59 protein-coding genes and 1 tRNA gene (1 of these 60 running past the window's edge) are annotated in these 57,671 nt (G+C 29.9%); 51 read left to right on the forward strand and 9 right to left on the reverse strand.

Annotation, left to right across the window (positions count from 1 at the left end):
• Positions 1–234: 234 nt before the first annotated feature.
• The 16 genes from VIM70_RS08885 to VIM70_RS08960 all read left to right on the forward strand — a co-directional run bounded on the left by VIM70_RS08885 (position 235) and on the right by VIM70_RS08960 (position 13,274).
• Entirely contained in the window at positions 235–621 is a 387-nt protein-coding gene (locus VIM70_RS08885; RefSeq protein WP_331945397.1) for a hypothetical protein, read from the forward strand.
• Between the two features lie 28 nt (positions 622–649).
• Positions 650–1,510, forward strand: a complete 861-nt coding sequence (locus VIM70_RS08890) for a M50 family metallopeptidase (protein ID WP_331945398.1) — start codon at positions 650–652, stop codon at positions 1,508–1,510.
• Between the two features lie 270 nt (positions 1,511–1,780).
• Positions 1,781–3,628 carry a TIGR03960 family B12-binding radical SAM protein gene (locus VIM70_RS08895; RefSeq protein ID WP_331945399.1) on the forward strand — a complete coding sequence of 616 codons (1,848 nt, stop codon included), beginning with the start codon at positions 1,781–1,783 and terminating at the stop codon, positions 3,626–3,628.
• Positions 3,579–4,319, forward strand: coding sequence for a TIGR03936 family radical SAM-associated protein (locus VIM70_RS08900; protein WP_331945400.1), 741 nt, complete (start codon positions 3,579–3,581; stop codon positions 4,317–4,319). Before VIM70_RS08895 ends, VIM70_RS08900 begins: the two co-directional genes overlap by 50 nt.
• Before the next feature lie 20 nt (positions 4,320–4,339).
• Positions 4,340–5,782, forward strand: a complete 1,443-nt coding sequence (locus tag VIM70_RS08905; RefSeq protein WP_331945401.1) for an Rne/Rng family ribonuclease — start codon at positions 4,340–4,342, stop codon at positions 5,780–5,782.
• Positions 5,783–5,924: 142 nt separating this feature from the next.
• Complete coding sequence (rplU, locus tag VIM70_RS08910; RefSeq protein WP_331945402.1) at positions 5,925–6,236, forward strand: 50S ribosomal protein L21; 312 nt, start codon at positions 5,925–5,927, stop codon at positions 6,234–6,236.
• A gap of 2 nt (positions 6,237–6,238) precedes the next feature.
• A complete protein-coding gene (locus VIM70_RS08915) occupies positions 6,239–6,571 on the forward strand; it encodes a ribosomal-processing cysteine protease Prp (RefSeq protein WP_331945403.1) in 333 nt (110 codons plus the stop codon).
• A gap of 4 nt (positions 6,572–6,575) precedes the next feature.
• Positions 6,576–6,878: a 50S ribosomal protein L27 gene (gene rpmA / locus VIM70_RS08920; RefSeq protein ID WP_331945404.1), complete on the forward strand. Its 303-nt coding sequence runs from the start codon at positions 6,576–6,578 to the stop codon at positions 6,876–6,878.
• A 52-nt stretch (positions 6,879–6,930) separates the two neighbouring features.
• Positions 6,931–7,542, forward strand: coding sequence for a Spo0B domain-containing protein (locus VIM70_RS08925; protein WP_331945405.1), 612 nt, complete (start codon positions 6,931–6,933; stop codon positions 7,540–7,542).
• A gap of 48 nt (positions 7,543–7,590) precedes the next feature.
• Positions 7,591–8,874 carry a GTPase ObgE gene (obgE, locus tag VIM70_RS08930; protein WP_331945406.1) on the forward strand — a complete coding sequence of 428 codons (1,284 nt, stop codon included), beginning with the start codon at positions 7,591–7,593 and terminating at the stop codon, positions 8,872–8,874.
• A gap of 85 nt (positions 8,875–8,959) precedes the next feature.
• Positions 8,960–9,250 (forward strand): YhbY family RNA-binding protein, encoded by a 291-nt coding sequence (locus VIM70_RS08935; RefSeq protein ID WP_331945407.1) that lies wholly within the window; start codon positions 8,960–8,962, stop codon positions 9,248–9,250.
• Between the two features lie 115 nt (positions 9,251–9,365).
• The gene (gene nadD / locus VIM70_RS08940; RefSeq protein ID WP_331945409.1) at positions 9,366–9,965 is read left to right on the forward strand and encodes a nicotinate-nucleotide adenylyltransferase; all 600 of its coding nucleotides are present in this window, start codon (positions 9,366–9,368) and stop codon (positions 9,963–9,965) included.
• 73 nt (positions 9,966–10,038) lie between these two features.
• Complete coding sequence (gene yqeK / locus VIM70_RS08945; protein WP_331945410.1) at positions 10,039–10,626, forward strand: bis(5'-nucleosyl)-tetraphosphatase (symmetrical) YqeK; 588 nt, start codon at positions 10,039–10,041, stop codon at positions 10,624–10,626.
• The gene (locus VIM70_RS08950) at positions 10,616–11,893 is read left to right on the forward strand and encodes an LCP family protein (RefSeq protein WP_414648696.1); all 1,278 of its coding nucleotides are present in this window, start codon (positions 10,616–10,618) and stop codon (positions 11,891–11,893) included. Before yqeK ends, VIM70_RS08950 begins: the two co-directional genes overlap by 11 nt.
• Positions 11,894–11,944: 51 nt before the next feature.
• A complete protein-coding gene (locus VIM70_RS08955) occupies positions 11,945–12,325 on the forward strand; it encodes a RidA family protein (protein ID WP_331945411.1) in 381 nt (126 codons plus the stop codon).
• A complete protein-coding gene (locus tag VIM70_RS08960) occupies positions 12,318–13,274 on the forward strand; it encodes an RluA family pseudouridine synthase (protein ID WP_331945412.1) in 957 nt (318 codons plus the stop codon). The genes VIM70_RS08955 and VIM70_RS08960 overlap by 8 nt, the downstream gene beginning before the upstream one ends.
• A 44-nt stretch (positions 13,275–13,318) precedes the next feature.
• On the opposite strand, the gene VIM70_RS08965 is transcribed toward VIM70_RS08960, so the two are convergent.
• On the reverse strand, positions 13,319–14,599 hold the full coding sequence (locus VIM70_RS08965) for a D-alanyl-D-alanine carboxypeptidase family protein (RefSeq protein ID WP_331945413.1): 1,281 nt from the start codon (positions 14,597–14,599) through the stop codon (positions 13,319–13,321).
• Between the two features lie 150 nt (positions 14,600–14,749).
• On the opposite strand from VIM70_RS08965, the gene VIM70_RS08970 reads away from it, so the two are divergent.
• From VIM70_RS08970 to VIM70_RS08990, 5 genes are all read left to right on the forward strand, one after another.
• Positions 14,750–15,445 (forward strand): helix-hairpin-helix domain-containing protein, encoded by a 696-nt coding sequence (locus VIM70_RS08970; RefSeq protein ID WP_331945414.1) that lies wholly within the window; start codon positions 14,750–14,752, stop codon positions 15,443–15,445.
• 53 nt (positions 15,446–15,498) lie between these two features.
• On the forward strand, positions 15,499–16,527 hold the full coding sequence (selD, locus tag VIM70_RS08975) for a selenide, water dikinase SelD (RefSeq protein ID WP_331945415.1): 1,029 nt from the start codon (positions 15,499–15,501) through the stop codon (positions 16,525–16,527).
• Between the two features lie 143 nt (positions 16,528–16,670).
• Positions 16,671–18,050, forward strand: coding sequence for an L-seryl-tRNA(Sec) selenium transferase (gene selA, locus VIM70_RS08980; RefSeq protein WP_331945416.1), 1,380 nt, complete (start codon positions 16,671–16,673; stop codon positions 18,048–18,050).
• A gap of 43 nt (positions 18,051–18,093) precedes the next feature.
• The gene (selB, locus tag VIM70_RS08985; RefSeq protein WP_331945417.1) at positions 18,094–20,010 is read left to right on the forward strand and encodes a selenocysteine-specific translation elongation factor; all 1,917 of its coding nucleotides are present in this window, start codon (positions 18,094–18,096) and stop codon (positions 20,008–20,010) included.
• Positions 20,011–20,102: 92 nt separating this feature from the next.
• Positions 20,103–20,199: transfer RNA gene (locus VIM70_RS08990), tRNA-Sec, on the forward strand.
• 96 nt (positions 20,200–20,295) lie between these two features.
• Here VIM70_RS08990 and VIM70_RS08995 read toward each other — a convergent pair.
• Both VIM70_RS08995 and VIM70_RS09000 read right to left on the reverse strand, forming a co-directional pair.
• Positions 20,296–21,078, reverse strand: a complete 783-nt coding sequence (locus VIM70_RS08995) for an HNH endonuclease (protein WP_331945418.1) — start codon at positions 21,076–21,078, stop codon at positions 20,296–20,298.
• A 426-nt stretch (positions 21,079–21,504) separates the two neighbouring features.
• A complete protein-coding gene (locus VIM70_RS09000) occupies positions 21,505–22,044 on the reverse strand; it encodes a hypothetical protein (protein WP_331945419.1) in 540 nt (179 codons plus the stop codon).
• A 346-nt stretch (positions 22,045–22,390) separates the two neighbouring features.
• Between VIM70_RS09000 and VIM70_RS09005 the strand changes: the two genes are divergently transcribed.
• From VIM70_RS09005 to VIM70_RS09020, 4 genes are all read left to right on the forward strand, one after another.
• Positions 22,391–22,639 (forward strand): hypothetical protein, encoded by a 249-nt coding sequence (locus tag VIM70_RS09005; protein ID WP_331945420.1) that lies wholly within the window; start codon positions 22,391–22,393, stop codon positions 22,637–22,639.
• A gap of 31 nt (positions 22,640–22,670) precedes the next feature.
• Entirely contained in the window at positions 22,671–23,351 is a 681-nt protein-coding gene (locus tag VIM70_RS09010) for a response regulator transcription factor (protein ID WP_331945421.1), read from the forward strand.
• 39 nt (positions 23,352–23,390) lie between these two features.
• Positions 23,391–24,758 (forward strand): ATP-binding protein, encoded by a 1,368-nt coding sequence (locus VIM70_RS09015; protein WP_331945479.1) that lies wholly within the window; start codon positions 23,391–23,393, stop codon positions 24,756–24,758.
• Positions 24,759–24,885: 127 nt separating this feature from the next.
• Positions 24,886–25,587: a GGDEF domain-containing protein gene (locus VIM70_RS09020; protein WP_331945422.1), complete on the forward strand. Its 702-nt coding sequence runs from the start codon at positions 24,886–24,888 to the stop codon at positions 25,585–25,587.
• Between the two features lie 143 nt (positions 25,588–25,730).
• Here the strand turns inward: VIM70_RS09020 and VIM70_RS09025 are convergent, their stop codons facing one another.
• Positions 25,731–26,963 (reverse strand): HD-GYP domain-containing protein, encoded by a 1,233-nt coding sequence (locus VIM70_RS09025; protein WP_331945423.1) that lies wholly within the window; start codon positions 26,961–26,963, stop codon positions 25,731–25,733.
• A 468-nt stretch (positions 26,964–27,431) separates the two neighbouring features.
• A complete protein-coding gene (locus VIM70_RS09030; RefSeq protein WP_331945424.1) occupies positions 27,432–28,490 on the reverse strand; it encodes a cell wall-binding repeat-containing protein in 1,059 nt (352 codons plus the stop codon).
• Positions 28,491–28,648: 158 nt separating this feature from the next.
• Here VIM70_RS09030 and VIM70_RS09035 point away from each other — a divergent pair, with 158 nt between their 5' ends.
• Complete coding sequence (locus VIM70_RS09035; RefSeq protein ID WP_331945425.1) at positions 28,649–28,825, forward strand: hypothetical protein; 177 nt, start codon at positions 28,649–28,651, stop codon at positions 28,823–28,825.
• A 19-nt stretch (positions 28,826–28,844) separates the two neighbouring features.
• On the opposite strand, the gene VIM70_RS09040 is transcribed toward VIM70_RS09035, so the two are convergent.
• Complete coding sequence (locus VIM70_RS09040) at positions 28,845–29,243, reverse strand: NusG domain II-containing protein (RefSeq protein WP_331945426.1); 399 nt, start codon at positions 29,241–29,243, stop codon at positions 28,845–28,847.
• A gap of 333 nt (positions 29,244–29,576) precedes the next feature.
• On the opposite strand from VIM70_RS09040, the gene VIM70_RS09045 reads away from it, so the two are divergent.
• Complete coding sequence (locus tag VIM70_RS09045; protein WP_331945427.1) at positions 29,577–30,158, forward strand: undecaprenyl-diphosphatase; 582 nt, start codon at positions 29,577–29,579, stop codon at positions 30,156–30,158.
• A gap of 281 nt (positions 30,159–30,439) precedes the next feature.
• Here the strand turns inward: VIM70_RS09045 and VIM70_RS09050 are convergent, their stop codons facing one another.
• Complete coding sequence (locus VIM70_RS09050) at positions 30,440–30,631, reverse strand: hypothetical protein (protein WP_331945428.1); 192 nt, start codon at positions 30,629–30,631, stop codon at positions 30,440–30,442.
• A gap of 648 nt (positions 30,632–31,279) precedes the next feature.
• A complete protein-coding gene (locus VIM70_RS09055) occupies positions 31,280–31,531 on the reverse strand; it encodes a hypothetical protein (protein ID WP_331945429.1) in 252 nt (83 codons plus the stop codon).
• Positions 31,532–31,752: 221 nt separating this feature from the next.
• Between VIM70_RS09055 and VIM70_RS09060 the strand changes: the two genes are divergently transcribed.
• The 16 genes from VIM70_RS09060 to holA all read left to right on the forward strand — a co-directional run bounded on the left by VIM70_RS09060 (position 31,753) and on the right by holA (position 47,918).
• Entirely contained in the window at positions 31,753–32,067 is a 315-nt protein-coding gene (locus VIM70_RS09060; RefSeq protein WP_331945430.1) for a hypothetical protein, read from the forward strand.
• A 12-nt stretch (positions 32,068–32,079) separates the two neighbouring features.
• Entirely contained in the window at positions 32,080–33,090 is a 1,011-nt protein-coding gene (locus VIM70_RS09065) for a V-type ATPase subunit (RefSeq protein ID WP_331945431.1), read from the forward strand.
• A 66-nt stretch (positions 33,091–33,156) separates the two neighbouring features.
• Positions 33,157–35,124, forward strand: a complete 1,968-nt coding sequence (locus tag VIM70_RS09070; protein ID WP_331945432.1) for a V-type ATP synthase subunit I — start codon at positions 33,157–33,159, stop codon at positions 35,122–35,124.
• 99 nt (positions 35,125–35,223) lie between these two features.
• Positions 35,224–35,649: an ATP synthase subunit C gene (locus VIM70_RS09075; protein ID WP_331945433.1), complete on the forward strand. Its 426-nt coding sequence runs from the start codon at positions 35,224–35,226 to the stop codon at positions 35,647–35,649.
• An 11-nt stretch (positions 35,650–35,660) separates the two neighbouring features.
• Positions 35,661–35,969, forward strand: coding sequence for a V-type ATP synthase subunit F (locus VIM70_RS09080; RefSeq protein WP_331945434.1), 309 nt, complete (start codon positions 35,661–35,663; stop codon positions 35,967–35,969).
• Between the two features lie 40 nt (positions 35,970–36,009).
• Positions 36,010–36,621 (forward strand): V-type ATP synthase subunit E, encoded by a 612-nt coding sequence (locus tag VIM70_RS09085; protein ID WP_331945435.1) that lies wholly within the window; start codon positions 36,010–36,012, stop codon positions 36,619–36,621.
• A 48-nt stretch (positions 36,622–36,669) separates the two neighbouring features.
• A complete protein-coding gene (locus VIM70_RS09090) occupies positions 36,670–38,436 on the forward strand; it encodes a V-type ATP synthase subunit A (RefSeq protein WP_331945436.1) in 1,767 nt (588 codons plus the stop codon).
• Between the two features lie 41 nt (positions 38,437–38,477).
• Positions 38,478–39,860, forward strand: coding sequence for a V-type ATP synthase subunit B (locus tag VIM70_RS09095; RefSeq protein WP_331945437.1), 1,383 nt, complete (start codon positions 38,478–38,480; stop codon positions 39,858–39,860).
• Position 39,861: 1 nt separating this feature from the next.
• A complete protein-coding gene (locus tag VIM70_RS09100; RefSeq protein WP_331945438.1) occupies positions 39,862–40,482 on the forward strand; it encodes a V-type ATP synthase subunit D in 621 nt (206 codons plus the stop codon).
• 237 nt (positions 40,483–40,719) lie between these two features.
• Positions 40,720–40,902: a hypothetical protein gene (locus tag VIM70_RS09105; protein ID WP_331945439.1), complete on the forward strand. Its 183-nt coding sequence runs from the start codon at positions 40,720–40,722 to the stop codon at positions 40,900–40,902.
• A 181-nt stretch (positions 40,903–41,083) separates the two neighbouring features.
• On the forward strand, positions 41,084–41,248 hold the full coding sequence (locus tag VIM70_RS09110; protein ID WP_165413721.1) for a zinc-ribbon domain-containing protein: 165 nt from the start codon (positions 41,084–41,086) through the stop codon (positions 41,246–41,248).
• Positions 41,249–41,401: 153 nt separating this feature from the next.
• Complete coding sequence (locus tag VIM70_RS09115) at positions 41,402–41,968, forward strand: phosphatidylinositol kinase (protein ID WP_331945440.1); 567 nt, start codon at positions 41,402–41,404, stop codon at positions 41,966–41,968.
• 178 nt (positions 41,969–42,146) lie between these two features.
• Positions 42,147–42,275 (forward strand): hypothetical protein, encoded by a 129-nt coding sequence (locus VIM70_RS09120; RefSeq protein ID WP_331945441.1) that lies wholly within the window; start codon positions 42,147–42,149, stop codon positions 42,273–42,275.
• 171 nt (positions 42,276–42,446) lie between these two features.
• Complete coding sequence (locus VIM70_RS09125) at positions 42,447–44,936, forward strand: cation-transporting P-type ATPase (RefSeq protein ID WP_331945442.1); 2,490 nt, start codon at positions 42,447–42,449, stop codon at positions 44,934–44,936.
• A gap of 181 nt (positions 44,937–45,117) precedes the next feature.
• A complete protein-coding gene (locus VIM70_RS09130; RefSeq protein ID WP_331945443.1) occupies positions 45,118–46,887 on the forward strand; it encodes a ComEC/Rec2 family competence protein in 1,770 nt (589 codons plus the stop codon).
• On the forward strand, positions 46,884–47,918 hold the full coding sequence (holA, locus tag VIM70_RS09135; protein ID WP_331945444.1) for a DNA polymerase III subunit delta: 1,035 nt from the start codon (positions 46,884–46,886) through the stop codon (positions 47,916–47,918). The genes VIM70_RS09130 and holA overlap by 4 nt, the downstream gene beginning before the upstream one ends.
• 99 nt (positions 47,919–48,017) lie before the next feature.
• Here the strand turns inward: holA and rpsT are convergent, their stop codons facing one another.
• Entirely contained in the window at positions 48,018–48,290 is a 273-nt protein-coding gene (rpsT, locus tag VIM70_RS09140; RefSeq protein WP_331945445.1) for a 30S ribosomal protein S20, read from the reverse strand.
• A 261-nt stretch (positions 48,291–48,551) separates the two neighbouring features.
• Here rpsT and gpr point away from each other — a divergent pair, with 261 nt between their 5' ends.
• The 8 genes from gpr to dnaK form a co-directional block, all read left to right on the forward strand.
• Positions 48,552–49,526 (forward strand): GPR endopeptidase, encoded by a 975-nt coding sequence (gpr, locus tag VIM70_RS09145; protein ID WP_331945446.1) that lies wholly within the window; start codon positions 48,552–48,554, stop codon positions 49,524–49,526.
• A gap of 107 nt (positions 49,527–49,633) precedes the next feature.
• Entirely contained in the window at positions 49,634–50,794 is a 1,161-nt protein-coding gene (locus tag VIM70_RS09150; protein WP_331945447.1) for a stage II sporulation protein P, read from the forward strand.
• Positions 50,795–50,884: 90 nt separating this feature from the next.
• On the forward strand, positions 50,885–51,187 hold the full coding sequence (locus VIM70_RS09155) for a hypothetical protein (RefSeq protein ID WP_331945448.1): 303 nt from the start codon (positions 50,885–50,887) through the stop codon (positions 51,185–51,187).
• Between the two features lie 176 nt (positions 51,188–51,363).
• The gene (gene lepA / locus VIM70_RS09160) at positions 51,364–53,169 is read left to right on the forward strand and encodes a translation elongation factor 4 (protein WP_331945449.1); all 1,806 of its coding nucleotides are present in this window, start codon (positions 51,364–51,366) and stop codon (positions 53,167–53,169) included.
• A 54-nt stretch (positions 53,170–53,223) separates the two neighbouring features.
• Positions 53,224–54,345, forward strand: coding sequence for a radical SAM family heme chaperone HemW (hemW, locus tag VIM70_RS09165; RefSeq protein WP_331945450.1), 1,122 nt, complete (start codon positions 53,224–53,226; stop codon positions 54,343–54,345).
• A gap of 247 nt (positions 54,346–54,592) precedes the next feature.
• Positions 54,593–55,639, forward strand: a complete 1,047-nt coding sequence (hrcA, locus tag VIM70_RS09170) for a heat-inducible transcriptional repressor HrcA (protein WP_331945451.1) — start codon at positions 54,593–54,595, stop codon at positions 55,637–55,639.
• Positions 55,640–55,737: 98 nt separating this feature from the next.
• The gene (grpE, locus tag VIM70_RS09175) at positions 55,738–56,385 is read left to right on the forward strand and encodes a nucleotide exchange factor GrpE (protein WP_414648700.1); all 648 of its coding nucleotides are present in this window, start codon (positions 55,738–55,740) and stop codon (positions 56,383–56,385) included.
• Positions 56,386–56,474: 89 nt separating this feature from the next.
• Positions 56,475–57,671, forward strand: partial view of a molecular chaperone DnaK gene (gene dnaK / locus VIM70_RS09180; RefSeq protein WP_331945453.1) — the 5' portion only. The gene runs 666 nt beyond the window's last position; only the first 1,197 of its 1,863 coding nucleotides appear in the window; it begins with the start codon at positions 56,475–56,477; the stop codon falls past the right edge of the window.

Raw genomic sequence — 57,671 nt, forward strand, 5'->3', positions numbered from 1 at the left:
TATTGGGGATAATTTTTTAAAATAAATACCATTATTCTACTGTTTTATATAGTTTTTTGTTATTGTTAGACAGACTCACGTACGGTTCTGTGAGAGGAAAGAAGTCGGGAAATTTATTCCCGACTTTTACCTACTCGATTATGCTTAATAGATACTTTTTTCTTATAATATGTAATATAAATAGGGAAAATCAAATATATATAAATAGTGAAAAGAATGCATAAGGGGGATAAAATGGGAAATTATAATACGCAATACCAAAGCTATTATAATAATTTAGCTAAAAAACAAAAAGGTTCAAATAAGTTTTCTAGTGAAGGTAATATACAAAGTAGAATAACAAAATTTTATATAAAGAGAGTAACAAAGGAATTAATTGGTGTATTGGTATTGCTTATTTTTGTTCTGTTTTTCAAAGTAGTAGTTACACCTAAAACGCAATATGTTTATAACTATTCTAAGCAAGCAATAAATAAGCAATATAATTATAGTAATCTACTTGGTAAAGTGAAAGATGTTAAATTTAAAGATATTCAAGGTATTACAGTGAATTTCTTTGAGAAAGTTAAAAGTACAATTTCCAGTGGAGATACAATAAATGATAAAAATATTGGTTTTTAATAGTTAAGCAATTGCTTTGGGGGATTAATTGATAAGAATAAGTAAGTTATTTATACCGTATATTATTTTGTTAATAATATTAGGATTTAAAGGGCAATTGATAATATCCTTTGCTTTTGTAATAATCCATGAGTTAATGCATTACCTGGTCGCCAGAATCTTAGGCTTTTCGGGTTTTGATATAGAAATACTTCCTATAGGGGCAGTACTTAAGGTGAAAGATTTAGATGAAGCAAGTGCTAAAGAAGATTTAATAATCTCTTTAGCGGGGCCATTATTTAATTTATTATTAGCAGCCATTTTTTATTTTTTATTTATAGTATTCAAATCACCTTATTTACAATTAATGTGTAATAGTAACTTAGCTATAGGTATTTTTAATCTTATCCCAGCCTTTCCCCTAGATGGAGGGAGAGTGCTTAGGGATATCTTAAGTATAAAGACCATATATAGAAAGGCTAATGAAATCTCTGTTATGATTAGTATGATACTCGGAAGTATTTTCATGTTTATATATTTTGTAAGTGTGTATGCACATAAAAGCAATTTTAATTTAGGGCTAATATCTATATTTATTTTAATATCTTCGATTAAAGAGAAGGAAAGGATAGTATATTTAATTATGGGCTATATTATTAAGAAGAAATATAGGTTTATAAAAAGGGGATATGTAGAGAACAGAAGTATATCTATTTTTTGCAAGAAAAATTTGTTAACTGTACTAGGACTAATTGATAAGAATAAGTATAATTTATTTACAATATTAGATGAGAATATGAGTGTGCTAGCAATTTTGTATGAGGAAGAAATAATTCAGGCAATAAAGTCATTTGGTAATATAAGTTTAAGTGAGTATATTGATATTAAAAAATTAAAGGATACTTTCTAATAAAACATATTGACAAATAACCATCTTTGTATGAACTGCCCCATGCCAAGTAGATAGGGGTGCAGTTCAGTTTAGGTTGGTTATTTTATTTATTATTTTGAAATTTATCACTCATGTGTTAAAATAAAATAATGTAATAAACGTAGGGACTACTCAAACAAATAACAAGCAAAGAAATTAGAATGCTTACTTGTTATTTATTTGAGTGTGCTTGTGGTAGATGAAAGTAATAACTGTTCTACCACTCAGAAAAAACGAGGAGGAATTTCTATGAATAAAATTTCTGATGATATCTTATTTAAGGTCGAAAAGCCTGCTAGATACATAGGCGGAGAACTTAATTGTTGCTATAAAGATTTAGAGAAAATTGATATAAGATTTGCGTTTTGCTTTCCTGATGTGTATGAGGTTGGTATGTCACATTTAGGCAGTCGAATACTTTATCATGTCTTAAATGAAAGAGCCGACACTTACTGTGAAAGAGCTTTTGCTCCTTGGCCAGATATGGAAAAACAAATGAGAGAAAATAATATAGCTCTATATGCGCTAGAGAGCAAAGATTCTTTAAAGGAATTTGATATTATAGGATTTACGCTTCAATATGAGATGAGTTACACTAATATACTTAATATGCTGGATATGTCTGGTATAACCATAAGAGCTTCTGAGAGAGGCGATGCTGAACCTATAGTTATGGCTGGAGGTCCTTGTGCTTATAATCCTGAACCACTATATGATATAGTAGATTTCTTTGAGCTTGGTGAAGGCGAAGAGATAATGAATGATGTGTTAGATATTTATAAAAATTTCAAAGGTCGTAAAAAAGAATTTCTAAGAGAAATATCTAAAATAAGGGGCATATATGTGCCTTCATTATATGAGGTTACATACAACGAGGATAATACCATCAAGGAATTTAAACCTAAATATGATGATGTTCCTAAAATGGTTAGGAAAAGATTTGTAACAAATCTTGATGAAGTTGCTTTCCCTGATAAAATGGTAGTTCCATATATTGAAATAGTACATGATAGGGTAATACTCGAGACATTTAGAGGATGCACTAATGGATGTAGATTCTGTCAGGCGGGTATGATATATAGACCAGTTAGAGAAAAGAGCACGGCTAACCTTATTGATTCAGCAGATAAATTATTAAAGAGCACAGGATATAGAGAAATATCATTAAGTTCTTTAAGTATATGTGATTATTCAGATATACGAAACCTTATAACTACACTTATAGAAAAACATAAGGATAATCATGTGAGTGTGTCTCTTCCGTCAATTAGAATAAATTCTTTCTCTGTAGACCTAATTAAAGAGATACAAAAGGTTAAAAAAACTGGTATAACTTTTGCACCGGAAGCTGGAACGCAACGAATGCGCGATATTATAAATAAGGGTGTTACAGAAGAGCAAATATTAGAAGCTGCCAGTAGCGTTTTTGCTTCAGGGTGGTCAACTATAAAGCTCTATTTCATGGTAGGACTTCCTTATGAAACTTTAGAGGATGTACGAGGCATTGCAGAGTTATCAGATAAAGTTGTAGCGGAATACTTTAAAATACCTAAAGAAACAAGGAAAAGAGGATTAAGGGTCACTTCGAGTTCTGCTATATTTGTACCAAAACCATTTACACCATTTCAATGGGCTCCGCAAAGCAGAATGGAAGATGTAGTTGAAAAAATAAAAGCAGTTAAATATGCAATAACAAGTAAGGCGGTTATTTATAATTATCATGAATCATTAGTTTCATACCTTGAGGCTGTAATTGCAAGAGGAGATAGAAGAATTTGTGATGTTATAATAAAGGCATTTGAAAAGGGTGCAAAATTCGATGGTTGGTCTGAATATTTTAATTTTGAAATATGGCAAGAAGCAATGCTCGAATGTGGTGTACTAGGAGAATTCTATGCTTATCGTGAAAGAAGTTATGATGAAATACTTCCCTGGGATTTCATAGATATTGGTGTAAATAAAGAATACCTAATTTCAGAAAATGAAAAAGCTAAAAAGGTAGAACTAACCCAAAATTGCAAACTAGGATGTACAGAGTGTGGTGTTAATGTTAACTTTAAAGAAGGGACGTGTTTCAAGGGTGCGTTATTTAATTAAGTATACTAAAGACAGTGAGATTAAATTTGTTGCTCATTTAGATTTAATGAGAACTATTCAAAAGGTAGTTAAAAGAGCAGAACTTCCAATAAAATATTCAAAAGGATTTAATCCTCATATGGCAGTGTCCATTGCGCAACCATTGTCAGTAGGAGTACATTCAAATGGGGAATATATGGATGTAATTTTTGAGGAAGAGTTAGAAGAAGAATATATTTTGGTGAAAATGAATGAAAACACGCCACGTGGAATAAAAATTTTAGATGTGGTAAAAGTTATCCCGGTTGAGGGAAAAAAACAATCACAAGCTATGGCAGTTATTGATGCAGCAAAATACACTATTAAATTAAAATGCTTTGATGAAGATGAGGTTGTAAAAACACTAAAGGATGTTTGTAGCACTGAGCAGTGGAACATTATTAAGACCAGCAAGAAAATTGGAGAAAGAATGGTTAATATAAAACCATTAGTATTTGAATTTGATTATAAGGTACATAACTTTGTGCTCAATATATCAGTTCTTATTGCTTGTGGAAGTCGCGATAATTTATCTGCTAGGCTACTTGTAGACTACATGAGTGAGCATATAGATTCTATTAACAAAGAGGCCTTTGTTGATATAACGCGGGAAGAAATGTATGCATATAAAGATGATAAATTAGTCACTCTTAGCAATTATTTTAAAAATTAGTAAAACGGGAGTGGGTTAAAGTGAAAGAAATATATATTGAAAGACAAGAAGAGTTTTTAAGAATAGCTATAAAGGAAAGTAACAAATTAAAGGAATGTTTTATAGAGGAAGAGTATAGTGGGCCGATTCCAGGGGAAATATATAAAGGCGTCGTAAAAAATATTGTTCCAGCAATCAAGTGTGCCTTTGTAGATATTGGTCAAAGTAAAGATTGTTACATGTATCTTGACGCACGATTTACTAATACCAAGATAAAAAAAGGCGATGAAATTATTGTTGAAGTTTTAAAAGAAGAAATAGATAAAAAGGGAGCTAAAGTTACTAGTGCTTTTGGTATCCCAGGTACTTACTGCGTGGTTGTAAATAGTAATAAAGATATAAATTTTTCTAAAAAAATAAACAACGTGGCTTTTGAAACTATGGTGTCAAGTCAATTGATTAAACCAGAAGATATAGGAGTAATGATTAGGACTAATGCCTTTGATGTAGATATTAACATTTTAAATGATGAAGTTAAAAGTCTATATGAAATATATAAAGATATTATAAACCGCGCAAAATACTCATTAAACCCTATTTTGCTATTTAGTGATGCTGGAGCTTTAAACAGAACCCTACGTGATATTTTAGATAAAAATACTTTTAAAATAGTATTGAATAATGAAAGCGATTTTGAGTATGCTAAAGAATATACGAAAAATCGATCTGATATCGATGTAAAAGTTGAACTTCATAGTGAAAGCAGAACTCTACTTGATTATTATGGAATAGAGAAAGAAATACTTAGTCTTCGTAATCATAGAATATCACTAAAATGTGGAGGCAATATTGTAATTGATAAAACAGAGGCAATGTATGTAATTGACGTTAATTCTGGAAAAAACATAAAAAGTCGTTCATTACAAAAAACTGCTCAAAGTACTAATATTGAGGCGGCGAGAGAGATTGCAAGACAAATAAGACTCCGGAATTTAAGTGGGATCATTATAATAGATTTTATTGATATTGAGGACTTAGAGGTGAGGAGAGGTATATTAGATGTTTTAAGGGAAGGTTTTGCAGATGATAAAAATAAGACTGTAATCTATCCGTTTACACAGCTTAATTTGGTTCAAATTGCAAGGCGTAGGCGAGGAAAGTCTATATATGAATTTATTGAGGAACCCTGCAAGCATTGCAATGGAAAGAGTACTAGGGTTAAACTATCCTATATTCAGTTTTTAATTAAAAACGAAATTTATAAATTGCAAAAGGAACAAGGTATAAAGGACATATATATTGAAATTGATCAGATTTATAAAAAGGATATTATGGAGGACGTTTTAGAATTCACAGGTCAAATAGGGGCAATAGATAATAGTGTTTATGTGAATTTTATTCATCATTTAGAAAAATTTAAAGTTGAATCGCTAATCTTTGAAAATCAAATAAGAAATCTGCAAACATATAAGATATATGGATAAATGTGCTTTACAAACATATGAATATATGGTAAAATGGCTTTTGTAGACCGCACACACAAGGTTCTAAATCATACTTGCTTTAAAAGATTTACATAAAGGTATGTACCTGGGATGGCGAGACTGGATCAAGGAGGTGTATTTTATGTATGCAGTTTTAGTTACTGGTGGAAAACAATACAGAGTTCAAGAAGGAGACGTTTTATTCGTTGAAAAATTGGATGCTGAAGTTGAGACGACCATTGAATTGAATGAAATTCTTGCAGTAGGCAAGGAAGAGGGTTTAGTAGTTGGAAAACCTCGAGTTGAAGGAGCTAAAGTTGTTGCTAAGGTATTAGCACAAGGAAAAGCTAAAAAAGTTGTAGTTTTTAAGTTTAAAAGAAAGTTAGATTACAGAAAGAAACAAGGACACAGACAATCATATACTAAGATTCAAATTGAGAAGATAGAAGCTTAATTATGGTCAAAGTTAGATTTGTCAGAAGTTCCGGTAAAATAGTTTCTTTTAAAATAAAAGGTCATGCATTGCCTAAAGAAAAACAGATGGATATAGATTTAGTTTGTTGTGCTATTTCATCAATTTCTCAAACTACAGTAATTGGGATTGAGGAAGTTTTGAAAATAAAGACAAAGTATGTTATAGATGATGGATTCTTAAATTTAAATTTAGAAAATCAAACTCTAGAAGATATCGAAAGATGTCAAGTTTTACTTGAAACAATGATACTTGGACTTAAAAGCATAGAAATTACTTATGGTAAATATATAAATGTAGAAGCAGAGGAGGTGTAGTACTATGTTAGTTATGAACCTTCAGTTATTTGCTCATAAAAAAGGAGTAGGTAGCTCAAGAAATGGTAGAGATAGTGAATCTAAGAGACTTGGAACAAAACGTGCAGATGGACAATTTGTTCTTGCAGGTAATATTTTAGTAAGACAAAGAGGAACAAAAATTCATCCAGGAAACAATGTTGGAATAGGTGGAGATGACACTCTTTTTGCTAAAATTAGTGGAATTGTGAAGTTTGAAAGAATGGGAAAAATGAAGAAAAAAGCAAGCGTTTATCCTGTTGATGAAGAAATGTCTATTGCTGAATAATTTAAGGCACCCTTAAAGGGTGCTTTTTTAAAATTCTCTTTTGGAGGATATTATGATTAAATTAGATAAAGATGGATTAGAAAAAGATGAATTACAAAATTATATAATTTTACTTAGAAAACAAAGACACGATTTTATGAATAATCTGCAAGTTATATATGGATATTTGCAAATGAAGAGGCCAGAGTGTGCTTTGGAATACATAGATAAATTATCTAAAGAAAATGAAGTTATTAGTGAAATTTACAAATTGCAGGATGAGGGATTTTCACTATGTCTTGAAAATAATATTAAAAAATTATGGGTAAATGAAATAAAAGTAGAATTGGACATTGAAATTAGTAATTTTAAAAATAAAATTTTTGATAAAAAATACAGTAAAAAAAATAATATAGTAAATACTATATTTAAGGAAATTGAAGACATTAATCAAAATTTTGTTTTTATTTATATATTTGAAGATGAATTAGGTGAAAGTCTACTTATTACTAATAATCAAGCCATGTATGATGAAATAAGTTGGATGGATGAATGGGAAAAAGTAGATATAGATATGGAAATAGACGATTTAAGAATTTATAAATGTAGTTTTGATAATGATATAGCTTATAGATTAATATTTGGCACATCAAGTGATGTCGACATCCTAGGTAAAGCTGAATAGATTTAAAATTAAACAAAATAGAAAATGCGCTAAGGTAAGGTGAAATATATGTTTATTGATACAGCCAAGATTTTTGTTAAGTCAGGAAATGGTGGTAATGGAGCCGTTTCGTTTAGAACAGAAAAATATATACCACTGGGTGGACCAGATGGTGGAGATGGTGGAAACGGTGGAGATGTAATATTAGTAGTTGATGCTAGTATGACAACTTTATTAGATTTTTCATATGCAAGGAAATTTGTAGCAAAAAATGGAGTGGGTGGTTCTGGCTCTAAATGCTACGGAAAAGCTGGAGAAACTCTGCACGTTAAAGTTCCAATGGGGACTATTGTACGTGACATGGAAACAGATAAAATAATGTGTGATTTAGCTCATGATGGTCAAACTTTTAGGGTTTGCAAAGCAGGGCAAGGTGGAAAAGGTAATGTTAAATTTTGTACACCTACAAGGCAAGCACCTAATTTTTCGGAACCTGGAATGCCAGGAGAAGAACGATGGATTAAGCTAGAACTTAAACTTTTAGCTGATGTTGGATTATTAGGTTTTCCAAATGTAGGCAAGTCAACATTACTATCAGTAGTGTCAAAAGCAAGACCTAAAATTGCTAATTATCACTTTACAACTTTAAAACCAAATTTAGGAGTAGTAAGTGTTAAGGGTGCCCAGCATTTTGTTATGGCTGATATACCAGGTATAATTGAAGGAGCGGCTGAAGGGGTAGGTCTTGGAATAGGTTTTTTAAGACATATTGAAAGAACTAGAATGCTTATTCATGTTGTTGATATTTCAGGAATTGAAGGTAGAGATCCTGTAGAGGACTTTATGAAAATTAATGAAGAACTTAGAAAATATAGTGTTAAATTATGGGATAGACCTCAAATAATAGCTGCAAACAAAAGTGATCTGTTATTTGATGATGAGGTTTATGAAAACTTTAAGAAAAAATTAAATGAATTAGGATTCGATGATAGTAAAATATTTAAAATATCTGCGGCTACAAATCAGGGTGTAGAAGCTTTGATGAAAGAAGCAGCTAGAATGCTTACTACTATTCCGGTTACTGAGCTCGTAATAAATGAAGAAGAAAAATTTGTAGTAGAAGAAAAAAGATTTACATACACTGTTGAGGTGGATGACCAAGGAACTTTTGTTGTTGAAGGAACTTTTGTTGATAGGTTGCTTACTGCTGTTAATATAAATGAACCTGATTCTCTTAAATATTTTCACAAAGTATTAAAGAATAAAGGTGTATTTGATACATTAATTGCAAAAGGAATTCAAGACGGCGATTTAGTAAGATTACAAGATTTTGAATTTGAATTCTTATTATAAAATATAAAAAGTTATAATTGTTATCTTATAGGGGACATGAAAATACTTATTTGAATGTTCCTAAAGATGTAGCTAGGAGGATATTATGATTACAAGTAAGCAAAGAAGTTACTTAAGAACTATTGCAAATCCATTACAACCTTTATTTCAGCTTGGAAAAGCTGGTGTAGAAGTTAATTTTTTAAAGCAGGTAGAGGATGCATTAGAGTCTAGAGAAATTATTAAAATTAAAGTACTAAATAATAGTGGTCTAACTGCCAGGGAAGCTTCAGATATAATTTGTGAGGCAATAGGCGCAGAGGGAGTTCAAAGTATTGGTAGCAAATGTGTATTTTACAAAAGGTCTTTAAAAAAGCCAACGATTGAATTACCATAAAAGCATGTAACTTTACATGCTTTTTCCTCTATTTAAAATTAGAAATTTGTGTTAATATACAGCTCCGCAGGAGATGATTTGAGGAGCCTTATTATAATATAAAGAAGGTGTTACAGTGAAAAAAGCCATCTTTGGAGGAACATTTGACCCAATTCACATAGGCCATGTTCATATTGCCTATGAAGCATTATATAATTTACATTTGGATAAAATTTTATTCATGCCGGCAGGCAACCCACCTAACAAACTTAATGAAAAAATTACAAATTCTCAAATTAGATATGATTTAGTTAAAAAAGCAATAGAATGCGAAAGCGACTTTGAAATAAGTGATTATGAAATAAAAAAGAAGGAAAATAGTTATACCTACGAGACTATTGAACTTTTTAGTAAATCACAGCGTAAGACAGAGTGGTATTTTTTAATTGGTGTTGATAGCTTAATGGATTTAAATAATTGGAAAAATGTAGGAAGAATACTGGATAATTGTAAGCTTGTGGTTTATAATAGGGCAGGATTTACAGTGGAAGAAGTATTAAAACAAAAAAAATATGTAGAACAAAAATTTAACAAGGAAATAATTTTTCTTGATATGTCAATTATAGACATATCTTCAACAAAAATTAGAAAAAACATAAAACAAGGTAAAAATGTTAACTACATGCTTCCTGGAGGAGTGGGGACGATTATTGATAAACTTCATCTATATAAATAGGAACTAATATAAAAATAGAAACTAAATAATCGAAAATTATTTTATACTTTGTAGGAATGCTAGGGGGATTTAAATGTGGAATGATAAAGAGATGCTTAATTATTTGCAAATAAATTTAAAAGAAAGTAGACTCAAACATAGTTTAAGTGTTAGTGATACTGCAGTGACACTAGCAACTATTTATGGACAAAATATAGAAAAGGCACGAATTGCAGGATTAGTACATGATTGTGCAAAAAATATGACAGATGCACAGCTTGTAAAAGTGGCTATAGAGTATAAAATAGATATAGATGAAATATATAAACAGAATCCATCAATTTTGCATGGACTAGTGGGAAGTATAATAGCTAGAACAGTAATGGGGATTTTAGATCAGGATATTCTAAATGCCATTTGCTATCATACTACCGGCAGAAAAAATATGAGTATTTTGGAGAAGATAATTTATATTGCGGATTATATCGAACCATTAAGGAAATTTAATGGGGTAGAGGAATTAAGAAACTTAAGTAAGATAGATTTAGATGCTGCAATAATACAATCGCTTGAAAATACAATAAAATATGTTATAAGTCAAAAGGGATTATTGCATATAGATACAATAGATGCAAGAAATTATTTATTAAGTAAACAAAGTGGGGGAAAGTATGAAAAATGAGAAAAAACGAAAAAAGATAGTTAATTATAAAAGGTTTGCTATTGTTACTATTAGTTTTTTGGTGATAGTTTGTGTTTTGATTTTTGCGGGTTTTTATTTCTACTTATCCAAACTTAATAATAATGCAGTAGATTTATCTAAAAAAGATATAACATCTAAACTGAGCCAGGCTGAGTTAGACAAAATAAGTAATGATGGAGGATCTTGCAATATACTTGTTATGGGTGTAGATATAGGTACTCCAGGTGCTACCAATGATGATGATCCGAAGAGGACAGACACAATGATATTAGCACATTATAATGCGAAAGATAAAAAGATTAGTTTAGTTTCTATTCCGAGAGATACCTTAATTCAAATAAATGGAAAAAATCAAAAAATTAATGCTGCCCATGCTGTTGGTGGTGTGACTTCAGCAGTTAAAGCTGTAGAAGAATTATTAGGTATTAAAGTTGACTACTATGCCAAAATTGATTATGAAGGATTTAGAAAAGTGATTGATGCTATTGGTGGCTTGGATATGGAGATAACAAGGACAATGAATTATGATGACCCAACGCAAGATTTGAGCATTCATTTTGTAAAGGGTACAACAGTTCATTTAGATGGCAAAAAAGCTGAAGAATTCTTTAGATGGAGAAAAAATAATGATGGTACTGGTTTAGTAGATGGGGATCTAGGGAGAATAAAAATTCAACAAATGTTTATTAGTAAGCTTATGGAAAAAATAAAAAGTCCTAGTATAATAATCAAGATTCCAAGTATTTTATCAGCAATTCAAAGCTATGTAGAAACTAATATGGATGCAAACGGTATACTTAAGTATGGATACTTATTTGCTACTATAGGTAAAGATAAGATTTCTATGGATACTATGAAAGGTGAATCAAAGTATATAAATAATGTATCATATGTAGTATATGATGAAGCTCAGAATAAAGATATTATTTCAAAATTAAATGATAGTCAAGTACAGAATATAGATAAGTCAAAGTTTAAAATTAAGGTACTTAATGGTACAAAGAAATCAGGGTTAGCGAGTGATTTTTCAAAATATATTTCAGAAAAAGGCTATAATAAGGCTGTAACAGATAATGGTGCACCTACTAGTAAAAGCAAAATTATAGTATACAATGGCAGTGAAGATATAAAAGCTGACCTAATAAAAGATTTTAAAATAGACAATATTGAGTTTTTATCGTCAAAAGAGGAGAATTTTGATATAATAGTCTTGTTAGGTGAAGATCATGAATACATGTATAAATAGCTTGTAAGAAGATAATTAACTAAGCGCATATAACAATTAGGAGGAGAAAAAATGGAAAAACTTATTATAAGTACAAGTAAGGCACCAGCAGCACTTGGACCATATTCTCAAGCAGTAAAAGTTGGGAATCTATTATATACTTCAGGGCAATTAGCAATAAATGCTGCTACTGGAGAATTTATAAATGATGATATAAAAAAAGCTACAGCACAATCTTTAGAAAATGTAAAAGCTATATTAGAGGAAGCTGGTACTACATTAGATAAGGTAGTAAAAACACTAGTTTTCTTAAAGGATATGAATGATTTTGCTGAAATGAATGAAGTATACTCTTTATATTTTGGCACTAATCCTCCAGCAAGATCTTGCGTTCAGGCAGGAAAACTTCCCAAGGATGCAATAATAGAAATAGAAGTAATTGCAATTGCCTGATAATAAATTAACCTATGTGGTTCGTGAAGATATTAAAGAAGTAAAATTAAGAGATTATTTGAAGTATGCAGAGAAGTTGTCTGGTAGATTTATAAAAGGTTCAGGTCTTACTGGAAAAATAAGTGTAAATGATAAAGTGGTTAAGTTAAATCATAGAATAAGTTCAAAGGACATAATAGAAATTGATATGAAGAAAGACGAGCATCAAAACATTGAACCCGAAAAGATGGATATAGATGTGGTATATGAGGATATAGACCTTATTGTTGTAAATAAGAGACCAGGCATAGTGGTTCATCCAACTCGCGGGTACCCTTATGGAACTCTTGCCAATGGTGTTTTATATTATTTCAAAGAAAAAGGTGAAAATTGCATTGTAAGACTAGTGAGTAGATTAGATATGGATACTTCAGGTCTTATAATAATTGCAAAAAACCAATTTTCACATATGGCGTTAGCTAGGGATATGCACAGCAACTTAGCACAGAGCAAAGACAAAAGTGGTGAAGACATTCATGACAAGACTTTAGAGAAGAGTTATATGGCTATTGTACATGGCAATATGAAAGAAAAGTCTGGTACTATTGATTTACCTATTGGAAACCCAAATGAAGATAGTGCAAAAAGAGAAGTCTGGGAAGATGGGCAAAGAAGTATAACTCATTACCAAGTTGTTGAATCTTTTAAAAATGCTGATTTGTTAAAAGTTACACTGGAAACAGGTAGAACACATCAAATTCGTGTTCATTTAAGTCATATTGGGCATCCGCTTTATGGGGACAGCCTTTATGGAACAAGCGAGCCTAATTACATTGATAGGCAGGCACTACATGCTTATAAATTAATTATCCCACATCCAAGAACTGGTGAGAAGCTTATATTAGAGTCGAAAATCCCAGAAGATATGGAGAATTTGGTAAGTAAATTAAAAGCTGAGAGTGACATATAAAAAAGCAACAGGTACATTTTAATGCACCTGTTGCTTTTTATATGTCACCTTTTATTATTTAAATTGTCTATGAATCTCTTTAATTTTGTTTTTCTTCTTCTTCTCTTTATATTTAATCCTCTAAGAATTAATAATATTACTAATGCAATCGCTACATATTTTAATATGCTTATTAATTTAGGGTTATTTAAATTATTATTTAAAAATGAATTGCTAACGACTGGGATTTTCTTAGAATAATCCATTCCACTAGTTAAATCTAAAGTGTAAGAATTCTCACCAAAAACAATTGTAGCCTTACTTATAAGATCACCTTTCTTAAATGATGATAAATCTTTCTTATTTTGCTCAGTTGTAACAGTTGCTGTTGAAGTTGAATTTTTAGCTTTAAGAATGTAAAGATCTTTTGAGGCAAGTAGTGGAACTGACGTACCATCCCCTAAAGTTAATTTCGATACAACATCATTCTTTTTAAACTGTTTAGAAAGTTCAAAATTATCGAATCCATAATTTAATAGTTTTATACTGTCCGGAAAAAAAGTCTTTTTAGAGTCGTGTACAAGAGCTACTATAAGCTTTTGCCCATTTCTAGTGGCTACGGCTATATAAGAATGTTTTGATTGAATAGTATATCCTGTCTTTCCACCTTCACTATCTGGATAATAGTATCGGTCATCCTTTTGTATTAGTCTATTCTCATTCCAAAGAGGACGTTGTAGCTTAGATTTATTTGTTGCTGCCATTTTATATGTAGGAGTTGTTGCTATCACCTTGTATTCTTTATGTTTCGTAAGTTCTTGCATAATTAAAGATAAAGCGTACGCTGAAGTTTTATGATTAATATTATATAGACCGTTTGGATTTACAAAATTAGTATTTTTGCAACCTAAAGAAGCTGCTCTTTCATTCATAAGTTTTGCAAATTTTTCTGTAGAGCCACTTATATGTTCTGCTAAGGCTACTGCGCAATCATTAGCAGATGCTAATATTAAACCATATAACAATTCTTTTACAGAAATTTTTTCGCCTTCAACTAGATATATTCTTGAGCCTTCAGTCAGCGAAGCATTTTTACTTACTGTTACTATATCATCTAATTTAGAGTTTTCGAGTACTAGAAGTATAGTCATTATCTTAGTGGTGGAAGCTGGAGGGTAAGCAGAATCCTTGTTTTTCTCATAAAGTATTTTACCAGTAGTAGCATCGAGCAGGACAACACTATCAGCGGACACTGATGGTGGTGTGGCTACTGTAGCTTTGACGGCTGGGATTACATTAAAAAGTAAAAAAAATGATGCGAAAACTATTGCGATTAATTTTTTCATACGTTGCCTCCCAGTTTTTCAATATTTATATTATATCAAAAAAATCCTATCTTTACGATAGTATTCATAGAAAGTTGTCAATAATTTTATATAGGAGCACAAAACAATTACTAATTGGTTTGTATTCAAAGAGATTGAGAAGGAGGAATTATGAAAAATAAAGAAAAAATAATTGGTTCTATAGTTATTTTGTGTTTAAGTATTATCTTTATAATTGTTGGATACTCAGTATCAAAGCCAAAAGAAAATGTAAATTCTACGGATTACACAGATGTTTTTACTGATGTTGCCAAACCAATAGAAAAAAAAGATGCAGAAGCTGTTATTTCATCTGGATCAGATACTACAGCGAAAAGTAAAATTATCATCGAAGATATTAATATTAAAGTAGATATAAAGGGTGCCATAAAAAATCCTGGTGTTTATGAAATAAAAAAAGGAAGTAGAGTAACTGATCTTATAAAACTAGCAGGTGGTGGAACGCCTGCTGCTGATCTTGATTCGACCAATCTTTCTTCAAAATTAAATGATGAAGACTGTATTGTGATAAATACAAAGGGAGAGGCAAATAAATTGCAAACTGTTCAAAGTCCAACCAATAATTCTGTAAGTTCAAGTTCAGACTCAAGTTCTAATAGCAAAGAAGGAAATGCTATTATTAATATAAATACTGCAAGCAAAGAAGAATTAATGACTCTTACAGGTATAGGGGATGTTAAAGCTGATGTTATTATTGAATATAGAAAGACGAATGGGGGGTTTAAGTCTGTTCAGGAACTAACAAAAGTAGGTGGAATTGGAGAAAAGACCTTAAGCAAATTTATCGATAAGATAGACATAAAGTAGCTAATGGTATAAAATTATAGTTATAAAATTATTAAGTTTAAGGAGGTTTTAAAATGGATAAGAGACTTACAGAGTTATCAAAAACCTCTGGCTGAGCTGCAAAAATAGGGCCGGAGGCCTTATCGAAGATATTAAAAAAATTACCTAAAATGGAAAGCGAAAACCTAATTGTTGGAATAGAAACAAATGATGATGCAGCAGTATACAAATTAAGTGATGAAATTGCAGTTATTCAAACATTAGACTTTTTTACACCTGTGGTAGATGACCCTTATACCTTTGGGCAAATAGCAGCAGCAAATTCATTAAGTGACGTGTATGCTATGGGAGGGAAACCAACATTAGCATTAAATATAGTATGTTTTCCTAATTGTTTAAATACGGATATACTTGGAGAAATTTTAAAAGGTGGGGCAGATAAAGTAATAGAAGCTGGGGCAATAGTAATGGGTGGGCATTCTGTGCAGGATGATGAACCTAAATATGGCCTATCAGTGATGGGAATAGTGCATCCAGATAAGGTGTTAAAAAACTATGGCTGCAAAGTAGGAGAAGTGTTAATATTAACAAAACCTCTTGGCCTAGGCATAATTATTACAGCAATAAAAGCTGAAATGGCATCAAAAGAGGCTTATGACATTGCAGTTAATGTTATGAAAACTTTGAATAAATATGCTGGAGAAATCATTGTAGAGCATGAGATAAGTGCCTGTACTGATATAACAGGTTTTGGTATTATGGGTCATTGCTATGAAATGGCAAGTGGATCTAACATAAGCCTAAAATTATATAAAGACAAAATACCATACATAAAAGAGGCTAAAGAGTACGCAAAGATTGGATTAGTGCCTGCAGGTAGTTATAATAATAAAGCATACTTAGAAGGTAAATATGAGCTTAGAAACGTGCCGGAGTGGCTTGGTGATATATTATTTGATCCTCAGACTTCAGGAGGACTTTTAGTATCCTGTGCATTGCCAGATGTGGAAAGGCTTATGAGTAAGTTAAATCAGTTAGAAATAAAATCACAAATTATTGGTGAAGTAATCCCAATGCAAGATAAATATATAATTGTGGAGTAAATAAATTTTTCATATTATAATGTTACTGGTGGTTAATTAACAGCACCATAGGTGATAAATAGCACCATAGGTGATAAATAGCACCATAGGTGATTTAGCACCGCAGGTGATTAATTAAGATAATAAATATGGGGAGAATTACCATGAATAAAGAATTATTAAGAGAGTTACCTAAGGTAGATGAACTACTTTGTCATGAAGCTATAAAAGTCGAGTTGAAATCTAGCATGAGAGTTCTTGTATTAGACGCTTTAAGAGAGACTATAGAAGCTTATAGAAAAAGGATTTTAAATGATGAAATTAAGTTTTTAACAAAGGCAGAAATAATAATTGATTCTATTAAATTGCTAAATAAAAAAAACAGTCCAAAACTCAGAAAAGTTATAAATGGTACAGGAACTGTTCTGCACACAAACTTAGGAAGATCACTTTTATCAAAGGGTGCAATAGAAATGGTAATTGGTGTATCTGAAAATTATAATAACCTTGAATATGATATAGAAAAAGGTGAAAGAGGATCGAGGTATTCACATATAGAGGACATTTTAAAAAAAATAACTGGCGCAGAGGCTGCAATGGTTGTAAATAACAACGCAGCTGCAGTAATGCTCGCGCTAGATACTTTATGTAGGGGTAAGGACGTTATAGTATCTAGAGGACAATTAGTGGAAATAGGTGGATCTTTTAGAATTCCTGATGTTATGGAATTTAGTGGAGCCCACCTTGTAGAAGTAGGCACAACTAATAGAACTCATTTATACGATTATGAAGATAATATAAGCGAAAATACAGGAGTACTTTTAAAAGTACACACTTCTAATTTTAAAGTTATGGGGTTTACGCAAGAAGTGACTATAGAAGAATTATTAAAGATAGGATACAAAAACAACATACCAGTAGTTGAAGACATGGGAAGTGGAGTGCTTATAGATTACTCTAAATATGGATTTGCGTATGAACCAACAGTTCAAGAGAGTATAAGAAAAGGTATAGATGTAGTGACCTTTAGTGGAGACAAGATGTTAGGTGGCCCTCAATCTGGAATAATAGTAGGTAAAAAGAAGTACATTGATAGGATGAGGAAAAATCAATTAACTAGGGCGCTAAGAATAGATAAAATGACCTTGGCGGCGTTAGAAGGTACGTTACATTATTATTTAGATGAGGCAGAGGCTATTAAAAACATACCAACTTTAAATATGCTTTTATGTTCTAAGGAAATTCTTAAGAAACGAGCGCAAAAACTGAAAAGAAGACTTCAAAATAAAACTGATAAATTTACGTTCACTATAGACAACGACTATTCAATGGTTGGAGGAGGATCCATGCCTCTTGAGAAAATGGAAACATATGTTATAAAAATAAAAAGTGAAAGTTTTACATCGCAAAGAATAGAAGAGACTCTACGAATGAATGAGGTAGCTATAATCACAAGAATTAATAATGATCAAGTGATAATAGATCTTAGGACCTTATTTGAAAAGGATTATGGAATTATAACTAATGCTTTTGAAAACATGTAAAATAGCTTGTATATGAATATTGTTTTGGAAAGAGGCTACTTATATGAAACATATTATTATAGGAACAGCAGGACATATAGACCATGGAAAGACAACTTTAATTAAAGCCTTAACGGGTAGAGAAACTGATACTTTAAAAGAGGAAAAGGATAGGGGTATTTCTATAAATTTAGGATTTACCTATTTTGATTTACCATCAGGAACAAGAGCTGGAATTATCGATGTTCCAGGTCATGAAAAATTTATTAAAAATATGTTAGCTGGGATAAGCAGTGTAGATGTGGTTTTATTAGTTATAGCAGCGGATGAAGGCGTTATGCCTCAAACTAGAGAGCATTTTGAAATATTACAATTGTTGAATGTTAAAAAAGGTATCATAGTGATTACAAAATCTGATTTAGTAGATGCTTTGTGGATTGAAATGCTTAAAAGTGATATGTTAGAAGAATTCAAAGGTACATTTTTAGAAAATGCACCTATTCATGTTGTATCCTCGAAAACTAAAATGGGGATTTTAAGTCTTGTACAAGAAATAGATAAAATCACAGAGAAAATTGAATCCAAAGACAACCAAGGTCATTTTAGGTTACCAGTGGATAGAGCATTTTCTGTAAGTGGTTTTGGAACGGTGGTAACAGGCACAATAATAAGTGGTAGGGTATCAGTTGGGGATAGCGTAGAAATATATCCGTCTAAAACAGTTACAAAGGTTAGAGGAATTCATATTCATGACGAACCTAAGGAGTTTGGAGAAGCTGGTCAGAGATGTGCTATGAACCTAGCCAATATAAAACTAAGTGAAATAGGCAGAGGAAATGTAGTTGCTAAGGTGAAAATAATGGAGCCTTCTTTTTCAATAGATTGTGTACTTTATTATCTTAAAAGTTCAGAAAAACCACTTGTAAACAGGCAGAGAGTTAGGTTATATCATGAAGCAGTTGAAATTCTGTGTAGAGTGGTTATATTAGACAAGGAAGAAATAGCTCCAGGAGAAAGTGCTTATGTACAATTGAGACTAGAAAAACCAATAAGTGCTCAAAGAAATGATAGATATGTGATTAGAAGTTACTCGCCTATGTACACTATTGCCGGGGGAACTATAATTGAACCTTGTGCCCCAAAAGCTAAAAGGTTCAATGAAAAGTATCTTGAAGAACTTAGGGTTAAAGAAACCGGAGAAACTGAGGATATTTTAGAAAATACCATTAGTAAATTAAGCGAAGATTACCCAGATGATGTTGCAATTTTAAAAGATTTAGGTAAAAATGAACAAGGCATAGAAGAGAAATTGCAAGCTTTGTTAGAAGATGATATTATAATTAAGTTAACAGCATTGGATAAGACAATATATATACATAAAAATTTTTTAAAACAAAAAATAGATGAAATAGAGCAAGTTTTAATAAAATATCATAATAAAAACCCACTTAAGATAGGTATGCCCAAAGAGGAAATCAAAAATAAGATTTTTGGAAAAAAAATAAAGCAAAAAACTTATGATGAAATATTAATATTTATGGAAAATAAAAATATTTTAAAAGTATATGGGAAATATGTATCATCTTATGATTTTAGGATACAATATACAAATGAGCAAGAAAAATTAAAAAATAGTATTATGGTGTCCTATGATATAGGGAGATACAATACACCTAAATATATTGACTTAGTATCACATGAAAAGGATAAAAAGAACTTTAAAATGGTATTTGATCTGCTATTAACTAATGAAGAATTAATAAAAATAGCCGAGGATTGTATTTTTACAAAAAAGCATTATGTTAATTCAAAGGATCTAGTGTATAATTCCATAAAAGAAAATGGCAGCATAACAGTTGCTTATGCTAGAGAAGTATTTGATACAAACCGTAAATTTGCAGTAACTCTTTTAGAACATTTTGATAGTATAAAATTAACCAAAAGGGTAGAGAACCATAGAATTCTTTATAAGGAAATTTAAAAATATGAAGAGTAGAATGGGACGATTCGACATATTCATGCAAATTGTTATTGAATATAGCAGTAAAATATGCTATAATGTATAGTGTGCATGGGGGTAGAGAGGTGCTGGTGTGCCTGCCGGTCTTCAAAACTGTGTTGTCGTGCTAATACCACGATGGGTGTGTTCAATTCACACATATTCCCGCCAATTAAATAGACATATTGCGGCTTAGATACATATTTTTATGTTATCTGAGCCGCTTTTTATTTTGGCTTTGACAACGGAAATATAATTCAATATTTTTTATTTACCAATAAAAGTAGCCATTCCATTATGAGCATGTCTCCAAAATAAAGGTATTAAGTTTTTTGTAATAATAAACCTTGCTCCTTTGGCGGTATTACAACTTTCACATATTAATTGAAAATTTGATGGATCATTAGAACCACCTTGCTCTAATGGAACTATGTAATCATATTTTATTTTATCATCTGTACTTAGCAGACAAGTTAAATCTTTCCCACAAATCTGACATCTCCCTTTATCTCTAAAGAATACTCCATTTTTCAACCATTTGGATAAATTAGTGCACCGTTTTACTACTCCATCTTTTTCTAGATACCTTTTATATTTATCTGTTTTCATGTCTTTTATTATCACAGAAATGCTTTCATTAAACTCTTTTAAAAGCCCTTTATCCAAATATAAAATTGTAAAAGTTTCTTCTACAATAATTGGCGTTAATTTATAGTATAGTTCAATTAGTTTCCAATAATATTCTTCTTTTAGTTCGATATCATTTTCTTCTTTCTCAGTCATGTCAGGATAATCTATTTTATAAAATAAAAGAGCATCAACTACATTATCTATAATACACTCATATCCTGTTTTTCTTATCGCATAATCCAGTTCATCCTTATGAATAAATTCAATATAATCATGTAATAATGTTTTTTTATTAGGGGTAAGTATTTTTTTTAAAAATTCATTATCTTTACTTTCAAAAAAAGCAGATGGATTCCATTCATTAGTTATGTAAGAAGCTAATTGCATAGCTGTTTTAAAATTAAACTCTCTAAAATTCATTTATTCCTCCCTAGAATATTCGATATGTTACGATATCAAGTCGTATCCATAATTGAATATTATTTAAGCTTTAGTTTACATAAAGTGATTTAATAACTCCTTAAATTAAGCAATCTGTGTTTTTAATCTTAATATAAATCATATTTAAATTATATTAAAAAAATATGTAGATTTTATAAAGATATGTAGAACTGAAGAGAAAAACAACAATACTTATTAAAAAGGCATAGTGCTAAATTGAAATATGCTTGATTACCATGTAACATTGGATAACCTATTAAGGCAATAAAATAATACTGGGTAAGTAGATAAAAGGAGAGGCATTGCCTCTCCTTTACTTTAGCTATACAGTTGAGCTTAAAACCTTTTATATAGAAGAAAACACCCTTATATTAATATAAATTCAAATAGAAAGAAAAATTTATATTATTTAGAATATGGAATGACTTCAACTACTGGGCTACCTTTTTTCGCATTCTCTAAAGCTGCTTCTGAAAGTGTTTTAAAATCTAAAGTAGTAGTAGTTGCCCCAGTAACTGTATCAACTTTAGTTATGTCCTGGGTTTTTATAAGATTATCTGTAAGCTGTTTAGAGGTTTTAGCAGGCGTAGTCTTTGTGACAGCATACATAAGCTTAGCATGAGTATCATCATCTGTAATTAGTTCTTTAGTTACTGCGCTTATATAGTTGAAATCTACATTTGCAATTTTCGTATTTACAATATTAATTTTTACTTTTCCTATCCAGCCGTTTTTATCTTGTTTATTAAAGGAAACCTCATAGGTCCCATTTTTATAAACTACTGCACTCTTAGATTTAGTGGAGCACCCCACAAGTAAAGAAAGTGTTACCATTAATGATAAAGTTAATATAATGATTTTTTTCATAAGAGCCTCCTTGATTATATTTTTACTATTTTGTTTTTTATTTTCATTTATATTTTTCTCGTTTTCATGACAATTCATTTATATTCCTCCCATATAAGTTTAATAGTATATTTCATGAAATTTTGCATTTCATTAACTCTAGCATACTCAATCTTTATGTAGATTACATGTAGAAAACTGAGGAATTGAAAAAATATATTATGAATGTGACTAAATTGAGATGGATATACTGGGCATTCATATTCAATGAATTATCATGCGAAATTTGTTATAGTTTAACTGTTATTGAGACAATTAAAAAGGGAAATATAGGATTAATGAATAATTGAATTACACCCTAATATACCTACTTTAAGAGATAAAAACCTTCATAATAACTACATAAATTTTTGATATATTTATTATATTAATAAAGGAGTATTTCATGAAGTTAACAAATCTAATAGTTCAAATACTGAAGGAGGAAGCTGTTCCTGCCATAGGATGCACTGAGCCAGTAGCTGTTGCTCTTGCCTGTGCGAAGTCTATAGAATTAATAACTTTTAATTATATAGATAAAGCGGAAGTTTTTGTTAGTCCTAACATATATATAAATGGACTGTCAGTTGGGATACCAAATACTCAGGAAGTTTGGCTTTATATTGCTGACAAGATCAGATTATTTAATATATGAACCATTAATTATAAAGAGGGGCGAATTGAACATGGATAATATATTGATTATCGAAGATGAAGAAAAGGTCTCAGAAATACTTAAAGCATATCTAGAAAAAGGAGGCTATAGTGTTTATTGCACTACCAATGGGACTGAAGGTATAAAATTATTCGAAAAAATTAAATTCAACTTGGTAATACTAGACCTAATGTTGCCAGACATATCTGGTGAAGAGGTGTGTAGTGTACTAAGGAAAATGTCTGAAGTACATATATTTATGCTTACAGCAAAAAATACACTAGAGGATAGAATTGTAGGGTTAAACCTCGGAGCAGATGAGTATCTGGTCAAGCCATTTAGCCCTCGAGAACTAACTGCAAGAGTAAATGCGTTATTTAGAAGACTTAATACAAATAAGGATGAAACAAAAGTTTATGACAATGGAGACTTTGAAATTAATTATGACAAAAGAATAGTTAAGGTTCGAGGCACAGAAATATCTTTTACACCAAATGAATTTGACATAGTATATATTCTTTCATCTAATATGGGCAAAGTATTTACAAGAGAGCAACTCATCGAAAGAATTATGGGAATAGATTTCCAAGGATTTGATAGAACAATAGATGTACATATTAAAAATATACGTAAAAAGATAGAGGAGGATAGTAGAAATCCTAAATATATATTAACTGTAACTAGAATTGGTTACAAATTCGGTGGTGATTAATTTATGAGAATCATAAAATTAATGCGAAGTATAAACTTTATGCAAAGCATAAGAAAAAGATTAAGTATTATTTTAGTGTGCACATCGATAATAGCACTTATTTTATCGACACTTTTTGTAAATATAACAATATCAAAAACCTTTGATAAGTATTTATTAGAAACACAAGATAAGAGAAATGATAGAATAGTTAAATATTTGGAAGAAGTATATAAAAAAAATGGTAAATGGTCTGAAACTTCAGGAACAGAAATTTCTCATGAAGCTTATATGAATAATTATTGTCTTACCCTTAAGGATGAAAATAACAAAATAGTTTGGGGAATGAATCCAAATGAAATTGTTCACAATATGAATGCTAATATGCAAGTTAAAAATGGAGGTGTTTATACTACAAGAACCTTCAAAATAAAATCTAAGAACAAAATCATAGGATACATAGAAGTAGGACAATACGCACCAGTACTATTATCAAAAGAAGATATAGATTTCAAAACATCTATAAATAAGAGCATTATTTTAAGCTTCCTTCTTTCAATTTTAATAACAATATTAATTAGTCTGTTTATTTCAAAGCAATTTTCTAATCCTCTTAGGCAAGTTTCAAAGATTTCAGTTGATCTATCAAATGGAAATTATAGTGCAAGGTCACAAAATAAGAGTAGTATTTTAGAACTTGAAAACTTAAGAACTAGCATGAATACACTAGGAGAAAAGCTTCAGCATCAGGATCAACTTCGAAAGAGGTTAATAGCAGATATATCTCATGAAGTTAGAACGCCCCTTAATATTCTCCAAAATAATTTTGAAGCTATGATTGATGGCATTTTTCCTGTTGACAACGAAAGATTAACTTATCTTAACGAAGAGGTTATTAGATTTGGAAAGCTTATAGACAATTTAAATGCCTTAAAAGAGGTCGAAGCGCAAGAAACAGTCTTAAGTATGGAGAAAATTAACTTGAAGAATATTATTTCCTCGGTTGTAAAGGAGTTTGAAGTAATAGCTGAAAATGAAAATCTTGACATCACATTAGAATGTAGCGCCATTAAGCAATGTAACATTTTAGGGGACAGTGATAAAATAAAACAGGTAATAATTAATTTACTTTCAAATGCAGTTAAATTTACTCCAGGGAAAGGTGAGATTAATATTACCTTAAAAGAAACAGATGAAAAGGTAATATTAAAAATAGAAGATACAGGCATTGGCATTAAGACGGAGGACTTGCCTTATATATTTGAAAGGTTGTATAGAGGAGACAAAAGCAGACATAAAATACAAGGCACTGGTATAGGACTCACTATTGTAAAAAATATACTAACCCTACATAAGGCAAGCATAGATGTGAAAAGTAAAGAGGAAAAGGGATGCGTTGTAACTGTGTATTTTAATAGAATCTTGTGATTAGCTCATATTCAAAAGTATGGAGATACAAGTATCAAACTCTATTGAATAATTTGTAAAAATATAATATAATAGACTAAATTAGTATAATCTAAGGAGGAAAATAAGATATAAATGATAAGTGCAGATGAAATATAGAGCTAAGTTAGAGATATTGATAAGCATTGTAGTTTTGAGTTTATTAAACGGGTTAGTGTTAATCAAGGTAATTGTTCCTAAATATAGTATTAGATTACTTCATTGTGTACTTATGTCTATAATATTTGGAGTGTTGTATTATTTATCCTTTCTAAGGATATGTTCAAAATATGATCTTCTCAAAGAGACTAACAAACAACTGTTAGCAGACCTAAAAATAGATAAGCTAACAGGATTATTTAATAGAGGAACTTTTGACTTGGATCTAAAAAATATATTAGATTCTGAGGTATACTCAGCAATATTTATAGATATAGATGATTTTAGGAATTTTAATAACGAATATGGACATTCTGTTGGTGATAAAGTCTTAATAGAGGTCATTGAAACTATTGGAAAGGGTATAAGAAAAAATGACAGGGCATATAGATACGGTGGAGAGGAAATTGTAATAATTTTAAAAGGTTGCGATAAAGAAAAGGCTTTTATTGTCGCTGAGAAAATTAGAAGTAATGTAAGTTCTATTGATAATTCACCTTTACCTAAAATAACTATTTCTTTAGGAGTATCTGGATATCCAGATGATGGACAAAATGTTGAAGATATAATACAAGCATGCGATGAAGCACTTTTATATGCAAAGAAAAATGGTAAAAATAAAACAGTTATGTTTGATAAAAACCTGGATTAAGATTACTCCAAACTACAGATAGAAGTCAAAACATTGATATATGAATCAGAAAGTAAAATGTTACGCATAAAAAATTATACTTCACTAAAAAAATAGTGTTGTATAATTTTTTTTTAATTTATATAAACTCAAGATCTTAGAAACTAAAAAGTAATTTTTAAAAAAGCATCAACTATTTTTGAATCAAATTGGATTCCTTTAAATTTAATAAGTTCATTTACTGCAACACTATGAAGCAACCCTTTTCTATAGGGCCTATCGGAGGTCATAGCATCGTAAGAATCTGCAACACATATGATTCTTGATTCAATAGGAATAGCTTCACCACTGATACCTGAAGGGTATCCAGTGCCATTAAATTTTTCATGGTGATGCAGTATTATGGGAAGGGCCTTGTCTAAGAATTCAATAGTTTTTAAAATATCTACACCTATAGAAGGATGTTCTTTTATTTGATTAAATTCTTCATTTGTTAATTTTCCTGGTTTGTTTAATACTCCATCGGGGATTCCTATTTTACCTACATCATGAAGTAAAGCAGCAATTTCTAACACATTAAGTTGATCTAATGATAAGCCTAGTACTTGACCTATTTTTAAAGAAACTTTAGTTACACGATCTGAATGTCCAGCGGTATATGTATCTCTAGCATCAATTGCCTTGGAGAGAGTAAGTACAGTGCTTTTGTAGGATAAGTTAAGTTTGAAATAAGCTTCTTTTAGGTCCTTTGATTTATGAATCAAAGATTCATTTTGTTTAAGCATTTTATTTGAGAAATTATATATAATTTTTATAAGTAATAGATATAAAATAAGCAGTCCTGAAAAAACTATCATTGAAATAGTTCGAATAACTGATTTCATATGCATTTCTATTTCATAATAGGGTTTTACAATTTCATAAACTCCTATTATGGAATTGTTTACTTCAATAGGTAAATATAATTTTATAACTTTAATAATTTTGCCATTTAGTAAGTCATTTGAAATTAGGTAATTTTGTTTATTTTTAAAAGCCTCATCAAGGTTAGATTTGTTATTTACTTTTGTTTCTATAATGGTGTTGTTCTTTAAATAAATGAATGAATTCCTAGTATTCCATATTTTCACGCCTAATATATTTTCATTTTTAGTAATGTAATTAAGCTTCATATCTAAAACATCAAATTTTTCTTTTGATAAAGATGTCTTATAATCTTTTGGAGAAAGCTCGGGCTCAATCGTAGAATATAATGTTAGATGAGCCAACTGCTCAATTGTATCGATTTGATCATTTATCATATGACTATTAATAAATAATATAAGGGAGACACCAGTAAATAGAAATGCTATTAAACTATAGAAAGTAAAATATCTTAATAATGATAATTTTTTCATAAACACACCTTCAATCTCAAAATGTTATAGCGGACTTATTATAGCATATAAAAATATTGTAACAAAGTATTAGAAAGACAAAATAATTGTAAAAAAAATGTGAGATATCTACATATATTCTACATAAAAAAATGGTATTATTTACATTATTGTGAGGCGAAATCATTGGAAATATTTTTTTAAAATAAAATTACTTTTTATAATACCTTAATACAGAAATTTAAGATATAAAATAAGATCACTTTCAATATCCTCAACTATTTTTGAACTATCGTTTTTAAATGTAACAATGAAAGATTTGCTCGTGGAGAAATAAATGAAGGTGAATATAATCAAAGGAAAAATATACTATTAAACCTTAAATCATTATAAAATACTGGTCATGACAAAAGAGTAGTGAGGCTTATCTTCTGGCATGACCTTTTATTTATTGAAAAAACATTACTTAACCTTAAGTGCTGAAAAAATTTATATATTTAAAGCCTCTTCAAGTTCAATCTGCATATTAGTAGAAATTTGATGAAAACCTCCAAGAATAAATCCATGCATAAATCCAGGTTTAGGTGGATGCTTTTCTAGGGGTTTTACGGAAAGTACATACTCACTTGTTGCTTTAGGTATTGCAATGGGATCAATATATAAAAGTGGAGAATGTTTACCAAGGTGTGCAAAGGTACAGGCTGCTAAATTATAAGCCCAGTTATTTGGAGTTCCAAAACAAAATGCCCATCCTTCTTTAGTATTTATGTTCCAACCGAACATGCTTTCTTGTGAATAATATTTTGAAAAGTTTACAGCAACATCATAACATGTGCTTCCACCAATTCTATCTACTTTTGATTTTGCAATGCTTTGTATTTCATTAAAAACATTATCTGAAATTGTTTGTTCACTTCCAATAATAAACATATTTTTGTAATTATACTTGATTAACTGTTGTTTTGTAATCTCTGGTAATTTATCTTTATAAGTAAACAGTATAGGTACTCCCATATGTGCAGAATAATATGCCACAGGTATACTTTCGGAATAATCATCAGAAGAGACTATCATTATATTCTCATTACCTTCCATAGATTCTGGTGCCATTTTATATCTGAATTCCATTGCTTCACTTGCCGCTTGAATAGGGTTACTTCCTGTAATTCTTATAGTAGACAACCCTGCATTTAATAATTGCAATTCTATAATTGGAGCTATTGGGCCAACTATAAGTATCTTTGCAGGTACATTTTTACCAGTTGGGGATAGTCTGATAATTTCATTAAAGGTTTCTGGTGAAAGATAATTTGCATTTGTGAAGACTAGAGGTGCATTTATCGGGAAATGTATTAATGGTGATGCGAGTAACCCATAATGAAAGGAAGTCAAAGGCACAAGTATAATTGCATTAGGACTCCATTTTACTTTAGGACTTGGATATATTACCTTCGTAACATAACTATTAAATGTAAGTGGAGTATCACCTAATATTCGTGTTGTATTAACAGTATCTATAGCAGGTCTGTAATAAGGAAGGTCGAACACATAAATATCTCCTTTCAATAATTAATTATATTATATTATATTGTTTTACTTAAAATATGTTCAATTTCAATAATAAAGCGTGACGCATATTTCTACATAATACCTTTATAAGTATTTTTTATAATAAGTTATAACAAAAACAATAAGGAGAGATAAATATGGGAACATTAGTATCAATACTAATATTTATGGGGATAATGTTTGTAATGTCTAAATTAGGGTTAGGATGTTGCGGAGGCCATTCTGATCATTCTAAGCATAATGAAAATAACAGCAAAAAAAGTTGTTGTGGTTCAGAAATAGAAAAAGTTTCTAAGGATATATCTGAAAGATAATTTTGAAATATTAATTAAACTATCCTATTATTGAGTCTAGTGTCTCGTCTTTTGCAGATTCAATACTAACTATAATTTTATTTGGTAAACACACTATAACTTGATATTTCTTATTGACCCAACCAGTAAGAGAACAAACTTTTTTAGGACAAATTTTTCTATCCATTTCAAGCATTCTTACAGCTCCATTTTTTATTTCTAAATAACCGTTATTGCCATTAAAAACAAATTTATATGTCTTGCTCTTTTCATATTTATTTAATGGTATTTTTTTTATTATTTGTCCTTGCACCTGGATAATAACTTTTTCGTTATTGTTACTAGTATTTTCTATTGCGTATATATAAAGAGTTGATATTATGCAAATAAATAAAAGGCTACCTAGTATGATTTTATCCCATTTAGTAAATGATTTCAACTTATTCCCTCCTTAGCAATTTTCATATTCACAGATAAGTTTTTAAAGTGCAGGATATTTTATGCACTTTTTTAATGATTTTGAAGATCATAAGTATTCTTATGTTAAATAGATTTTTGACGGTAAATTAAAGAAATATTTTATCTAGTTACATAGATTAAATCTAACATTATAATATGAATATCATATGAAGATTAATAAGTAATAAAATATGGTAATTATACATTAAGTGGTGAAATTGAGGCTGTTGAGAATTTTATAAAAAATTAGTACGACACAGACAATTGTAATTTAAATGGTACTAAATAAACGGTCTAGGAGGATTATAAAATTATGGATTATACTATATACTCGTTAATAAACGGGTTGGCTGGAAGGGTTGTTGTACTTGATAAGACGATGGTCTTTATTGCACAAAATTTTCAATACTTGTTTGCAATTATATTATTATTGCTTTGGTTTAAGAAAGACACTAAAGAAAAGGTTACGGCAAACAGAAAAGCAGCTATATTGGCTATGTTGGCTATGTTAATTGCTTTGGGAATAAATCATATAATCGCGTTTGTATATTTTAGACCAAGACCTTATACATTACATGTAGCTCACTTGTTGGTAAGCCCTTCTGTTGATCCATCATTCCCTAGTGACCATGCGACTTTTTCCTTTGCACTTGCCTTACCAATACTAGTTGTAAATAAATATTTCGGAAGAATTATGATAGGTATGTCATTATTATTATGTTTCGCCAGAGTATATGTTGGACTTCATTATCCTTTGGATGTTGTTGGTGGAGCAATAGTAGCTTATGCAACATATAAAGCAATACAAAAATTCCCTAAGTATTTTGATTATATAACTAACTTTGTGTTGAAAATATGGGAGATGATTGTTTTTAGAATCTATGGCCAAAAGTGAAAATAATATTATAATATTATTTGTTAAAGATGATCCTTTAAATAGTCTTCAAAACTGTGTTGTCGTGCTAATACCACGATGGGTGTGTTCAATTCACACATATTCCCGCCAATTAAATAGACATATTGCGGCTTAGATACATATTTTTATGTTATCTGAGCCGCTTTTTATTTTGGCGGATAAATTTAATCTATAATTTATCCATATAGTAATATTATAACGTGAGATATGAAGGAAGAATATCTTACGTTATAATTTGATATACATACAAGTTTAATATTTTATTTTTGTGTCTTATTTTTATCTCCCCAGCATTTATCGCAACTTAAACAGCCATGAGTAGAGTAATTACTACAGTGCCTATTATGTGTAAAACTAGATAAGTCAGAAACCTTTTTTGATTTTTTTATCCAACTAAACATATTTAATATTTCATCTTTTCCTTTCTTTTCTAAAAGCATTCTAGGTTCCATGGTATACCACCCTTTTTAATATAAATTTTATTACTATAGTACACATTATAATACTATAAATAATAACATGCAGTAACATTTGATACTAATACTATAAAAAACATAATAAAAAATCAAAAAGGGTACAAGTAAACGTTAACATTTTATTTTTGATTAACATTATAATTATTAAGATAATCTTCAATTGAATCATATATCAGTCTATTTGCGGAGATTAAATCTCCATCCTCATTAAGGCTAAGTATATTATCTAATTCCGTAGCAGGTATTTCTTCTATTATTTTTACATTGATAGTAAATCACCTCAACTATATTGTAACATAAATTATGTAATTTATAAAGAAATTTACCTTTTGGTGTAAAATAGATAAGAAGAAAAAAAGAGGATGTAGGCAAAAGCTTACATCCTGAATATTAATTAGAATTTGAATTATAATTATTAAGATATTCTTCAAAAGAATTATATATTAAATTATGATCGGAAACTGAATCTTTATTAGAGCTAAGTTTAGTAGAAAATTTTTTAATGGGTAGTATTTCTAATTGTTTTGTATTGACATTGACATTAATAATGAATCACCTCTATACAAACATTATAACACAAAATATGTAATTTGGGAAGGGACTCAACACAATTGAGGCTTTTTCTTATTCAGTTTCAGTTTCAGTAAACTCTATTCCACTAATTTCAATCTTATAATTTCCTCTGACGGCTTGCCTAGTTATAAACTTCTTTTTCATTAAAGATTCAAGAGAAGATTTTAATACTCTAATGTCCCCTTTACCATTTCCTAAGTTAATCCCAAGCTTTATCTTTGCAATACTTTGTGGGGATGATGTTCTATTTTCATAAAGATAGTTTAATATACTATCTTCAATTTCTTTTATGTTATCTTTCATAAGTATCCTCCTTCATTAATTTATTACTCCATAATATATGATTATACCACATGAATAAGGTATATTTATTTATTAATATATTTGTTTATAAAGTCAAAAATATAATGTCGAAAATCGCTTTCGACATTATGCTCTAATGATATTATAATAGAATAATACATATTATCCTTTTTAAGTAAAAAAACAAAAGAATTTTTTGATAAGGTAATGGGGGTGCTGCTTTGAAATTTGTAATTAACAAAATAATGAGTATAGATAAAGAAACACAAAGTTATAGGAATAGCATTGATGAACTGCTGGAGACAAAACAAAATGAGCTTGATAATAAAATAAAGGAAATGATGTTTATATTCCAAGAAGAATCCCAAAATATTAAGAATGACATAGGGAAAGAAAAAATAAGTGAGGCAGAGAATAAAGCTAAAAATATAAAAAAAGAAAAAGAAGAAGAATTAAATAATATTAATACTAAATATCAAAGCAATAAATCTAAGATAGTTGGGGACGTATTTAATAAAATAATAAATCCATTATAGGAGTGTAAATACATGGGGAGCGTTGTTAAGTTTAGTGCTATAAATTCTAAAGTTAAAGCAATGATTGGGATGATGATAAGTGAAGATCAGTATTTGGAATTACTAAAGTGTAAAGACTTTAAAAGCACTGTTAGAGCGTTAAAAGAGGAAACGAGTTATAGTGAACTTTTAAGGCCAAACAAATTAGAGGAAATACATAGGTGTGATTTAGAAATCATAATGCGAAGGCATTATATAAGCATTTATAGTAAATTTATAAATTATTTTAACGGTGAATATAGGAAACTAATTAAAGCTTTGTTTGTAAAATGGGAAATAGAAGATTTAAAAGTAATTATTAGAGGAAAATATTTGGGCCTAGGTTGCGGCGAGATAGAAAACAGATTAATTGCGAAAAGTCATTTAAACACTATAGATTATGATTATTTATTAGCTTTAAAGAATGTAGAAGAGATAATAGACGGACTAAAAGGTAGTATATATTATACGAGTCTTAAAAATTTAGCCAAAGATACCAGTGATAAAGGTTTATTCAGAATTGAAACAGAACTTGATTTTGTCTATTTTATGTTTGTACGACGTCAACTTAATCATTTAGACAAAGAAAATAAAGAGGTGGGGTACCGTATAATTGGCATGGAAGCAGACCTTTTAAATTTAGGTTGGATATATAGGGGGAAGACTTTTTACAATATTCCTTCTGAAGAACTGTTTAACTATACTATATATAATGGCTATAAGCTTTCAAAGGAAACTCTTAGAAAGCTTTGTTACGTAAATGATATAGCTAATTTTCATGATCTAATAGGAAAAACACCATATGCTTTTATTTATGAAAAGGATGATCCAGGTACTATTGAAAAACGGGAACGAGAATTTCAAAAAAAGTATTTTAAAAAAATTCTAAAAGAGAATAAAACTAACATTAGTATGGTTATGAGTTATCTTATATTTTATAGTATAGAAATAAAAGATATTATATCTATAATAGAGCAAAAAAGGTATTCCATTGGTAGTAAGTAAGATATGTAGCAGGTGTATCCTACAATTTAAATTATCATTTACCTATTAATCTCAGGAGGTGATTTTGTGTCTATAGAAAAAATGCATATGGTTAATTTAGTAGGTGTAATGTCTGATTTTGATAAATTAACTAAAATGTTAGCACTGGATGGATGTATTCAGCCAGTGAGTGCTTTGCAAGAAATAAACTCTTCAGATTTTGTACTTAAAACTTCCTCTGACAATTTAGAGGTTTTGCTGGATGTGAATTATATTAGACCATACTTAAATGATAAAGATTATAATTCAAGTTTAAAACAAATTGAAAAACTCGCTGAGGCTCAAAAAAATGCTAATATAAAGATTGAATACGTTAAAGAGATGACTTTTGATTTTGGCGTTTCAGAACAAAAACTATCAGAAGTTTATGAAAAATATATGGTTTTAAATAAGAAAAATGATGATTTAGAGCAAAAGGAGCAACAACTTAAAAATACTTATGTGGCTTTAAAATTTTTAAAAAATGTATCTCTACCTTTAGAAGAGATTACTAATATGAAAAATTTTCAAATGGATTTATATAAAGTTCGAGATCAGAACATGCTTAAGTTAAAAGCTAATTATGAAAATATACCATCAGTAATTGAAACTGTATGCACAGAAAAAGAATTTGTTATATTTATATCATTTACACCAATACTTTTGCTAAAAGAAGCGGAAAGAATTTTTAAATCCGCGAATTGTGAAAAAATTGAAGTGCCTAATCATTACATAGGTTTACCAAAGGATGTGGCAGTGGTTGTTAGCTCAGAGATAAAGGAGCTGCAACAATCTATATGGAAAATTCAAATTGAACTAAATATTTTTCTAAGTGAAAACTTTAAAACAATAAAAGATTTACAAAGCAGTTATGAACTAGAGAAAAAATCTTTAGAAATTAAAAATAATGCAGCTTGCACAAATGAATTTTTTTATCTAGCCGGATGGGTACCTAAAAGTTTTATGGTGAACTTGAATAAGTTATTAATGAAGTTTGATGATAGAATATTGGTCATTGAAAAACATCCAAATGAGAGAACTAATAAAGCTGTAATTCCTCCAACAAAACTTGTAAACAATGAATTGTTCAAACCTTTTGAGAGTATGGTTTTAATGTATGGAGTTCCTAGCTATGGTGAAATCGACCCCACTATGTTTTTGGCAATAACTTATACACTAATGTTTGGTGCCATGTTTGGAGATGTGGGGCAAGGATTGGTATTGCTTTTGGCAGGTTTTTTACTAAAAAATAAATATTGCAGAGTTAATTTAGGAGGTGTTTTTGAAAGGCTTGGGGTAAGTTCTATATTTTTTGGATTTTTATATGGAAGTGTATTTGGATCTGAAGTCGTAATTAATGCATTGCTAATTAGACCAATGGAACATATTAATGAGATACTAATTGCCGCTATAATATTTGGGTGTTGTTTCTTACTTTTAGGTTTTATACTAGGAATTACCAATAGTTTAAGGAAAAAAGACATGGAACGTGGACTTTTTGGAAAAGAAGGGGTAGCAGGTTTTATGTTTTATATCGGAGCATTAACTTTGATATTGTCTACAGTTTATAAAAATCCACTATTACCTAGAACTGTTTGGATAATATATTTTATTTTCTTTTTACTATTGATATTACTAAAACAACCCTTAACAAATATCTTATTAGGTAAAAATGTATTATTTGAAGCAGGAGTCAAGGATTATTTTATAAAATCAGGTTTTGAGGTAGTGGAAACATTATTGTCTATGTTTTCTAATACACTCTCATTTATAAGAGTAGGTGCCTTTGCCTTAAATCACGTTGGTTTATTTGTTGCATTTTCATCTATGGCGTCTATGACTAAAAGTGGATTTGCATCTGTGCTGATACTAATACTTGGAAATATAATAATTATATGTCTTGAGGGAATGATTGTGTTTATACAAGGGTTAAGACTTGAGTATTATGAATTATTTAGTAAGTATTATGAAGGTAGTGGGGTCGCTTTTGAACCTGTGCAGGTTAAATGCAAGTAATATATATATGTATATAACAATTAAAATCCTTATTTACCAAAGAAAGGACAAGCTACAATAAGAAAATTAAAAAACATAGAAAAAGGAGGAATATCAATTATGACTGTATTATTAATGTTAACATTTTGTGTTGTTATAGTTACAATTACTTATGGAGTTGTAGCCCAAAGTAAAATAGATGTTTTAGGGAAACAAAGGACAAAAAAAGCGATAAAAATTAATCTAGGTGTATTTATCCCAGTTATTATGGGTGCACTAATAATGAATATTCCAAGTGTAGCCCGTGCGGCGGGAACAGTTGCAGTGAACCCAGCTGCTGGCCTTGGTTATTTAGCAGCTGGTCTTTCGACAGGACTTGCAACTATTGGCGCAGGTTATGCAGTAGGTGCAGTTGGATCATCTGCTTTAGGTGCAGTATCTGAAGATCCTAAGATTTTAGGAAAAACTCTTATATTTGTTGGTCTTGGAGAAGGTATAGCTATATATGGACTTATTATATCCATAATGATACTTTCAAAATTATAGGATAGAGGTTTATGAGGAGTTATTTAATAAGTGATAATTTGGATACAGCTGTAGGTATGCAAATGGCGGGAATAGAAGGCATTGTACTTCATAAAAAAGAAGAAATAATGGAAAAGATTAAAGAATTAAAAAAAGATCAGGGAATAGGAATAATAATAATAACAGAGAAGATTGGTCTTTTAATACCTGGCGAGGTAAACATTATAAAATTATCGAAGGAGAGACCTCTTTTGGTAGAAATTCCAGACAGGCATGGATTTCGCAAGGGTAGTGATTCTATATTAAGATACGTTAAAGAGGCTATAGGTATTAAAATATAATAAGCATATGTGACTAATAAAAATTTGTGGGAGGCTAGTTATGACTACCATTGAAGACAAGATAAGTTTGTTTTCTAAGATAATATATGACAAGTTAAATGAAGAAAAAAAAGAAAGATTATCGGCCTTCAATGAAGAATCTCAGAAAAAAATAAATTATGAAAAAGATAAAATAGAAAAGATTAAAAACAAACTTCGAAGTGAAGTTACAAAAAAGTCTAATATTAAGGCAAATGCAATTGTAGCAAAAGAAAATCTTAATAAGCAAAGAGAAGTGTTGTCTCTTAAAAATAAACTAATTAAAGAAACTATAAAAGATGTATCCGAAAGACTTGTAGAATTTGTGCTTTCAGAGGAATATAAATTATATTTCATAAATTCTTTAAAAAAGACTTTGATGACAATAGATAATGGACACTACTATATTATATTATTAAAAGGAGATTATGAAAAATTTAAGAGTGAAATTGAGGTTATAATTAAGGAGTATAAGGGCCTTAATGTTGAAATAAATATTTCTGAAGATGACTTTATAGGGGGTCTTATACTTAAAGATTTTGAAGGCAAGTTTAGAATAGATAATAGTATAAAATCCGTTTTGCAAGAAAGCAAAGAAATAATTGGTATCAGAGTTATGGAAATGTTATCTTAAAGAGATAGAAATTCTATATGACTTATGGAGTGCTTGGGGGAGGGAAATATGGAAGGAAATATAATCGGGGTGAATGGTCCAGTTATAAAAGCCGAGCACATGCGAGGCTTTAAAATGAGAGAAATGGTTATGGTAGGGTTTAAAAAACTTATCGGTGAAATTATAATACTGGAAGAAGATTACGCAACTATTCAGGTGTATGAAGAAACCAGTGGTCTTAAAATAGGTGAGAGCGTAATCTCTACTGGAAGTCCTCTTTCACTTAAATTAGGGCCAGGAATACTTGGAAATATTTTCGATGGAATTGAGAGGCCACTAGAAAAAATAAATGAAATATCTTATGGATTTTTACCAGAGGGTATAGGGCTAATTTCTCTTGATGAAGAAAAGCTCTGGAATGTGGAAATTATTGTAAAACCAGGTGATGAATTAAAACAAGGGTATATATATGCAACAGTTCAAGAAACTCAATCAATTATTCATAAGATAATGGTTCCACCCGGAGTGATGGGAACTGTAACTTGGGCATGCAAAAATGGAAAATACAATATAGAAGCCACAGTAGTTGAATTAAATCAAGGTGATGAGAAATATGAACTTAAACTTTACCAATATTGGCCTTGCAGAAATCCAAGACCAGTAAAAGATAAAAAAACTATATTTAAACCTCTTATCACTGGGCAAAGAATAATAGATATATTTTTCCCTTTAGCTAAAGGAGGAACTTGCGCTATTCCCGGAGGATTTGGAACTGGAAAGACAATAACCCAACATCAGCTTGCAAAGTGGTCAGATGCAGATATTATAGTGTACATAGGTTGTGGAGAAAGAGGAAATGAAATGACAGAAGTTCTAGAAGAATTCCCAAAACTTATAGATCCTAGGACTAATTTACCACTTATGAATAGGACTGTGCTTATAGCAAACACCTCTAATATGCCCGTAGCGGCAAGGGAAGCAAGTATTTATACTGGTATTACAATAGCAGAATATTTCAGGGATATGGGATACCATGTTGCTATAATGGCAGACTCCACATCAAGATGGGCAGAAGCTCTACGTGAAATCTCTGGTAGGCTTGAAGAGATGCCTGCTGAAGAGGGATACCCGGCATATCTTCCATCTAGGATTGCAGAGTTCTATGAAAGAGCTGGTTATGTAGAAAATTTAAATAATACAGAAGGCTCGGTTACTGTAATTGGAGCTGTATCACCTGCTGGGGGAGATTTTTCAGAACCTGTTACTCAAAATACTAAAAGATTCGTTTCAGTTTTTTTAGGACTTGATAAAAAATTGGCTTATGCAAGGCATTACCCAGCAATAAATTGGTTAGAAAGTTATAGTGGGTATTTATCACTTTTAAAGGACTGGTATGAGGAAAACGTAGCTGAGGGTATAATGGATTTAAGGGCAAAAATGCTTAAGCTTTTATATGAAGAAAACAAACTTCTAGAGATAGTTAAGTTGGTGGGTGAGGATGTGCTTCCAGACGCACAAAGACTAATTATAGAGGTAGCAAAGTGCCTTAAAATTGCGTTCCTCCAACAAAATGCCTATAACGAGGTAGATACTTATGCACCACTCGCTAAACAATATAAGATGCTTAAAGTTATAGAATGCTTTTATGATAATGCATGCAAAGCTGTTAAAATTGGAATACCAATTTCTGTTATAAAAAATAAAGAGTTAATGGAAAAGCTTTATAAAATGAAATATAATGTACCAAATGATGATCTTTCCATAATAGATGGTTTAGAAAAAGAATTAATAAGTTATTTTGAAGAACTTATAGGAAAATACAAGCAAGGTAGATAATAATAATTATCTACCTTGCTTGTACAAGAGGGGAGGGTAATATGAAAAAAGAATATTTAATGTTAAATAAAGTTCAAGGACCTTTAATTATTATCTCGGGTGTGGAAGATGTAGCCTATGACGAAATTGTTGATATATTGGTTGATGAAAAACATAGAAAAAAAGGAAAGGTTGTTCAGATTTATAAAGATAAGGCTATAGTGCAGGTTTTTGAAACAACAACCGGGATGTCTGTTGAGAATACTTCAGTGCATTTTAGAGGAGAATCCTTTAAAATAGCTCTTACAAAGGATATATTAGGAAGAGAATTTAATGGAATGGGTGATCCAAGAGATAATGGGGGAGAAGTTTATTCATCTAAGAAATATGATGTAAATGGTAGACCTATAAATCCTGTTGCTAGGAAATACCCTAGAGATTATATTCAAACGGGAATATCATCTATAGACTGCCTTGCTACATTAATAAGAGGTCAAAAACTTCCTATATTTTCTGGAAATGGTATGGCTCATAATGAACTAGCAGCGCAAATCGTACACCAAGCAAAAATCTCTAGTGAGGTCAATGAAGAATTTTGTATAGTATTTGGAGCTATGGGTATAAAGTATGATGATGCTAATTTCTTTAAGAAAAGTTTTGAACAAGCGGGAGTGCTTGAAAAGGTAGTTATGTTTACAAATTTAGCAGATGATCCTATAGTTGAGAGAATAATAACTCCAAGATGTGCTTTAACTGCTGCTGAATACTTAGCTTTCGAAGAAGATATGCATGTACTTGTAATACTCACCGACATGACTAATTATTGTGAAGCGCTTCGAGAACTTTCATCATTAAAAGAAGAAGTACCAAGTAGAAAGGGTTATCCAGGATATTTATATTCGGATTTAGCATCTTTATATGAGAGGGCAGGTATGATGAAAGGGAAAAAAGGTAGTATAACACAGATACCTATATTAACTATGCCTAATGATGATATAACACATCCAGTACCAGATCTTACAGGGTTTATAACCGAGGGGCAAATTGTTTTAAGTAGAGGAATTCAACAAAGAGATATATATCCACCTGTTAACATACTTCCATCGCTTTCAAGGCTCATGAAAGATGGGATTGGAGAAGGGTTTACAAGGGAAGATCATGGAGATGTTTCAAATCAAATATTTGCGGCTTATTCAAGGGTGCAGGATGTAATAGCGCTAGCTCAAGTTATAGGAGAAGATGAGTTATCAGATATAGATAAGATATATATGAACTTTGGTAGGGATTTTGAAGAAAAATTTTTAAAACAGGATTATGATGAAAATAGAGATATGGCAGAGACTTTAGATTTAGCTTGGGAAATTCTTAGCATATTACCTAAGAATGAGCTGGATAGAGTATCGCCTAAGATTTTAGAAAAATATTATAAAATAGTGGTGAAGTAATATGGAAACTTTCGCTCCAACTAAATCTACTTTAATGAATGCTAAAAACTCCTTAGACTTTTCTAAAAAAGGTTTTGAACTGTTAGATAAAAAAAGAAATGTACTTATAAGAGAAATGATGTCATATGTAGCTAAGGCTCGCGTTCTTCAAAATGAGATAAATATAACTTTTTCAAGGGCGTATAAGGCACTAGAATTGGCAAATATAAACTCAGGTATTACAAATGTACAAGACGTAGCAATGTCGGTTGGCGAAACTAACGACTATGACATTTTATTTAAAAGTGTAATGGGGGTAGAAGTGCCCAAAATTATTTTTAATAGAAAAGAAATAGAAACTAAATATGGATTTTTTAGAAGCAGTGCTACTATTGACGAGGTTATGGAAGAGTTTAATAATGTAAAATATTTAACCTACGAGCTAGCAGAGGTAGAAAATGCTATTTATAGATTAGCAATGGAAGTAAAAAAAACTCAAAAGAGAGCAAATGCACTTCAAAATATACAGATTCCTAAATTTGAGGAAATAGTTAAATTCGTTAGCGAAGTTTTGGAAGAAAAAGAAAGAGAGGACTTTTTTAGATTAAAAGTAGTAAAAAAGAAACACAGAAAAGAAGATTAATATTTTATTAAAAGAATATTCAAATTATTATAAATGTGATATAATGATTTTAGAAGAGGAGGATAACAAAAAGTAAAATTACAACTAGATTTAAAGTTGATATTCAAAACGATAAAGCTATGTAAAGGTTTAAATTAAATGAAATTGAATTTGAAAAAAATCAGTGTTTAGTTTTAAATAATATATTAAAGATATATAATTATGAACAACATTTAAATAAATAATAAGAGGTGGAGTATGGAAGAATATAGAGGTTATCAAATAGAAGTTTTGGAAAATGATGAGAAAGAATATCCATATAAAGCAATTGCAAGAAAAGAAGAAGAACAAATAAAACACAAAGGAAATAGTAAACTACAAGCCATTGATCTTGTTAAAGGAACCATTAATTTAGCAATAGCCCGAAGTTGTAAACAATAAATATTTAGTAAAATTTTAAAGAAAAGTATTGCAAGTTATTAATATGTATGTTATTCTAAATGAGTTGGGATTGTAAAATCAACAACAACAAGATTTGATATGATTAAAACATTACCTTTTTAGGCATATAAAGTAAATCAGATCTTAAATCTTAATATAAATAAAAAGGAGAAATGTTTAAATGGCTGATAAGACTATTGTATGTAAAGATTGTTCACAAGAATTTGTATTCACTGAGGGTGAGCAAGAATTCTATAAAGAAAAAGGATTTGAAAATGAACCACAAAGATGTCCTGATTGTAGAAGAGCTAAAAAACAACAGAACAACAGAGGATTTCAAAGATAATATTATTTAAAAAAATTACCTATAGGGATTTATCCCTATAGGTTTTTATTTTGCAAAAAAATATTGTATAATTTTTAAAAAAATGATATATTATATAAAATATAAACAATTTTAAAAAAATGAAAATGTATATATAAAAGGAGTGATTTGAATTTGAAAGATTTAAAATTAAGTAAGATCAATTTGGATAAAACCAATTTAAATAAAATTAAAATAAACAAAAACAACATGATAATAGCTAAAACAAAACATATTCATGGGGGGAACTATGAAGGAGAAAGGGTTAACGGCAAGAAACACGGCCAAGGGACTTTTATTTATAGCGACGGAAGTAAATATGTAGGTCAATGGGCGAGTGATCAAATGAATGGGCAAGGGACCCTTATTTTTTCCGGTGGAGAAAAATATATTGGGGAGTGGAAGAACGACGAAAAACATGGATATGGTATATATACTTGGCCGGATGGTGAAAAATATATAGGAGTTTGGGAAAATGGTGAAAAATCTGGTCAAGGTATTTGCACGTGGCCAAATGGTGATACATATGTAGGAGACTTAAAGGATGGACTTAGACAAGGTTTAGGAATCCATACTTGGTCTGGAGGAGAAAAGTATATAGGTCAGTGGCAAAACGATGAAAGAGAAGGACAGGGAATCTACATTTATTCTGATGGCGAAATCGAAATGGGAGAGTCTAAAAATAATGGACTTATTAAGTAATGTTAATTATTAAATAATAGATGAAAAATTCTGTTATTTTTTTTGCCTATTATTCTTTTACGGAACCTTTTTGATACAATAATAATATTATATATCAACAAAAGAAGCATCAATGTGAGAAACTTAATGAAAATGACTTTAAGTCTAGATTATTTGCCCTAGAGAGGGGGGAATATGTATGGGTTGTTGGTGGATATTATTACTATTACTATTTGATGGCAATAATGGTTGTAACAATAATCGCAATAACAATGATTGCTGTTGCAATACTTTTATTATAAATTGTAGAAAGAAAAAATGTAGATAAAACCATGATATTTGTTTTTTTTCTAAGATTGTTAACTAAATTTTTAATGTTAGCATAATAGTTAAATTAGCATTTAGAATTAAGGAGACTTTGGCTGTTTATGCTAAAGTCTCCTATTTATTATACGAAGATTATAATGAATAAAAAACTCAAAAGGATAGGTTGAGCAAAATGAAAAAGTGGTATGCGGTAACAATGACAAAGGTAGTTCAGATGTTGGATTCTGATATTAAACTGGGGTTAACTGAAGAAAAAATTAAATATATGAGAGAAACTTATGGTGAAAATATCATTTTGAAGCCTAAAATTGATAGCCTTTTAACTTTGACGATTACTGAAATGAAACAATTATGGATTGTTATATATCTAGCTTATATAGTTATGTTGTTTTATAGCAGCCTATTTAATCTGGCATATTTCATAACTTTTATAATGATAATTAGTGTAATACTCCTAATAAATGTAGACTATAAAGAAGTAAAGAATATAAGGGGAATTGACAATTTAAACACACCTTTTTCTTATTTAAAACGCTCTGGGAAGATATGCAAAGTAAGTTGTGAACAAATGGTAGTGGGAGATATTGTTTTTTTAGAGAAAGGGAATTATGTGACCGCAGACATTAGGATATTAGAATGTGAAGATCTTAAGGTTCGAGAAGTTGCGGTAACAGGTGAAAACTATGAAGTTGAAAAGTACTCTATGAAGTTAGAGGGAGAAGTTATAAATCTTTCTGAAATTAAAAATATTGTTTTTAAATCTTCTGTTGTCACTGAAGGGTCTGGATTGGGTATAGTTATTGCCACGGGCATGAATACACAAATTGGAGAAATTATAAAAGTGTTGCTTATTCATAAAGACGATAACAGGGTATTTAGTAGAAAATTGAAGAAAATTGCAAATAGGATGTCTCTAGTTACTATAACAGCTGGAATTATTACTTTAGTTTTTAGTATATACAAGAAATTTTCAATTCATGAGAGTATAAATGCACTTATATATATTTTAATAACGTTTAATTTGCCAATCTTTGTTATGATATTATTTTTGTATTTTTACATTATATTTTCTATCTTTAAACAAAAGAATATATACATAAAGAATATTTCTACTATGTACGACCTTACAAATATATCCACAATATTCACGAAAAAAATTGGTGCTATTTCAGAGAATAAATTTATTTTTAGAGAAGTTTATTGTGATAACACACTTAGTGATGTGTTAAGCAAGGGTTTTGAAATGGATGATACTATAGAAAGAACAATGAGTATAGCATTAGTTTGCAATGATGTTGTTATATTATGCAATGAAGACACACCACGTATTGGAGATTTTAATTCGGTTGAGGTTTTAGCTGAATATGCAATTATTGAATTTTTTAAAGACAAACAAATAAAAAAGAATGAACTAGAGAGTAAACAAGATAAAATTTTTGACATACCTTATAATTCTGATAAGAGGATTAAAACAGTTGTAATAAAGATTGAAGATAGATATAGAGCAAATGTATTAGGAATTCTTGATAGTTTGCTAAATAAATGTACCCATATTTTAATTAATGGCGTAGAAAAAGAAATTAAAGTTACAGATATGGAGGACATTATTAACGTTCATATAGATATGTCTAATAGAGCTTATTATGTCATAGGACTCGCATATAGAAATTTCAATTATGAGCCTAGTATTGATGAAAATATTGAAAGCAATTTGGTTTTTGTAGGACTAATGGGATTTGAAAATCCCATAAAAGAAAGTTCATATGGAGCTATGAAAACCTGTGAGGAAATTAATATTAAACCTATTATAGATGAAGGCGGTAATAAATTAACTTCTTTTGCTGTTGGGAAACTCATAGGACTTACACAAAATAAAGAAGAAATTTTATCAGGTATAGAAATAGATTACATGAGTAATGAAGAATTTGAAAAAAATATTGAAGGTGTTAGCATTTTCTCCAAAATCACACCTAAACATAAAAGCGAAATTGTTAATTTCTTAAGTAATAAGGGGTACTATATAGCATCAGTCGGAGACACTCTAACTGATTTGGAATACCTTAATAATTCAAATATATCAATTTCAGTAGGAAATGAGTGTAGCAATCTAGTAAGAAAACTTTCAAGTGTATTTTTACAAGAAAATGATTTCAGCGAAATAATAAATTTAATTCAGTATAGTAAAAAGATTATTAATTATATAAGTGAGTTAGTTTTATTTTTAAGTGCTACAGTGGTAAGTGAAATTTTTATAATATTAGTAAGTCTAATTATTAAATCGGAAATGCCATTTACTTTTTCAGGCATTTTATATTTGAATTTTATTGTTGTGCCTTGTTGTGGGATTTCAATTCTAGTGCAAAATAGAAATATAAAGCAGAATCTAAAAAAAATAAATTATAATTATATAAAAAGAGTTTCAATAAAGAATTCATTTATAATTAGTATTATGTATTTTTTAATTTTAACGGTGATAGATAAATTTGCTATTATTCACCTACAGGATATTATCTTAGTTATGTTTGCCTTATATCAAAACATATTTTGTTTAAGACTTTTAAATGAAAAAAAATTTTTGAAAAATAAAGTTTCTTATAGTTTGGTTTTTTTCAACTTGTTTTTACAAAGCATTTTAATTATATATTTTTTCACAAACAAATAGAATTTATATAAAAAAATTACTAGTGTATGCCTTGATTACTTTAAATATTTATTGGATAAAATAAAGCTATGGAGGGAAGAAAATACTGAAAATAAATTTGAAATAACGTTAAAATTTAAATGGATGGAACAAATTAATATGTTCTTTTTAGCAAATGAATTTTCGAGTAGAATGGTTTATTATGGCTAGACCTTTAGTTTATTATGCAATAACAATATTTATGGGATGTCTTACTTGTTTGATTTTAATAGATAATTCTATTTTAGGTGCAGTTATAGCTGGATCTTTTTTGGCTATTATGTATTTTACTATAAATAAAAGATTTTTTTATATAATAGTTTGTTTTTTTATTATTGGACTCATAAATTACTATTCTTATTTCAACTTTAATTTGCCCAATAAGCAAAAGCTGCAAGTAAGAATAACAGAGAAAAGTACATATTTTTGCTCCGCAAAAATTGGTAATAAGAAAATTAATTTGGAAGGCAATATCTCTGCGTTAACGCTGGGAAGAAATGTATTGATAAATGGTAGTTTTAAAAAGGAAGCAGTGTATGAGCGGGGTACAGTTGGGATATACACAGTTACAAATTATAAAATTGGTAAAGAGGATTTAATATCAAAGCTTGCTAGTTTTAGAAAAGGATTATATGATAAATTTTTAGGAGTACTTGGAGAAGAAAAAACTGCAATAGTTATGGCTGTATGTTTTGGTGACACTGGGTACATAGAAAAAACTCAAAAGGAAGATTTTAAAAAACTAGGAATTAGCCATGTTATTAGTGTATCGGGACTACATATGTCTATAGTATATAAAGTTTTAGAAAATATTATTGGCTATAAAAGTGCAATATTTTTTTCTTTTGTATATCTGATATTTACAGGGGGGCAAGCATCTACAATAAGAGCGTTTATAATGATATTTATACTCAAAATATCAAGTAAAGTTTATAAAAAATACGATAGTCTATCCTCTCTTAGCCTAGCTGCGATTATACTTTTAATAATTAGACCCTTTTCTATTCTTGATATAGGATTTATGCTTTCATTTCTTTGCGTTCTGGGAATTGTAGTATATAATAAGAAAATGAAAAAGGTATTATACAAATTACCATCTATTATAAATGAATCTTTTAGTTTAAGCCTGAGTTCGCAGATATTTTGTACGCCTTATGCAGTTGTTGCTTTGAAAACTTTTAGTTTAGGATTCCTTTTTAGTAATTTATTGTTATTACCCTTGTATACAGTAGTTGTTGTATTAGGAAATATGGGACTCGTGTTTAGTTCTATTCATCAATTGCTTAACTTAATAAATTATGGGTTATTTACTGTTTTAATGATTATAGATTTTATTCAAAACGTTCTTGGAGACTTATTACCGGAAATGATTTACTTTTCTTATATAGAGAGTGTAGTTGTATTTGGACTGTATCTATGTTATCTTGGAATTAAAAAGGGATACGGACAATTTAAATATCTTCCATTTTGCATTATTTTTGTTTTTGCATTTCAAAATTATAAAGTCTTTCCAGAAATTAGCTATATAAATATAAATAAAAACAATATAGTTTTATTACAATATAAAAAAACTACAATTGCAGTTACTACTGGTAACATTAATGTGAAGGATTTAAAAGTTCCAGTAAAAGTAGATAAGGTTTATCAAGCTTATACAGGAGACTCAACTATGAGGCTAAATGATAAATATACTATTAGGTTAATAAGCACAGGTAAAAAATTAGAAGCTCAAGTATGTTTTGAGAAAAGTACAAATAAAAATGGAAATATGGAGGTTTTTAATAATAAAACGGAGGCAGTTACAACTTATAAAAATGTTATAAAACTTAAAAATGATGAAACATATGTGCCAACAGGTACAATAATAAATAAATATATAATTATAGGAAACAAAATTTTAAAATTTTCACAGGGGTTGGAGGAAATACTTTGATTAACTTTGCTGAACTTGAGAAAAAAATCAAAAAACATGAACTAGACAATTGTTACATATTTTGTGGAGCAGATGAAAAATTAATAAAAGAGCATGTTGAATTTATAACTAAAAACGTATTAAAAAGTGATTTCATGGATCTTAATTATTCAAAATTTGATGGTAGCAAAACAGATTTTGAGATTATTAGTGATGCATGTGAAACTATGCCATTTATGAGTGACAAAAAGGTAGTAGTTGTTTATAGAGCATCATTTTTAGATGATAGTAAAACAAGCAAAACGAATGGTGATTTAAAAAGTAAGAATTTCTCTATGTTAAATGATTATTTAAAAAATCCCTCGCCACATTGTATTTTAGTTATATATTATACGTTTTTAAGTGACAGAGAAAAACCAAGCAATAAAATAAAAAAATTAGAAAAAAACGCATGTGTTATAAAAGTTGATAAGTTACGAGGGGAATTTCTTCAAAGAAAGTGTAGGAGTTTGTTTGAAGATGCTAATGTCAAGATTGGGAAAGTAGAACTTACTTTATTTTGTAACCAGGTAGATAATAATATGGATATCATATTAAATGAAATCGAAAAATTAGTTTCATATACAGACGGAAGAGAAATTACTAAAGAAGATATTTTTGCGATGATGCCTCAAAAAAGTGAAAATGATATTTTTAATTTAGTTGATTATTTATCTCAGAAAAATATTAAGAGAGCTTTAGATATTTTAAATGAACTTATATATAAAGGCGAGAAGATTCCATTTATCTTATTTATGATAGGACGACAATTCAATCTGTTATTTAATCTTAAATTAGGTATGGAGAATGGCAAAACAAAAGATATTTTGGCAAATGAATTAAGAATTCATCCGTATATTTGTGAAAAAATGATTTCACAAAGTATGAAGTTTACAATAAAGAGACTAAAGAGAAATATTGAACTATGTGTTGATACAGAAAAAACTTTAAAAAGTACTTCTACTGACAATAAGATAGATATTGAAGTGTTTATGATAAAGACTGTTATGTAATTTTATAAATGACTATTATAACTATAAAATACTACTATTAATTCTAATGATTTAATTAATTTAAAAAAATAAAAAACCGGCGAAATCACCGGTTTTTTATTATGCAGTTAAACTTAAAGCGTTTAATCTTACTGCGAGTCTTGATTTTCTTCTTGCAGCCTTGTTGATGTGAATTATTCCTTTTGTTACAGCCATATCTAAAGCTTTAACTACGCTAGCATATGTAACTTTAGCTTCTTCAACATTGCCAGTAACGACAGCTGTCTCAAATTTCTTTACCTTAGTTTTTAAAGCAGTTTTAATCATTGTATTTCTAAGTGTCTTAACTTGAGTAATTTTAATTCTTTTTTTTGCTGATTGAATATTTGCCATTTATTTTCACCCCCCTTTAATTTAATAACGGTTAGCAGTTTTGGGGAAAACTACGTTCGAGTCTTTTTAATTATTCAAATGATATTATAGCATTAAAATATTAGTACTTCAAGTACAATTTCATGTATATATATAAATTTTAATATAAGCCTCAATTTAATGGAGTAAATTTTTAAAAAGAAATGTTTGAAAAAAAATTTGTAAGAATAGGAAAGGACTATTAGGAAAAGCTAATATTAAAAGTAGAGTAGAGGTGAAACTATGATAAATGTAACAACAGATTTAGCTGTGGAAGCTAAGGAGATATACAAAGCAGAGAATAATGGTGAGATGCCTGGTATTGATGTAGATGAATATAGTGAGGGTGATATTAAAATTACAAATGTAACAATAGTAAGCGATATTGGTGAAAAAAGGATGGGAAAACCAAAAGGTACATATATAACTATTGATATCCCAGAGTTTGTTCATTATGATGGTGATGCCATGGATAGAGTAAGTATTGTAATGGGAAAGGTGCTAACACCACTCATAAAATTAGAGGATAGTATGACGGCTTTAGTTGTTGGACTTGGTAATTGGAACGTTACTCCTGATGCTGTAGGACCAAAAGTTGTTTCAAAATTGATGGTGACAAGGCATTTAAAGCAATTAGTCCCAGATTCTATTGACGAGGGTATAAGGCCAGTATGTGCCATAGCCCCAGGAGTTCTAGGAATAACCGGTATGGAAACTGGTGAAATTATTCGAGGAATAGTAGAGAGAATCAAACCAAATTTAGTTATTTGCATTGATGCATTAGCCTCCAGAAAAATGGATAGAGTTAATAGGACAATACAAATAGGCACCACAGGAATTTCTCCAGGAGCAGGAATTGGAAATAGGAGGATGGAGATAAGTGAAAAAACCTTGGGTGTGCCAGTTATTGCTATTGGTATACCAACTGTAGTTGATGCAGCAACTCTCGCCAATGATACCATTGATTTAGTACTTGATGAGATGATAAAATCGGCAAATGAAGGCAAGGAATTTTACAATATGTTAAAGTCAATTGATAAAGTAGAAAAACAAAAGATGATAGCTGAGATATTGAATCCGTATGTTGGTAATCTTGTAGTTACACCAAAAGAAATTGATATGGTTATAAATTCTGTTTCTAAGATCATTGCAAATGGCATCAATATAGCCTTGCAACCAGCATTAAATTTAGATGATATAAATAAGTATTTGAACTAGTAATAACTTTGAACTTTCCCTCATATGTATGGTATAAGGTATTCGAAAAAAGTAGACTATGAGAGTAACTAGCTATTTTTTCGAAATGCTTAAGCAGGAGGGATAAAATGAGTTACAAAGGTATAAATTTTAAAGATATTAATAAAAACATTCCATATAAAAAAATGAATTTTTTAGGGTTTTATATAAAAAAAATTGGTAATGTGAGAATAATTTTTACTATTTTCACATTACTCATTATTTTTTTAATAGGTATTATTTTACCCAAAAGTGCAAAGGCGGATGCTGGAGTAGATTACAAAAACTATTTTTATGTTAATGTTATTAATAATGCATTATCTGTAATGAGTTCCTCAAAAACAAAAAATGAGTATTCAAACAGTGATCAAAATATGAAACTTGCAGCATTATCATTCTTAGGAGTAGATATTTTAAATCCTATATCAATAATAGTAAAAGAAGTTTCATATTTGGATAAAAATGAAGTTAAAACAAATGAAAATAATGTTAGCAATTTAAAAACATATATTTTAAACCCATTTAAATTGGTGGATGATCAGATAAGCAAAATTGTAGCTCAAGGTGAAGTATCTAATGTAGTTAAAGACATCTATGATCCTGCGTTAAAAACAACTTTAAATAAAGCCAAGCCCAGGGTACTCATATATCATTCACATACCTCAGAAGCTTATTTAACATCAGACAAGGATACATCTAATACTAATAGCAGTTTGGATGGTACTAGAAATGTAACTGCTGTGGGTGATGTCATCAAGGAAGAACTGGAAAAAAATTATGGAATTGCTGTTGTTCATGATAAAACTGTGAATGACAAAGGAGATTATAATGCAGCTTACAAAAAATCTGGAATTACTTTAGATAAGTATTTAAAAGCATATGAAAAATTCGAATTAGTTATAGATTTGCACAGGGATGAAGTACCAAATAAGAATGCCGTAACCACTAAAATAAATGGGGTAAATGTTGCCCAATTCATGTTTGTAGTGACGCAGAAAAACCCTAGATATGCAAAGCAGAGGAAATTAATAGACTCTATGATAGGAATATCAAATAAATTATACCCAAATCTTATAAGACCAAAATCAATATACGTTTATGATTGGGGAATGAGTTATTATAATCAGGACAAAAGTGATAATGCAGTGTTAATTGAAGTAGGGGCAAATAGTAATACTATCCAAGAAGTAAAAAATACTGGTAAGTATTTATCAAGAGTCATTGCAGAGCAATTAAATGGTAAAAAGTGAATAATTTACTTTAAAAAGTGCATCCTTAATAATAAGAAGATAATAATTAATAATTGTTATCTTTAAGAAAATGTTAAGGGGGCACTTCTTATGGGTAAAAAAGATAGAATTAAATATTTTATTATGTTTTTTACTTGTTTTATTATATTCATTTATGGATTTATTCAAGTTAATATTAATAAAACAGAACTTGTGAAAGATAAATCTGAGTTTACAATAGACTTTAAGTTAAATCCCGTTGATTTTAGAATAGATACTAAGGGATATGTTTTTTATGTAAATAATAAAAGTGTATACAACATAAAAGAAAAATGTATTGGTGTAGAAAAAAAAATTATAAATGTAAAAGAAAGTTGTATCGATGTTTTTAATGGCGTTTTTTCAAAAAAATAATATAATAATACATAAAGCAAAATAAAGTATCAGGCAAAATCACAATCCACGTGCAATAATAGATATATTTATGATATAATTTAACTTGATTTATAAAAATCAATGTGGCTTAAGGTACATTTAGAAAATTTAAAACAAATGATTTAGTTCATATAGAATACTGGGGGTAAAAACTAATGCAGAGCAATAGACAAAAACACATAAGAAACTTTTCCATAGTTGCACATATAGATCACGGCAAGTCTACTCTTGCGGACAGATTATTAGAAAAGACGGGTACTTTAACTAAAAGAGAAATGGAAGACCAAGTACTTGATAATATGGACCTAGAAAGAGAAAGAGGTATTACCATTAAATCTCAGCCAGCAAGGCTCGTTTATAAAAGAGAGAATGGAGAAGAATATATATTCAATCTTATAGATACTCCAGGACATGTAGATTTTAACTATGAGGTTTCAAGAAGTTTAGCGGCTTGTGAAGGGGCAGTGCTTGTAGTTGATGCATCACAGGGGATTCAAGCACAAACCCTGGCAAACTGTTACCTAGCCCTAGACAACAACCTTGATATTGCACCAGTTATTAATAAGATAGATCTTCCTAGTGCAAGACCAAGCGAAGTAATTAAAGAAATTGAGGACGTAATAGGTATTGAGGCCCAGGATGCTCCTTTAATTTCAGCTAAGACTGGACTTAATATAGAAGATGTTTTAGAAACTGTAGTAAAAAAGATTTCTCCTCCTAGTGGTGATGAAGAAGCTCCACTTAAAGCTTTAATTTTTGATTCAAGTTATGATAGCTATAAAGGCGTTGTGTGTTATGTTAGAATTAAAGATGGCAAGGTTAAAGCAGGAACAAAGATTAAACTTATGAATACTAATAAGATATATGATGTAGTAGAAGTTGGAGTCTTTGTTCCTAATTATCTTCCTGTACCTGAGCTATGTGCTGGTGATGTTGGATATATAACTGCATCAATAAAAAATGTTAGGGATGCACGTGTTGGGGATACAGTAACGGAGGCTGATAGACCAGCTTTAGAGCCACTCAAGGGATATAAACCAGCGGTGCCCATGGTATTTAGTGGTATTTATCCTATAGATGGTGCTAGATATGGCGAATTAAAAGAGGCACTAGAACGACTTCAGTTAAATGATGCTGCTCTAAGCTTTGAACCAGAGACATCCATTGCTTTGGGTTTTGGATTTAGATGTGGATTCTTAGGTCTTCTTCATATGGAAATAATACAAGAAAGAATAGAAAGAGAATTTAATTTAGATATTATTACGACAGCTCCATCAGTTATATATAAAGTAATGAAAACTAATGGAGAATTAATAGAAATAACAAATCCAACAAATCTTCCAGAGCCTACAGAAATTAGTTATATGGAAGAACCAATAGTTAAAGCATCTATTATAACGCCATCCGAATATCTGGGATCAGTTATGGAGTTATGCCAACAAAAAAGAGGCATATACATTGATATGAAATATATAGAAACTACTAGAGTGGTTGTAAATTATGACTTGCCACTAAATGAAATAGTATATGACTTTTTTGATGCTTTAAAATCAAGAACAAAAGGGTATGCATCCTTTGATTATGAATTAAAGGGATATATAACTGCAAATCTTGTAAAATTAGATATTTTACTTAAAGGAGAAAAAGTTGATGCTCTGTCCATGATTGTTCCCGAGGAGACAGCCGCACATAGAGGAAGAGTTATGGCTGAAAAACTAAAAGAACATATACCAAGACAAATGTTTGAAATTCCAATACAAGCATCTATAAACTCTAAGGTAATAGCAAGAGAAACTGTAAAGGCACTTAGAAAAGATGTTTTAGCTAAATGTTATGGCGGAGATATTTCAAGAAAGAAAAAACTATTATCCAAACAAAAAGAAGGTAAAAAGAGAATGAGACAAGTTGGAAGTGTAGAAGTTCCACAAGAAGCATTTATGGCTATACTTAAAGTAGATTAAGGCTTAAAGCCAATTAATTATTAAGTTATGATAAGATATAAGTGAGGATAAGATATGAAGAATGTAGCTTTATATATACATATTCCTTTTTGCAAGCAAAAGTGTTTATATTGTGATTTCCCGTCCTTTGCTGGTAAAGAGGATTGTATGATTGATTATGCTACGGCTTTAGCAAAAGAAATAAATAGTATAAAAGATAAAAAAATAAAAACTATTTTTATAGGTGGGGGAACTCCCACCTATTTATCTTTGGCTGGCTGGAAAATATTAAAGAAAAGTATGGATAGATTAGATGTATGTGGGGATTTAGAGTTTACCGTGGAAGGAAATCCAGGAACTTTTACAAGTGAAAAATTAAGTTTCTTAAAAGAAATGGGAGTAAATAGACTTAGTATTGGACTTCAAGCTTGGCAAGATTCTTTGCTTAAAGAACTTGGCAGAATCCATACTATAAAAGATTTCAAACAAAGCTTTGACCTAGCTAGAAAACTTGGTTTTGATAATATAAACGTAGATTTAATGTTTGGCCTTCCTAGTCAAACACTTAATCAGTGGATAGATACATTAGAAAATGTAATAAAACTTAAGCCGGAACATTTATCTTGCTATAGCCTAATTGTTGAAGAGGGAACAGATTTTTATAAAAGATTTGAAAAAGGTGATTTGGATCTCCCAGATGAGGAATTAGAGAGAACAATGTATGCAAAAACAATAGAGTATCTAAAAAGCATGGGATATATACAATATGAAATTTCTAATTTTGCAAAAGATAACAGGGTATGTAGACACAATTTAGTATATTGGGAAATGGACGAATATATTGGGTGTGGTGCTGCTTCTCATTCATATAGTGATGGGTTTAGGTATAGAAATGAAGAAAATATAGAAAAATATATTGAAAAGATAAATGCTTATGGCACAGCAATAGTTGAAAAAACAAAAAATTCTTTTAATGATGATATGGAAGAATTTATGTTCATGGGTCTTAGAAAAAATGTAGGAATAAGCAAAAGTGAATTTACCCAAAGGTTTCATAAAGATATAAATAGTGTTTACGGTAGAGTGATAGATAAATATGTAAACACTGGGTTCATGAAGCAAAGTGTCGATAATATCTTTTTAACATATGAAGGCATCGAAGTATCTAATGTAATTATGGCAGAATTTATTTTGTAATTTAAATTATATAAATAAATGAAAAGATACATTAAAAGCTTAGAAATAAAGTGAACTTTGATTTTTAAATTAGTTCTGCTAGATAATCAAAGGAAAACAGAGAATTTGGGATATAAATTCAAATAATGACTATAAAATGGCTATATTGAAAAATGAGGGTTATTGACAAATACAATAGTAAATGATACTTTAAATATATACTCGTTAGCACTCAACGGTGGTGAGTGCTAATAAAAGAGGTGGTATTATGGAAATGGATGAGAGGAAAATTAAAATTCTTCAGGCTATAATTACAGATTATATAAATAATGGTGAGCCTGTGGGGTCCAGAACCATAGCTAAAAAGTATGATTTAGGTATTAGTTCAGCTACTATAAGAAATGAGATGTCAGACCTTGAAGAGATGGGATATATAGAACAATTACATACCTCATCTGGTAGAAAACCATCAGATAAAGGTTATAGATTATACGTTGATAGACTTATGGAACTTACAAAATTATCAACTGAAGAAGAATATATGATTAAAAATCATCTTATTAATGTTGCTCTATATGAGGTTGATAAAATTGTTAAGCAAGCAACACAAATGCTTTCTCTACTTACAAAGCTTACATCTATAGTTAAGGCACCCTCTGTTCAGAAGAGTTGTATAAAATATATTCAATTAATGAGTTTGGACGCTGGAAGTATTTTGTTTGTAATCATTACAGATAGTGGTATCATCAAAAACAATGTTATTAAGGTCAGCAAACCAATTAGCAGTGCTACCATAGAAAAACTTACTAATATACTTAATTGTAGATTAGGAAAACTTACAATTCAGCAAATTAATTTAGAAGTAATTAATAACTTAAAAAGTGATTTAGTTTTTTATGGAGAGATTTTTGACGGAATAATTCCAGCTTTGTATGATAGTTTGTCTGGGGTTGAAACTTCAGAAGTTTATATTCAAGGGGCTGCAAATATATTTAATTACCCAGAATATAACGATATTACAAAAGCACGAGAGTTTTTAGTTCTAGTAGACAATAAAGAAAGTATAAATAGTTTACTTGGTGCTAATGATAATACTTCTAATATTACAATTAAGATTGGTGGAGAAAATTTTATTAAGTGTGCTCGTGAATGCAGTATTATAACAGCTGTTTATAGTGTATCAGGAATACCACTGGGATCTATTGGTGTTATAGGCCCAACAAGAATTCCTTATGGCAAAGTTATATCTGTATTAACTGGAGTAGTCAAAGAATTAAATGATAATATAGCTCAAATTTATAATGATCATAGATAAGATTTTAAATTAAAAGATTTATTTTGAGCAAGATTTGGAGGAATGACTGAGTGAATACAAATAGTGATAAAATTTTAGAAGAAGAAGGAAATTCAGAAATGGCAAGTGGTGATGTTTCAGTAGATGAAGCTTCTGAAAATCAAAACGATTTAGAAGAGACTGAAGGCAAAGAAGAAGAAGAAACTTTAGTAGAAGCCGAAATAGTAGATAATGAAGATTTAAAAGAAGAAAAGTTAGAAGGCGAAGAGCCAATAGAACTTTTAGAAAGTGATAAAGAAAAGGATATGAGAAAAAATAGAAAAAAATTAGAAGAAGAAAACAAAAAATTATTGGATGAGGTAGATGCTTTTAAAGACAAATACTTAAGGACAGCTGCTGAATATGAGAATTTTAGAAAAAGGACAGTGAAGGAGAAACAAGGCATATACACAGATGCTTGCGCAGATGTTTTAAAAGAAGTGCTACCAGTGTTGGACAATTTAGAAAGAGCCCTTTCAGTTGAAGGAGGCGGAGAAGAGCTAAGAACTGGCGTGAAAATGACAGTAAAACTTTTTAATGATGCTTTTAGTAAATTAGGAGTTGAAGAATTGGTATCAGTTGGCGAATTTGACCCAAATCTTCACAATGCAGTAATGCATGTTGAAGATGAACAGTATGGAGTTAATGAAATCGTAGAAGTATTCCAAAAGGGGTATAAAAAAGAAGACAAGGTACTGAGACATAGTATGGTTAAAGTTGCAAATTAAAGAAACGTATTAAAAAACACATTTTAAAAAATAAATATCAAAACAGTTATAACTGTAATGATTTAAAAGGATATAAGGAGGAAATAATAATGGGAAAAATTATAGGAATAGATTTAGGTACAACAAATTCATGTGTGGCAGTAATGGAGGGTGGAGAACCAGTAGTAATTTCCAACTCAGAAGGTGCAAGAACTACACCATCTGTAGTTTCATTCCAAGCTAATGGAGAAAGATTAGTAGGTCAAGTGGCTAAAAGACAAGCAATTACAAATCCAGATAAAACAATAATGTCAATTAAAAGAGAAATGGGTACTGATCATAAAGTAAATATTGATGGAAAATCACATACACCACAAGAAATTTCAGCGTATATTTTGCAGAAAATAAAAGCTGATGCTGAGGCTTACTTAGGAGAATCAGTTACAGAAGCTGTTATAACTGTACCTGCTTACTTTAATGATAGCCAAAGACAAGCAACTAAGGATGCAGGAAAAATAGCTGGACTTGAAGTTAAGAGAATAATAAATGAACCAACAGCTGCAGCATTAGCTTATGGATTAGATAAAATGGATGTTAATCAAAAGATATTAGTTTATGATTTAGGTGGCGGTACATTTGATGTATCTATATTAGAACTTGGTGATGGATTATTCGAAGTTAAATCTACTAATGGTAACACTAAACTCGGTGGAGATGACTTTGACCAAAAGGTTATGAATCACATAGCTGATACTTTTAAAGCAGATAATGGAATAGATTTAAGAAATGACAAAATGGCACTTCAAAGATTAAAAGAAGCTGCTGAAAAAGCTAAAATTGAATTATCATCATCTATGCAAACAAATATTAACTTACCATTTATTACAGCTGACGCAACAGGCCCTAAGCATATAGATATGAATTTAACAAGAGCAAAATTTAATGAATTAACTCACGATTTAGTTAACTCTACAATTGAGCCAATGAAAAAAGCACTTGCAGATGCAGGTTTGTCTCTTAATGAAATAGATAAAATTGTACTTGTAGGTGGTTCAACAAGAACACCAGCAGTTCAAGATGCAGTTAAAAACTTTACTGGAAAAGAACCTTCAAAGGGAGTAAACCCAGATGAATGCGTTGCACTAGGAGCAGCAATCCAAGCAGGAGTATTAAGTGGAGAAGTTAAAGATGTTTTACTTCTTGATGTAACTCCATTAACACTTGGAATTGAAACTTTAGGAGGAATAGCTACTCCTCTAATTGAAAGAAATACTACAATTCCTGCTAAAAAGAGTCAAACATTCTCA

Source organism: Clostridium sp. (genome assembly GCF_036569345.1).
In the GTDB taxonomy this organism is placed as follows: domain Bacteria; phylum Bacillota; class Clostridia; order Clostridiales; family Clostridiaceae; genus Clostridium_AD.

Bases quoted from the DNA above. Each gene is read 5' to 3' on its own strand.
- VIM70_RS09075 (WP_331945433.1), top strand. From the start codon at position 35,224: ATGACTGTATTATTAATGTTAACATTTTGTGTTGTTATAGTTACAATT.
- VIM70_RS09065 (WP_331945431.1), top strand. From the start codon at position 32,080: ATGGGGAGCGTTGTTAAGTTTAGTGCTATAAATTCTAAAGTTAAAGCA.
- VIM70_RS09100 (WP_331945438.1), top strand. From the start codon at position 39,862: ATGGAAACTTTCGCTCCAACTAAATCTACTTTAATGAATGCTAAAAAC.
- VIM70_RS09055 (WP_331945429.1), bottom strand. From the start codon at position 31,531: ATGAAAGATAACATAAAAGAAATTGAAGATAGTATATTAAACTATCTT.
- hrcA (WP_331945451.1), top strand. From the start codon at position 54,593: ATGGAAATGGATGAGAGGAAAATTAAAATTCTTCAGGCTATAATTACA.
- VIM70_RS09005 (WP_331945420.1), top strand. From the start codon at position 22,391: ATGAAGTTAACAAATCTAATAGTTCAAATACTGAAGGAGGAAGCTGTT.
- lepA (WP_331945449.1), top strand. From the start codon at position 51,364: ATGCAGAGCAATAGACAAAAACACATAAGAAACTTTTCCATAGTTGCA.
- VIM70_RS08915 (WP_331945403.1), top strand. From the start codon at position 6,239: ATGGTCAAAGTTAGATTTGTCAGAAGTTCCGGTAAAATAGTTTCTTTT.
- VIM70_RS09155 (WP_331945448.1), top strand. From the start codon at position 50,885: ATGGGTAAAAAAGATAGAATTAAATATTTTATTATGTTTTTTACTTGT.
- obgE (WP_331945406.1), top strand. From the start codon at position 7,591: ATGTTTATTGATACAGCCAAGATTTTTGTTAAGTCAGGAAATGGTGGT.
- grpE (WP_414648700.1), top strand. From the start codon at position 55,738: ATGGCAAGTGGTGATGTTTCAGTAGATGAAGCTTCTGAAAATCAAAAC.
- VIM70_RS09130 (WP_331945443.1), top strand. From the start codon at position 45,118: ATGGCTAGACCTTTAGTTTATTATGCAATAACAATATTTATGGGATGT.
- VIM70_RS08895 (WP_331945399.1), top strand. From the start codon at position 1,781: ATGAATAAAATTTCTGATGATATCTTATTTAAGGTCGAAAAGCCTGCT.
- selB (WP_331945417.1), top strand. From the start codon at position 18,094: ATGAAACATATTATTATAGGAACAGCAGGACATATAGACCATGGAAAG.
- VIM70_RS09010 (WP_331945421.1), top strand. From the start codon at position 22,671: ATGGATAATATATTGATTATCGAAGATGAAGAAAAGGTCTCAGAAATA.
- rpsT (WP_331945445.1), bottom strand. From the start codon at position 48,290: ATGGCAAATATTCAATCAGCAAAAAAAAGAATTAAAATTACTCAAGTT.
- VIM70_RS09000 (WP_331945419.1), bottom strand. From the start codon at position 22,044: ATGAATTGTCATGAAAACGAGAAAAATATAAATGAAAATAAAAAACAA.
- VIM70_RS09105 (WP_331945439.1), top strand. From the start codon at position 40,720: ATGGAAGAATATAGAGGTTATCAAATAGAAGTTTTGGAAAATGATGAG.
- VIM70_RS09090 (WP_331945436.1), top strand. From the start codon at position 36,670: ATGGAAGGAAATATAATCGGGGTGAATGGTCCAGTTATAAAAGCCGAG.
- VIM70_RS09045 (WP_331945427.1), top strand. From the start codon at position 29,577: ATGGATTATACTATATACTCGTTAATAAACGGGTTGGCTGGAAGGGTT.
- hemW (WP_331945450.1), top strand. From the start codon at position 53,224: ATGAAGAATGTAGCTTTATATATACATATTCCTTTTTGCAAGCAAAAG.
- VIM70_RS08900 (WP_331945400.1), top strand. From the start codon at position 3,579: ATGTTAACTTTAAAGAAGGGACGTGTTTCAAGGGTGCGTTATTTAATT.
- VIM70_RS09095 (WP_331945437.1), top strand. From the start codon at position 38,478: ATGAAAAAAGAATATTTAATGTTAAATAAAGTTCAAGGACCTTTAATT.
- VIM70_RS09015 (WP_331945479.1), top strand. From the start codon at position 23,391: ATGCAAAGCATAAGAAAAAGATTAAGTATTATTTTAGTGTGCACATCG.
- VIM70_RS08935 (WP_331945407.1), top strand. From the start codon at position 8,960: ATGATTACAAGTAAGCAAAGAAGTTACTTAAGAACTATTGCAAATCCA.
- rplU (WP_331945402.1), top strand. From the start codon at position 5,925: ATGTATGCAGTTTTAGTTACTGGTGGAAAACAATACAGAGTTCAAGAA.
- VIM70_RS09125 (WP_331945442.1), top strand. From the start codon at position 42,447: ATGAAAAAGTGGTATGCGGTAACAATGACAAAGGTAGTTCAGATGTTG.
- VIM70_RS08955 (WP_331945411.1), top strand. From the start codon at position 11,945: ATGGAAAAACTTATTATAAGTACAAGTAAGGCACCAGCAGCACTTGGA.
- VIM70_RS08925 (WP_331945405.1), top strand. From the start codon at position 6,931: ATGATTAAATTAGATAAAGATGGATTAGAAAAAGATGAATTACAAAAT.
- VIM70_RS09120 (WP_331945441.1), top strand. From the start codon at position 42,147: ATGGGTTGTTGGTGGATATTATTACTATTACTATTTGATGGCAATAAT.
- VIM70_RS08995 (WP_331945418.1), bottom strand. From the start codon at position 21,078: ATGAATTTTAGAGAGTTTAATTTTAAAACAGCTATGCAATTAGCTTCT.
- VIM70_RS09085 (WP_331945435.1), top strand. From the start codon at position 36,010: ATGACTACCATTGAAGACAAGATAAGTTTGTTTTCTAAGATAATATAT.
- VIM70_RS08970 (WP_331945414.1), top strand. From the start codon at position 14,750: ATGAAAAATAAAGAAAAAATAATTGGTTCTATAGTTATTTTGTGTTTA.
- VIM70_RS09035 (WP_331945425.1), top strand. From the start codon at position 28,649: ATGGGAACATTAGTATCAATACTAATATTTATGGGGATAATGTTTGTA.
- VIM70_RS08950 (WP_414648696.1), top strand. From the start codon at position 10,616: ATGAAAAATGAGAAAAAACGAAAAAAGATAGTTAATTATAAAAGGTTT.
- yqeK (WP_331945410.1), top strand. From the start codon at position 10,039: ATGTGGAATGATAAAGAGATGCTTAATTATTTGCAAATAAATTTAAAA.
- VIM70_RS09110 (WP_165413721.1), top strand. From the start codon at position 41,084: ATGGCTGATAAGACTATTGTATGTAAAGATTGTTCACAAGAATTTGTA.
- VIM70_RS09080 (WP_331945434.1), top strand. From the start codon at position 35,661: ATGAGGAGTTATTTAATAAGTGATAATTTGGATACAGCTGTAGGTATG.
- gpr (WP_331945446.1), top strand. From the start codon at position 48,552: ATGATAAATGTAACAACAGATTTAGCTGTGGAAGCTAAGGAGATATAC.
- VIM70_RS09020 (WP_331945422.1), top strand. From the start codon at position 24,886: ATGAAATATAGAGCTAAGTTAGAGATATTGATAAGCATTGTAGTTTTG.
- selA (WP_331945416.1), top strand. From the start codon at position 16,671: ATGAATAAAGAATTATTAAGAGAGTTACCTAAGGTAGATGAACTACTT.
- VIM70_RS09150 (WP_331945447.1), top strand. From the start codon at position 49,634: ATGAGTTACAAAGGTATAAATTTTAAAGATATTAATAAAAACATTCCA.
- VIM70_RS08965 (WP_331945413.1), bottom strand. From the start codon at position 14,599: ATGAAAAAATTAATCGCAATAGTTTTCGCATCATTTTTTTTACTTTTT.
- VIM70_RS09050 (WP_331945428.1), bottom strand. From the start codon at position 30,631: ATGGAACCTAGAATGCTTTTAGAAAAGAAAGGAAAAGATGAAATATTA.
- rpmA (WP_331945404.1), top strand. From the start codon at position 6,576: ATGTTAGTTATGAACCTTCAGTTATTTGCTCATAAAAAAGGAGTAGGT.
- VIM70_RS08885 (WP_331945397.1), top strand. From the start codon at position 235: ATGGGAAATTATAATACGCAATACCAAAGCTATTATAATAATTTAGCT.
- VIM70_RS09025 (WP_331945423.1), bottom strand. From the start codon at position 26,963: ATGAAAAAATTATCATTATTAAGATATTTTACTTTCTATAGTTTAATA.